Raw genomic sequence first — 56,615 nt, 5'->3', positions numbered from 1 at the left:
CCACCGGCCCCGGCCGGCCCGCCGCAGGCGTCACCACGGAAGTCCCCCGCAGGAACCTCTGCGGGGGACTTCCCCGTTATCGAGAACGTCGCCGTGGGCGTTGTCGTCGCGAGCGTCGTCGTCGAGAACGTCATCGTCGTCGCGAGCGTCGTCATGAGATCGCGAGTACGAGACCACAGCGCCGTCAGCGCTCATCAGCGTCATCAGCGTCATCAGCGTCACCAAAGGAGAACGTGATGTACTTCACCGACCGGGGCATCGAGGAGCTCGTCGCGCGCCGGGGCGAGGAGGAGGTCACCGTCGTGTGGCTCGCCGAGCGGCTGCGCGAGTTCGTCGACCTCAACCCCGACTTCGAGACGCCGGTGGAACGGCTGGCCACCTGGCTGGCCCGGCTGGACGACGAGGACGACTGAGAAAAACGCGATATATCTTGACCTTTCGACTGACGCGACATATCGTGTTCAGTATAAGGAGGTCATACATATGCGGCAATGGACGATCGAGAAGCCAGAGCGCCTCACCTTCGACTCCGTCAGGAAGCTCAACGTGCGGATCGTGGCGGGGAAGCTGGCGGTGCTCGCCAGCGACGGCCCTCCCACGCTTGAGGTCACCGAGATCGACACCCCTCCGCTGCTCGTCACCCACGACGACGACGGCACGCTCACCGTCACCTACAAGGACCTCACCTGGGACGGCCTGCTGGGCTGGCTGCGCCCCGGCCGCCGCAGCGCCGTGCTCGCGCTGACCGTGCCGAAGGACTGCCCGGTCAACGTGGGGGTCGTCTCCGCGTCCGCGGTCGTCGCCGGGTTCGAGGACCGCACCTCGGTCAGGAGCGTCTCGGGGGAGATCGTGCTCGACGGGGTGAGCGGCGAGATCAACGCCGACACCGTCTCCGGCGCCGTGGAGAGCCGCGGCCTGGTCGGCGATCTGTCGTTCAAGAGCGTCTCCGGCGATCTCACCGTCGCCCAGGGCACGCCCCGGCGGCTGAGCGTCACCACCATCTCCGGCCGGATCACCGCCGATCTGGAACTCCCGCCGACCGGTCACGTCACGATGAACAGCGTCTCCGGCGACATCGTGCTCCGGCTCCCGCACGCGGTCGAGACCGACGTCAAGATCCGCTCCAACTCGGGCAGGCTCGACGCGGCCTTCCCCGAACTCGACCACTCCGTACAACCCGGTGCGAAGACACTGGGTGGCCGGATCGGCGGCGGCATGGCGTCACTGACGGCCAACACCGTCTCCGCCGACGTCACCCTCCTGAAGGGAGCCCACGCATGAGCCCGGTCTTCGGCCACGGAAGGCTCCGGCTCTATCTCCTGAAGCTGCTCGAGGAGAGCCCGCGCCACGGCTACGAGGTGATCCGGCTGCTCCAGGACCGCTTCCTCGGCGTCTACTCCCCGTCCCCCGGCACGATCTACCCGCGCCTGGCCCGCCTGGAGGAGGAGGGCCTGGTCACCCACGAGGTCGTGGACGGCAAGAAGGTCTTCACCATCAGCGACCGGGGCCGCGACGAGCTCAACGAGCGGCTCGACGAGCTCGCCGACCTGGAGCAGGAGATCTCCGACTCGGTCCGTGACATCGCCCGCGAGGTCAAGGAGGACGTGCGCGACACGGTCAAGTCGCTGCGCGAGGAGCTCACCCAGATGGCGCGCGACGTGCGCCAGGGCCCCGAGCAGGACTCGCGCAAGGCCTGGCGCGAGCAGAAGACGGAGTGGCAGCGCCACAAGCGCGAGTGGCAGCGCCAGACCGGCGAGTGGAAGGACGAGTGGAAGCGCATCTGGTCCGACGGCTTCACCGGCGAGGGGTCGCGCGACGGAGACGCCCAGCTCGGGCAGATGCTCGCCGAGTTCGTCGAGGAGGTCCGCAGGGACGCGGCGGCCGCGCGGGTCAGCGAGGAGACCCTGGCGACCGCCCAGGACGCCCTGTACGACGCGGCGCGCCGCATCCGCGACACGCTCCGGTGATCCTGGCGGCCCTCCGTACGACGCCCGCCGGGCTCATCCCGGCAGGGTGAAGACGACCTTTCCGAAGAGCTCGCCCTCGTGCATCGCCGCGAAGCCCTCGCGGGCCTCGGTCAGCGGGAGGGAACGGTCGATCAGCGGGCGAGTGCCGGTCTGCTCCAGGAAGCGGGCCAGCCTGCCCAGCTGGTCGCGGGTGCCCATGGTGGAACCGATCACCGACAGCTGCAGGAAGAAGACGCGGTTCAGGTCGGCCGGTGGGACGGCGCCGCTGGTCGCACCGGAGATCACGACCCGGCCGCCGGGGCGCAGCGCCTTCAGCGAGTGTCCCCAGGTGGCCTGGCCGACGGTCTCCATCACCGCGTCGACCCGCTCGGGCAGCCGGGCACCGCTCTCGAACACCTGGTCGGCGCCCAGCTCCAGGGCCCGCGCCCGCTTCTCCTCCGAACGGCTGGTCGCCCAGACCCGGTATCCCCCGGCCCGGCCCAGCAGGATCAGCGCGGTGGCCACGCCGCCGCCCGCCCCCTGGACCAGCACGGTCGAGCCCGGCTCGAGCCCGGCCTTGTCGAACAACATGCGGTAGGCGGTCAGCCAGGCCGTCGGCAGGCAGGCGGCCTCCTCGAAGCTGAGGGCGGCGGGCTTGGGGACGAGGTTGCGCCGGGGCACGACGACCCGCTCGGCGAGGGTGCCGTCGTGTTTCTCCGAGAGCAGCGAGCGCTTCGGGTCGAGCGTCTCGTCGGCACCGCTGCCGATCACCGAGTGCACGATGACCTCGTTCCCGTCCTCGTCGAGCCCGGCGGCGTCGGTGCCGAGCACCATCGGGAGCTGCTCCTGGCGGAGGCCCATCCCCCGCAGGCTGAACAGGTCGTGGTGGTTGAGCGAGGCGGCCCTCACCGTGACGGTGGTCCACCCGTCGGGAACCTCGGGTTCCGGGCGCTCACCGAGCGTGAGACCGGCGAGGGGGTTGTCGGGATCGATCCGCGTGGCGGTTACAGCGAACATGGCCGCACCCTACGCCGTCCGCACGGCGCCCACCGCCTACGGGGCCGTCCCGCACGTCCCTCGCGTGGCGAACGTGGCTGTCTCTCACGCACTCCGCGTGGTGTACGGGGCCCGTCCCCCGCACACCCCCGCGTCGCGAACGTGGCTGTCTCTCACGCACTCCGCGTGGCGACGGCCGTAACGGGGGCCATCCCTCGCCCCTCCGCATGGCGGGCATGGCCGTCCCTCGCGCGTCCGGACGGTCGCCGTGAAAACAGCCCGCACCCGCCGCCCGCCGTCCGCGTGGCGGCCGCGACGCACGGGCGGCCGTTACGTCGTCCGTCTGACGGTTATGCCCGCCATGGTCCGCTCGACGTGTCCCCGTTCTCCCGAGGCCGCGACGTACACGCCGTCCTGGCACGTCTCCGCGGAGAAGCGGCGCCGCTGTTCGATGACGGAGAGTTCGATCGACGTGACGTCGCAGCCCGGCACCGGAGCCAGCACCAGCAGCGTCTCCCTGGCCCCGCCGAACCACAGCTGCGGACCCAGCGGCTCGCCGTCGAGGATCTCCCCCTGCGTGGCCAGCCGCACCGGGGAGGTGGCGTCGAGCACGAGGTAACCGGCCTTGGTCACCCTGCCGCGCAGGTTGCGCGCCCAGAGCATGCGCTGCTCGAAGGGCATGCCGTCCTTGAGGTCGCGCAGCGCCACGAACCACGGGTCGAACGCGAACAGCAGCACCTCGCCCTCGGCGGGGCTCATCGGATGCCAGAGGGTGACCCGCTTGGCCAGCTGCCTGATCATCGGCTGGCCCCGGGAGACCCCCGCCGGTCCGCCCGACGGCACGGTCAGCTGACGGTACGGGCCGGTGTCGCCGTCGAGCCGGCCCGACATCGCGGGACGGACCCCCAGCTTGGCCAGGCCCACCTCCGCCGGGTAGCTCACCTCCGCCGCCGAGCCGTCGGGGAAGACCACGTCGAGGATCTCCCTGCCGCCCTTCTGGCGGGGCCTCGGGTGGAGCACGTTCGGGGCGTCCTGCGCGACGACCCCCGCCCGCGTGGGCACCGGCGGCGGGAACGACGGCGAGACCGCGTCCGGCTCCTCCCTGCCCAGCAGGTTCCACGCCACGAGCGCGACCAGCGCGGCGACGCCGATCCAGCGCCACGGCCCCTGACGGGACCTCTTCTCGATGATGTCGTGCTGACCACCGGCCACGTCTTCGGCCGCCTCTTGCAGAAGGTACGGTTCTCGGCCCCATCTTCGGGGTCCGGCGGTCTCGGCGCCCGCGTCAGTACCGTCACGAATCAGAATCGATGCCCTGGGGAGGGGACACGTCACACCGCCGCGCCCGTGACGTGAGGCCGGTGCCCGCGTCCCGAGGCCCGACGTTCACACCCTGAGGACAGGTGCCCGGGACGCGGTGCCCGATGCGCGATGCCCAGGGCGCGGGTCCGCGCGCCGGTGCCTCGCGGTGTTCCGGTGCCCGTGTTCCGCGGGTCGCGTCGCGGGATCCGTGGTGCGACATCCGTTTTCCGGGACCGGTGTGCCAACATTCACCTCATTCTTCCAATAACCCGTGACGACCTCACGAAAAATGACCATGGAACACCGCGTCACAGCGCTGGGAGCGTCATCGCACCAGACATTCCAAAGGTGGCCGAGTTGCTCGAGAAACCCTCGGCAATCGCTGTTACCGGTGATGACGGCGATGCTGCTGCGATCGCAGCACAACCACGATGAGCTGCGGAAATGCTTATTCGTTAAGCTATAACAAATTGCTATTTAAATAACAAGACAGCATCGGATGGAACCGTCTCAGACTTTTTCCCGTCAATTCCTGCCCGCCGCTCGATCCAGTCAGTAACGTTCCGATCGTTTTCCCGGCGAGGAGAAGTCCCGTCTCCGCGCTGAGAACGAAAGGAGCTTCATGAATTCCCGAGCACGGCGCCTCACGATCCCCCTCACCGGCGTTCTCATGATCGCCGGAGTGATCGGCGCCACCACCGGTGCCAACGCCGGTACGGCCCCCAAGGACGTGGTCAGTTCCCAGGCCTCGGAGACGGCCAACCAGGCCACCTCCTTCTGGTCGCCCGAGCGGATGCGCAAGGCCACGGACGCCACCGGCGACCTCGACCTGAGCGTCAAGGGCGGCAAGGCCTCCAAGGCGGCGGGCCCCGACGGCCCCGGCGGGTCGGTCCCGCCGATCGGCGCGGAGGGTGCCAAGTCCTCCAAGAGCAAGCAGGTGAACCTGCCCAACACCGTCGGGCGCGTCTTCTTCACCCTGCCCGGCGCCAACCCCGCGGACCCGAAGAGCTGGAAGTACTGCTCCGGCAGTTCGGTCCAGGGCAAGTACCGCAACGTGGTCGCCACCTCCGCGCACTGCGTCTACGACGTGAAGACCAACCAGTTCTACGACAACTGGATCTTCATCCCGTCCTACTGGGACGGGAACCAGGCGTGGGACGGCAAGAACCCCTACGGCATCTACGCGGCCAAGTGGTTCAACGCGCACGACGACTTCGTCGTGAAGGAGGACTACGACTACGACTACGCCTTCGTCAACGTCCACTCCGGGTTCAAGGTGAACTGGGAGAAGGACAAGGACAACAAGTGGAAGCCGGTCATCAAGACTGTCGGCCGTCTCGGCGACAACGTCGGCGGCCAGGGCTTCGCCTGGAACCAGAAGGTCAAGAACGCCGTCTTCTCCTTCGGCTACCCGGCCGGCCTGCACCCCGACGGCGACAAGCCCTACTCCGGCCGCACGATGAAGTGGTGCTACGGCACGACCGGCGCCATGCCGGCCGCGCCGAAGTACAACGTCCAGGAGCACCTCGGCTTCAAGTGCGCCTTCACCGCGGGCGCGAGCGGCGGCCCCTGGATCTACAAGTACAAGAGCTCCAGCCGGACCGGCTACCTGGTCGGCGTCAACAGCATCGCCTGGGACACCGACAAGAACGACAGGTACGACAAGATCTCCTCGCCCTATTTCAACAGCGACACCTACAAGGTCTACAAGGCCGCGGCCAACCGCTGGACCAGCTGACCCGCGCGACCGGCCGACCGTAAGGCCATTCGGCCGGCCGGAGTGAACGAGCAGGGCCCGGTCCCAGGACCGGGCCCTTTCTCGAAGAAGGCAGCGGCCACGACCCCGACCGCCCCCGAAGACGCGACGGCCGCGACCCAGTCGCTCCCGGAAAACGCGACGGTCACGAACCCAGCCGCTCCCGGGAAGCGTGACGGTCACGAACCCGACCGCTCCCGGAAGGCGCGACGGTCACGAACCCGACCACCCCCGGAAAACGTGACGGTCACGAACCCGACCGCTCCCCGGAAGACGCGACAGCTATGCGCTAACTACGAACCCGGCCGCCGGATCGGTCCGGGGAACGTCCCGACAGACGGTCCGGGAAGGGTCTCCACCCCGTCGGGGGTGTTCCACTCGACTCCCGGCCTCCGGAGGTCGCCTCCCAGGGCGAAGACCCCGCCGGTGGCGGCCCGCAGCGCGCAGGGGCTGCCGTAGGTGCGTTCGAACCGGATGAAACGGCTGTTCCAGATCCCGCTGGCGGTCACCGTGACCGGGTCGTACTGCAGCGTGCACGCCACACCCGTCCTCGGCTTGAGCCTGGCGGGGTCGCCCCGTACCTCGGTCAGCGCCTCGCAGGCACGGACCGCGTCGGGGTGGGTGCCGCCGGGCCGGTCGCACAGCAGCAGGGCGTGGTCCGCCACGGGCAGGGGCTTGTCCCCCCGCGCGAGGCTCAGCACGAGCGCCCTGGCGTTGCGCGGGGGCCTGGCGTTGGGGAACGGTTCGACCGGCTGGGGCATGACGTGGGCGAGCCCGCCCGGATGGAGCGGGAGCGGCCTCGTCACCTGCGGTCCCGAGTCGCCGGAACGGGGGTACGGCCTCGTCTCCTGCCACCCGGGGACGGGATCGCGAGGTGGCGTCACGGACGCCACGGCCGTACCTGAAAGACCTGAGAGCTGAAAGAGGCCGACAACGGCCAGGCAGAGAAGACGCCGCATGAGATCCCCCGATGACGTGTGACACGGATGCCGGCTCAGCCTGCCCCCGGTCGCTCGCGCGGGACAACGAGAAGCCTCGGTGTTTCCCCAGTTCATACGGTCACATGACCCGTACGGGACTTCTCGATCAAGTTCAGGTAGATCAGACGGTGCCCGAAGGTTCTCGGTTCCGCCGGTTCGATAACAAAAATATAACGGTCCGACCGCTTGCCCGATTTATAGCTTTTTAACCCATCTTTGCCGAGTACGGTCACCTCTTGTCTCTTTACGCATGCGTGAGTTGCGTCCCGAGTGACTCATGACAAAGAAGGAGCTCCATTGAACTCCCGAGCCAAGCGCCTCGTCCTCCCCCTCGGTGGCGCTCTCGCCGCCGCCACGATGATCGGCGCCTCCCTCCCCGCCACCGCCCAGGCCAGCACGGCCGACCCCGACGTCAAGTCGTCGGCGCTCACCCCGTCCGGTAACGCGAAGGCCATCGCGGGCTACTGGACCGCCTCGAAGCTGAAGTCGGCGACGACCTACCTCGCCGACTCAACCGTCTCCGCCAAGCTGAACAAGACCGGCGCCGCCAGGGCCGCCGCCGACGGCAAGCCCGGCGTCGTCGCCCCGACCGGTGAAGAGGGCAAGACCGCCGGCAAGTCGCGGAACGTGAACCTCCCGATCACCGTCGGCAAGGTGTTCTTCGTCGACGACCAGGGCCGGGAGCGCTGGTGCTCCGGCACCTCCGTGCAGTCGAAGTACCACAACCTGGTCGCCACCGCCGGCCACTGTGTCTACGACACCGACACGAACAAGCCCTTCAGCAACTTCGTGTTCATCCCCGGCTACTACCAGGGCAAGGCTCCCTGGGGTATCTACGTCGGCGCCAAGGTCAACACCCACGACGACTTCACGGTCTACGAGGACTACGACTACGACTACGCCTTCGTCAACGTCTACAACGGCATCAAGCAGACCGGCGTCAAGGAAGTGAACACCTCCACGTACGCGGCGACCAAGGGCCACAAGTACACCGAGGACAAGGAGATCTCCAAGGCCGAGTACGAGCTGGGGATCCAGAAGTACGGCGAGAAGGGGCCCTACTGGAAGAAGACGCTCGACCCCAAGGTCGAGACCGTCGCCAAGCCCGCCGACGCCCAGCAGCACATCGAGGAGTACGTCAAGGACGGCCGCAACGGCGTCAAGCTGACCGCGGTCGAGGTCGACGAGGGCGTCTACAAGGCCGCCCCCGACAACCTGGAGAACAACTCCAAGTTCACCCGCTTCAGCGACGACAAGGGCAAGGTCGCGATCAGCCAGGAGGAGTACAAGCAGCTCCTCGAGGAAAAGGGCGACGGCAAGTTCCTCGGCAAGCTGGAGGCTCCCAAGGACGCCAACGGCAACGAGATCGCCTGGTTCAAGACGCGGTACTTCATCAAGAAGTGGGTGAAGACCAGCGTCAAGGAGGTCTACTACTACACCCGGTTCTACGTGGTGCTCCTCTCCGACGCCGGCCGCCTGGGCGACAACGTCGGCGGCCAGGGCTTCAGCTGGAACCAGAAGCTGGGCAAGAAGGTCTTCACCTTCGGCTACCCGACCTCGGCCCACCTCGACGGCGACAAGCCGTACTCCGGCCACACCCAGAAGTGGTGCTACGGCACGACCGCCGCCGCGCCCGTCGTGTCGGCCTACAAGGCCGAGGAGCACCAGGCGATCAAGTGCGCCTTCACCCCGGGTGCCAGTGGCGGTCCCTTCCTGCTGCAGTACAAGAACAGCAAGCGGACCGGCTACCTCAACGGTGTCGTGAGCCTGACGGTCGACAGCGACGGCAACAAGCGCTACGACCGCGTCACCACCCCGTACTTCAACGGTGACACATACGGCATCTACAAGCACGCCGCCAACCTCTGGACCGGGAAGCTTCCCGCCTAGACACGGGCTTCGTGAACGTGGAAGGGCCCGGTACGCACCGGGCCCTTTCCGGCCTTCACGGGGTGCTTATACACCTCCGGCCACACTGATCAGATAACAGAGTATGAGCGGATCGGTCCAACGAACTGCCCAAAACTAAGTTGATCTGGAAAAATCATCCCTTGCGTCCCAGGTAGCTCCCCGAACGTCACGATCCTCCGAAAGGAACCCCCATGTCCTCCCGCGCTCGGCGGATCACGGCCACACTGGGCGGGCTGGTCGCCGCCTGTGTGACCCTGACGTCCGCGTTCGCCGGGAGCGCCGCGGCCACTCCTATGGACGGGGTGCCCAACGGGATCACCTCGATCACCCTGACCAGGAGCAGCGCCGACATGCGGCGGATCGCGGAGTACTGGAGCCCGGCGAGGCTCAAGCAGGCGATGGACAACGTGCCCGCCTCGCCCGGGATGAAGAACGACGGCTCTCCCGCCTCGGCATCGCCCACCTCGGCGGCCACCCCGGGGAGCGCGACGGCCGGCACCGCCACGGCCGCCGCGGCGTCCGCCACAGGAGAGTCCGCCGCGACAGCCATGGCCGTGGAGACCGATGCGGCCACCGGCAAGAAGAATTCCGCACCGGTCGTCAAGCCGACCCTGCCGAAGAAGCGGGCAGCGATCTCCGGCAACTCACCGGTGACCGTGGGCAAGGTGTTCTTCCGGATCGGCGCCAAGGACTACTGGTGCTCCGCCTCCTCCGTGGCGTCGTCCAACCGCAACCTGGTCGCCACGGCCGGGCACTGCGCCTACGACGCCAAGACGGGCAGCCAGGCCGAATACTGGATCTTCATCCCCGGCTACGACAAGGGCAACACCCCGTACGGCATCTACATCGGCCACTCGCTCAACCTGCACGAGGACTTCGTCGGCAGGGGCGACTACGACTACGACTACGCGTTCGTCACCGTGCACGACGGCTTCAGGTGGAAGCCCGGCAAGACGTCGGGCAGCTACGAGATGGAGAGCGTCGGAAGCCTGGAGGACAACGTCGGCGGGCAGGGCCTCGCGACCAACCGCGGCGCCGGCCTGTCCGCCCTCGCCTTCGGCTACCCCGCCGCCCCGCACCCCGACGGCAGCAGGCCCTACAACGGCCAGCAGCTGAAGTCGTGCCGCGGGCTCACCATCAAGGTGAAGGCCCCCACCCGCCTGGTCGAGCAGGGGGTCGCCCTGGCCTGCCCGTTCACCAACGGCGCGAGCGGCGGCCCCTGGCTAATCTTCTACGACAACAAGAACTCCGTCGGCTATCTCAACGGCGTCAACAGCTTCGCCTGGGACGTCAACACCGACCGCAAGTACGACAGGATCTCCTCCCCGTACTTCATCGCGTCGACCTACGCCGTCTATCACTGGGCCGCGACCCAGCAGGCACCCCGATCATAACGCTGCCTTAAGAGATCCTTAAGGGACCCTTATATGGGGTTTGCTCCCACGATCCCTGCATAGGTTCGTAGCTTGTCGTCCCGCAGTTCCCGGATGCCCGGGAACGTTGCAGCGCAAGGAGCTCCTGTTTTGAAGCACTCTCTTCTCCCCCTCGGTGGCGCCGCAGCCGCCACCGCCCTGCTGGCCACCACCCTGGCCGGCACCGCCCAGGCCGCCCCCGACTGGGCGACCGACCCGATGGCCAGGAACAACGCCTCGGCGGTCTCGGTCGTCGACTTCTGGGCGGCCTCCAACTTCGCCGCCCTCAAGAAGGCGACGGTCTACAACCCCGACCCCGGCGCGCCGAAGATGAAGGTCGGCGGCGGCTTCTCCCCCGACGGCAGGCCCGGCACCGTCGGCCCGACCGGCTCGGAGAAGCCCACCCCGTCACTCGCCAAGAACGTCAACCTGCCCAAGACCATCGGCAAGGTGTTCTTCGTCGTCAACGGCGAGTACCGCTGGTGCTCGGCCACCTCGATCCAGGGCAAGTACCGCAACGTGGTCGCGACGGCCGGTCACTGCGTCTACGACCCGGGCAGCAACAGCGACACCCTCGACAAGTGGGTCTTTGTCCCCGGCTACTACCAGGGCAAGGCCCCGTGGGGCATCTACGTCGGCAAGTCGGCGTGGACGCACTACGACTTCGCCAACTACGAGGACTACGACAAGGACTACGCCTTCGTCACGGTCTACAACGGCGTCGCCTTCAACGGGGTCAAGCAGGTCACCAAGGGCGAGTACAACGGGTTCACCGGGCCCAAGTGGTCACGTGGCTCGCACTACTACATCGTGCTCTCCAAGGACGTCGGCCGTCTCGGCGACAACGTCGGCGGCCAGGGCTTCACCTGGAACCAGAAGACCGGCAAGACCGTCTACGTCTTCGGCTACCCCCAGGCCCCGCACCCCGACGGCGACAAGCCCTACAGCGGCGTGACGCCCAAGTACGTGTATGGCAAGACCTCGGGCAAGGAGTACGTCTCGGCCGCCGAGAAGGTCGAGGAGCACGTCGGCCTCAAGGGCGCCTTCACCCCGGGCGCCGACGGCGGTCCCTGGATCGCGCAGTACAGCAGCGCCAAGCGTCTCGGCTACGTCAACGGCGTCACCAGCCTGTTCGGCGACCAGGACCAGAACGACCGCTACGACCTCATCACCTCGCCGTACTTCGACGGCGAGACCGCCGACATCTACCGCAAGGCCGCCAACGTGTGGTCCGGCAGGATCGTCGGCCCGAACGGCGAGCTCTACAAGTAGTCAGCACCTCGTAGGGCGGGGGACTCCTCGGTTTCCCCCGGCTTCGTAACCATCGGCGGGACCCGGCGCGCGGCGCCGGGTCCCGCACCCGTTTCGCGGGTCGTTCTGCCGCCCGCTTCCGAGGCGGGAAGGCGGGTTCCCGGGGCCGGGAAAGCGAGTCAGGGAGCGATGGAGAAGGCCCTCGCGGTCGCGGACGGGCGCGTTAGACGTGCCCACCGCGGAATCGGTGCCATCAAGTTGATGTGATCTGCATCACACAAGGGTTGTAGCCCACCGTAATTGACCAAACACGCCACATCGGTCACTTCCACCACAAGCTTTCGCCTATCTGCGGAAACAGCCCGAGGCCACCCCAGCCACAACATCAGCATCAAGAGTCTTCAAACATCACGAAACGGTCTCGGCCTACCAAGCCTGCTTCTTCCCCCTTGAACCGGCTTCCGGTGTTCAAGATCGGAGCTGTATGTTTCTGGCATTCCCTTTACTGACGCATGGGACGCAAGAAGCGTTCCACATCAGACCAAGGAGCTCCCCTTGAAGCGCATCCTCCTCCCCGCCGGTGGCGCCGTTCTGGCCACCGGTCTGCTGGCCGCTGGTCTGGCCGGTACCGCTAACGCTGTTCCGGACTGGGACTACGACACCCTGGCCAAGGACGCTCCGGCCGCGGTTGACGTCGCCGAGTTCTGGACCAAGGCCAACGGTCACACCAACAACCTCGCCAAGGCGACCGCGTACACCGACGAGACCATCGCGGCCTCGAAGCTGAACGCGGCCGGCGGCTACACCCCCGACGGCAAGCCGGGCGTTGTGGCCCCGATCGGCGAAGAGAAGAAGACCGCCGCGAAGGTCAAGAACATCAACCTGCCCAAGACCATCGGCAAGGTGTTCTTCGTTGACTCTGAGGGCGACCTGAAGTGGTGCTCGGCCACTTCGATCCAGTCGAAGTACCGCAACCTGGTCGCCACGGCCGGTCACTGCGTCTACGACGACAAGAAGAACGCCAGCGTCATGGACAACTGGGTCTTCGTCCCCGGCTACTACCAGGGCAAGGCTCCGTGGGGCGTGTACGTCGGTAAGACGGCCTACACCCACTACGACTACAGCGTGTACAACGACCGCGACCGCGACTACGCGTTCGTGACCGTGTACAACGGCATCCACGTTGGTGCGGGCAAGACCACCCAGGTGCTCAAGTCCGAGTACACCAAGTTCACGGGCAAGAAGTACATCGTCGAGAAGACGATCACCAAGGACGAGTACGACGCCGGCGTCGTCAAGTACGGCGTCAACGGCCCGTACCAGTCCAAGGCGATCGACCCCGAGGTTGCCACCGTCGCCAAGCCGGCTGACGCCACCACCCTCGAGGTCGTCGAGAAGTACATCAAGGGCGAGGGCCCGACCAAGGGCGTCAAGCTGATCGGCGCCGAGGTCACCAAGGCCGAGTACGACGCTGCGTCGAAGGTTGCCGACCAGTTCGGCAACGGCGCTCAGTTCACCCGTCTCAGCGCGCCGGTCGCCATCAGCCAGGAGGAGTACAAGAAGCTCCTCTCGGACAAGGGCGACGGCAAGTTCGACGGTGTGCTCGCCGAGGTCGTGGACCCCAATGACAAGAAGACCGTCATTGGCTGGACCAAGCAGCAGTTCTTCGTGAAGAAGTGGGTCAGCATCACGATCCCGACCAAGTACTGGGTCGAGACCTACTTCATCGTCGAGGGCTTCGTCAAGGACGCCGGTCGCCTGGGCGACAACGTCGGCGGCCAGGGCTTCACCTGGAACCAGAAGCCCGAGCAGACGGTGTTCGTGTTCGGCTACCCCGCCGCGCCGCACCCCGACGGCAACAAGGCCTACACCGGCGTTACGCCGAAGTGGACCTCCGGCAAGACCTCCGGCAAGGTGTACGTCTCGGCCGCGGAGAAGGTTGAGGAGCACATCGGCCTCAAGAGCTCCTTCACCCCCGGCGCCGACGGTGGCCCCTGGCTCGCCAAGTACAGCAACGCCAAGCGTCTCGGCTACGTCAACGGTGTCACCAGCCTGTTCGGCGACCAGGACAAGAACGGCCGCTTCGACATCATCACCTCGCCGTACTTCGACGGTGAGACCGCGGCCATCTACACCAAGGCCGCCGCGGTGTGGTCCGGCTCGATCGTCAAGTAGTAGTAGCTCCCTGACGATCACCCGAGCCTGAGCGTCCAAACCTCAGACTCACCCAGCTTCACAGCACCACCGCTCCACCAGTTTCACCCGAAGGGGCCCGGCAACAGCCGGGCCCCTTCGGCCATCCACCCACCGGTGATCGCGAAAAGCCCCGATCGGTCCACCGGATACGTCGAAGGGCCCGGCATCCCTGCCGGGCCCTTCGACGTATCGGCGATGTCACCCGCCGGAGCACTCGGTGACACCGCTTGCGGGAACCAGCCCCGAAGATCAGATCAGGAGAACGGGGCCGGAGACCGAATCCGAAGATCGGACGTGGAGATCCCGTACGCGTTCCCCTACGGCGTTCTCTCTCAACCATCGACGTGGCCATCCCGCTTCGACGCCGCCAGGTCGCATTCTCAGATGGGATCAGATCTCTCCCACCGGGTTTCACCGTCCCCACGGCCGACACCCGGCAGCGGAAGGATCAAGCTCCCGCGCGGGACGAAAGAGCGCAACGGGAGGGTCGCTCATACCGATTTCAGGGGTTGTGCCGCACGCCCTCAGGCTCGCCCACGCCTTGGATCCCGAATCGACGGGTCTTTAGACGCGTCCACTACGGAATCGGTGCCATCAAGTTGATGTGATCTGCATCACATATGACCGGTAACCGAGCGTGTTGGCCCACTCACGCCACATCGGTCACTTTCATAACAACCCTACGCCTATCTGCGTAAACATGTGGCTCGCTCATCATCCTTCACAACAGCTTCAGGCGTGCGCAAACATCACAGAATGGCATCGGCGCGATCAAGGCCGTCTTTGATCCCCAAACCGGCTTCCGGTGTTCAAGATCGGAGCTGTATGTTTCTGGCATTCCCTTTACTGACGCATGGGACGCAAGAAGCGTTCCACATCAGACCAAGGAGCTCCCCTTGAAGCGCATCCTCCTCCCCGCCGGTGGCGCCGTTCTGGCCACCGGTCTGCTGGCCGCTGGTCTGGCCGGTACCGCTAACGCTGTTCCGGACTGGGACTACGACACCCTGGCCAAGGACGCTCCGGCCGCGGTTGACGTCGCCGAGTTCTGGACCAAGGCCAACGGTCACACCAACAACCTCGCCAAGGCGACCGCGTACACCGACGAGACCATCGCGGCCTCGAAGCTGAACGCGGCCGGCGGCTACACCCCCGACGGCAAGCCGGGCGTTGTGGCCCCGATCGGCGAAGAGAAGAAGACCGCCGCGAAGGTCAAGAACATCAACCTGCCCAAGACCATCGGCAAGGTGTTCTTCGTTGACTCTGAGGGCGACCTGAAGTGGTGCTCGGCCACTTCGATCCAGTCGAAGTACCGCAACCTGGTCGCCACGGCCGGTCACTGCGTCTCCGACGACAAGAAGAACGCCAGCGTCATGGACAACTGGGTCTTCGTCCCCGGCTACTACCAGGGCAAGGCTCCGTGGGGCGTGTACGTCGGTAAGACGGCCTACACCCACTACGACTACAGCGTGTACAACGACCGCGACCGCGACTACGCGTTCGTGACCGTGTACAACGGCATCCACGTTGGTGCGGGCAAGACCACCCAGGTGCTCAAGTCCGAGTACACCAAGTTCACGGGCAAGAAGTACATCGTCGAGAAGACGATCACCAAGGACGAGTACGACGCCGGCGTCGTCAAGTACGGCGTCAACGGCCCGTACCAGTCCAAGGCGATCGACCCCGAGGTTGCCACCGTCGCCAAGCCGGCTGACGCCACCACCCTCGAGGTCGTCGAGAAGTACATCAAGGGCGAGGGCCCGACCAAGGGCGTCAAGCTGATCGGCGCCGAGGTCACCAAGGCCGAGTACGACGCTGCGTCGAAGGTTGCCGACCAGTTCGGCAACGGCGCTCAGTTCACCCGTCTCAGCGCGCCGGTCGCCATCAGCCAGGAGGAGTACAAGAAGCTCCTCTCGGACAAGGGCGACGGCAAGTTCGACGGTGTGCTCGCCGAGGTCGTGGACCCCAATGACAAGAAGACCGTCATTGGCTGGACCAAGCAGCAGTTCTTCGTGAAGAAGTGGGTCAGCATCACGATCCCGACCAAGTACTGGGTCGAGACCTACTTCATCGTCGAGGGCTTCGTCAAGGACGCCGGTCGCCTGGGCGACAACGTCGGCGGCCAGGGCTTCACCTGGAACCAGAAGCCCGAGCAGACGGTGTTCGTGTTCGGCTACCCCGCCGCGCCGCACCCCGACGGCAACAAGGCCTACACCGGCGTTACGCCGAAGTGGACCTACGGCAAGACCTCCGGCAAGGTGTACGTCTCGGCCGCGGAGAAGGTTGAGGAGCACTTCGGCCTCAAGAGCTCCTTCACCCCCGGCGCCGACGGTGGCCCCTGGCTCGCCAAGTACAGCAACGCCAAGCGTCTCGGCTACGTCAACGGTGTCACCAGCCTGTTCGGCGACCAGGACAAGAACGGCCGCTTCGACATCATCACCTCGCCGTACTTCGACGGTGAGACCGCGGCCATCTACACCAAGGCCGCCGCGGTGTGGTCCGGCTCGATCGTCAAGTAGTAGTAGCTCCCTGACGATCACCCGAGCCTGAGCGTCCAAACCTCAGACTCACCCAGCTTCACAGCACCACCGCTCCACCAGTTTCACCCGAAGGGGCCCGGCAACAGCCGGGCCCCTTCGGCCATTCCATGGAAGGTCACCAAAGAGCTGCTCAGGCCGGGTTGAGCTCCCCCACCCGTTCGTTCAGCTCCATCACCGGGCGCTCGGCCGCGTGGGGATCCAGCCGACGTCGCAGGTCGGCGACGTACGAGCGGGTCCTGGCCGACTCCAGGCCCTTCGCCAGTTCCAGCGCCTCCACCGCGACGGAGCAGGCCTCCTCCAGCTCCCCCGAGGCGAGCAGCCCGGCCGAGAGCAGCGACAGGTTGAACATGCGCCCGCGCACGTAGCGCCCGTCCATCTCCAGCGAGCGCCTGGCGTGCCGTACCGTCCCCGGACCGTCGCCCAGGTCGCGGAAGCAGTGCGCGAACTTCGCCGACAGGTAGGCCTCGTCGAAGTAGGAGATCCAGTCGGGCTCGTGGCCGGCCCGGCGCCGGTCGAAGGAGAGCTCGGCCTCGTGCAGAGAGCTCGCGCACGCCGCGCGGTCGTCCAGTGCCGCGTGCGCGTGGGCTTCCAGCACGTGCGTCTCGGCCAGCAGGGCGAAGACCCCGGCCCGGCGCGCGGAGAGCTGGGCTGCCCTGGCCAGGTCGAGCGCGTGGGCGGGTTGTCCTATATATATGGCCTGGTGGCTCATCCCGGCGAGGATCTCGCCGCCGAGCCCGTGGTCGCCCGCCCCGCGCGCCAGGCGCAGCGCCTGGATCAGATAGCGCTGGGCCAGGCCGTGCTGCTCCAGGTCGTAGGCCATCCACCCGGCCAGCCGGGTCAGCTCGGCGGCGGCCGACGCCAGCGCCTTACCGGTGTTCTCGGCGTACGAGCCGTCGGCGAGCAGCGGCCCGACCGCTGTGTCCAGATATTTCACGACAGCGGGACGGACCCTCCCACCACCGAACCTGTTGTCCAGCTCACCGAAGGACCGGGTGACCTCCCGGATCGCCGCGATGTCGTCCATGCCGACGCGCCGGGGGCCCCGCCCCTCGGGGCGGCCCTCCAGCGGCAGGGTCAGCCAGCGCACCGCTCCGGCGGACCCGGCCCCGATCGCGAAGGTGGAGTCGAGCAAGAATCTTCGTCTCTCCACGTCCCCGCGCCACAGTGCTGTCACGGTCGTGATTCCCTCCTGCCACGTGTGGTTGAACTCCTGCCCGAGGTCGAGAGGCGTCAGGACGGCCGGCAGGCCGAGATCCTCGGGACTCACGGCCCTGCCGAGCCGGAGCGCGAAGATCTCGGCGAGCAGCCCGGTGACCGGGTCTCTCGGCCGCTGCCCCGCGATCCAGCGCAGCACGGAACTGTGGTCGTATCTCAGACCGGACAGGCCGCGAGCCGCGCCGAGATCGTTGAGCCGGCGGGCCAGCCCCTTGTGGGTGAAGCCCGCCTCGGCGATGAGTCTCTGGAGTAGTCGGTTGGGCTCGCGTTCCATAGCTCCCCTCACCGCGAGAACCATCGGCGTGCCGGCAGCGCGCCCGATCCGGTCGTGCGCGCACCGCTGCCTGATGCACACCTTACGCACATAGGTAACTGAGAGCTCTTTTTATAGCACGATCCGTGACGAATATCGGGGTTTCCGGAAAGCGCGGACGCCCCTCGCCGGTCGGCGAGAGGCGTCCGTGGTCACATGCCTGGTGGGCGGAGCGAGCGCGGGGGAACACGACCACCAGCCGTACAGAGACGGCCGTACGGCGGAGGTACCGGCGTACGGCCGGAGGGGGCGGGCTAGAGGCGGGCGACCCCGTCGGCGCGGGCCTGCGCGGAGACGGCGGCGACGACCGCGGGGGCGACGCGCTCGTCGAACGGGCTGGGGATCACGCAGTCGGCCGAGAGGTCCTCGTCCCCGACCACCGCGGCCAGCGCCTCGGCCGCGGCGACCTTCATGTTCTCGGTGATCGTGGTGGCGCGGACGTCGAGCGCGCCGCGGAAGACGCCGGGGAAGGCGAGCACGTTGTTGATCTGGTTGGGGAAGTCGGAACGGCCGGTCGCGACCACGTGCGCGTACTTGCGCGCGATGTCCGGCCGCACCTCGGGCGTCGGGTTGGACAGCGCGAAGACGATCGAGCCTGCGGCCATCGACGCGATGGCCTGCTCGGAGACCGTCGAGCCCGAGAGCCCGACGAACACGTCGGCCCCCGCCAGCGCCTGCTCGGTGGAACCGCGCAGGCCCGCCCTGTTGCTGTCGCGCGCCAGGGCCTCCTTCACCGGGTTGAGCCCGTCGCGGCCCTCGTAGATGAGGCCCTTGGAGTCGGCCACCGCGATGTCGCCGATGCCCGCGTTGAGCAGGATCCGGCTGACCGCGATCCCGGAGGCACCGGCGCCGGCGACCACGACGCGCAGGTCTCCCAGCGAGCGGCCGGTCAGCCGCGCGGCGTTCTTCAGCGCGGCCAGCGTGACGATCGCGGTGCCGTGCTGGTCGTCGTGGAAGACGGGGATGTCGAGGAGCTCGCGGAGGCGCGCCTCGATCTCGAAGCAGCGGGGCGCGCTGATGTCCTCGAGGTTGATCCCCCCGAAGGAGGGGGCGAGCCGGACGACCGTCTCGACCAGCGCGTCCACGTCGGTGCAGTCGAGACAGACGGGCACCGCGTCGACGTTGGCGAACTGCTTGAACAGCAGGGCCTTGCCCTCCATGACCGGCATGGCGGCGGCGGGCCCGATGTCTCCGAGACCGAGCACGGCGGTGCCGTCGGAGACGACGGCGACCACGTTGGAGATCCAGGTGTAGTCCTTGGCCAGCTCGGGCTCCTCGGCGATCGCGCTGCAGACCCTGGCCACTCCCGGCGTGTAGGCGAGCGCCAGGTCGTCGGCGTCGCGGACCGGGACGGTGGAGCGGACCTCCAGCTTGCCCCCGCGGTGCAGGGCGAAGGCCGGGTCAAGATCGAGGGCTTCGAGAGCTTCGAGGGAAATGGAGGATGGCGTGACAGCCACAGCGACCCCTGTAGTTCAGTCAGACAGACGGATTGTTTCCTTCGGAAGCGACCGGAGGAAGCGTGTCCCGGGCTTCGGTAGCCGCTCGGGACCTGCCTGCTGAACACGGTCGCCTGGAGGGGTACGGGGGTCACCCGTTGCTCGATTGTGCCACATGTTGAGACCGCTCCCATGGAGGGAAGTCGTTCACTTTCGCCGTCCCGGTGTTAACCTCACCGCATCGTGTAATACTCAAAATCCATGCCGCCTCTTACATCGACGGATCCCCAGATGGACCTGACCTCCTACGCGGAGCTGGCCGTACTACTGATCAACAGCCCTGACCGGCTCACCGGTCTCGAAGGGCTGCGTCTGCTCCTGGAAGAGGGCGGCCGCTACCGGCCCGGCTGCCGCATCACCAGGAGCGACCTGGAGGCCCTGCGCGACCTGCGCGAGGAGCTGATGATCGTGTTCGAGACCGCCGAGGCGGGCGACGAGGAGGCGGTGGTCGACCGGCTCAACTCGCTGCTGATCCACCACCCGGTCCAGCCCCAGATCTCCGGTCACGACGGCGAGCGCTGGCACCTGCACCTCACCGAGGGCGGCCGGATGGCCGACCAGTACGCGGTGGGCGCGGTGATGGGACTCGCCACCATGATCACCGACCTCGGCGTCGACCGGCTCGGCCTCTGCCAGGCGCCGCCCTGCCGCAGGGCCTACCTCGACACCTCCTCCAACCGGTCGCGCCGCTACTGCTCGGAGCGGTGCGCCAGCCGGGCCAACGTCGCCGCCTACCGGGCCCGCCAGAAGGTCGTCCAGTAGGTCCCCGGCCAGGGGGCCCACGGATCCCGCCGGAGACCCGGCAGGTAGATCCTCGGCCGGGGCCCATCGGCCCCCACCGGAAACCCTGCCGGCAGGCAATCGGCCAGGGCCTATCGGACCCCGCCGAAGCTCCGGCCGACAGGCTCTCGGCCAAAACGCCTACCGGACCCACCGGAGATCCGGCCAGAGTCCTGCCAGGGCCCCGGAAACCCTGCCGGAAACCCGGCAGGGGCCCTGCCGAGGCCCTCGGTCAGGGCCTACCGGCCCCACCGGAAATCCGGCCAGGGTCCTGCCGGGGCCCCGGAAACCCAGCCGGGGCCTTGCCGAGGCCCTCGGTCAAGGCCTACCGGCCCACTGGAAACCCGGCCGAGGTCCTGCCGAGGCCCTCGGCCATGGCGTGGTCTACCGGACCCGCCGGAAATCCGGCCAGTAGCGCAGCACCACCCGCCCGACGATCGACGACGGCGGCAGCGCGCCGAAGTCCCAGCTGTCGCGCCGGCCGGAGGCGCGCTGGTTGTCGCTCTCCAGCCACCAGCCGCCGTCCGCCTCCCACGCGGCGCGCTTGACGATGAGCACGGCGGGATCGGACGGCAGCCGGGCGACGACCAGGTCCCCGGGCCGCACGGCCGCGCCGCGCCGCACCCAGAGCCAGTCGCCCGGCCGCAGCGCGGGCAGCATCGACTCACCCGCGACACGGACTCTCATCGAGCGTAACCCCCTCCCGCACGGGCATTCGGGGACGAGTAAGGTCGTTAACCGGACCATTCTGAACCCGGCATCAAGGAAGGATTTCCGATGCTCGCACGACTTATGCGCCCCAAGCACATCGCCTCGGCGCACTGCGACCTGCCCTGCGGTGTGTACGACCCGGCCCAGGCCCGCATCGAGGCCGAATCCGTCAAGGCCATCATGGAGAAGTACGCCGGAAACGAGGACCCGGTGTTCCGCGCCCGCGCGCTCTCCATCAAGGAGGAGCGGGCCGAGCTGGTCAAGCACCACCTGTGGGTGCTGTGGACCGACTACTTCAAGCCCCCGCACCTGGAGACCTACCCGCAGCTGCACCAGCTGTTCTGGGAGGCCACCAAGCTCGCGGGCGCGGCCGGCGGCAAGGGCACGGTCGACGTCGGCAAGGCCGACGAGCTCCTCGGCAAGATCGACGACATCTCCAAGATCTTCTGGGAGACCAAGGCCGCCTAAAACCCTCACAACGATCTCGTGAGGAGGGCACCGGTAGTCCGGATCAAGGAAACGTCCAAGGGACACTCCCTTGATCCGGATCGGGGCCCGCGGGGGCGCGCCGCCGCCGGCCCGCCGTCCGGGTCGCGAGGCCTCGATCTCGCCTGAACAGGCCGGATCTCCGCGCGTCGGCGCGGCCCGGCACGGGCCGGATCGCGACGCGCCGGAGAGGCCACAGGTACAGTGCCCCTTTTGCGTATCTTCAGGGGTTCTTGACGGTGGCAAATCGCCTCGATCGCGAGTCCAAGCGGGCCAACTACCGTCTCAGGGCTGTAGGTTGCAGTCAGCGACTCTGCGAGGAGGAACGTGACCGAACACACCGAGGCGCCCGCGGTCGGCATGGGCGGGATCCGTGACGTGGTGAGCGTCCGGCTGCCGGCGACGAGTGCCTATCTGTCCGTGCTGCGTACGGCGACAGCCGCGCTTGCCGTACGGCTGGACTTCACGCTGGACGAGATCGAGGATCTTCGGATCGCGGTCGACGAGGCGTGTGCGATGTTACTGACCCAGGCCGTTCCCGGCACCGATCTGACTGCCGAGTTCGAGCTCACCGGGCAGCTGATGAAAGTGCGGGTCGAGGTCAGCACGGTGGGAAGCACCCCTCCGAAACGCGACGACTTCGCGTGGATGGTGCTCACCGCCCTGGCTGACGATGTGGATGCCGTAACCGACTCCCCCGACCGTATGGCGATCGTCCTCCGCAAGCGCCGAGGCGCGGCGAGGCCGGCGTGACGGAAAGGACTCGTGCCATGGCCGCCAGCGACCACGCGGTGCCCGACCGGGTGCGTGCGCGCCTGCTCTTCGCGGAACTGGTGGAGTTGACCTCCGACGACCCGCGACGCCAGCGCATCCGCGACGAGCTCGTCGAGCTCCACCTCCCCCTCGTCGAATACCTCGCCCGCCGGTTCCGCAACCGGGGTGAGTGGCTGGACGACCTCACCCAGGTCGCGACCATCGGGCTGATCAAGTCGATCGACCGCTTCGATCTCGGCCGCGGGGTGGAGTTCTCCACCTACGCGACCCCGACGATCGTGGGCGAGATCAAACGTCACTTCCGCGACAAGGGCTGGGCGGTCCGCGTGCCGCGCCGGCTGCAGGAGCTCAAGCTCTCGCTCACCAAGGCGATCAGCGAGCTCTCCCAGCGGGAGGGGCGCGCGCCGACCGTGGCCGAGCTGGCCGCGTTCCTGAAGATGAGCGAGGAGGAGGTGCTCGAGGGGCTGGAGTCGGCCAACGCCTACTCCACGGTCTCCCTCGACGCGCCCGACTCCGGCGACGACGACGCGCCGGCGGTGGCCGACTCCCTCGGGATCGTGGACGACTCCCTGGAGGGCGTCGAATACCGCGAGTCGCTCAAGCCCCTGCTGGAGCGGCTGCCCCCGCGTGAGAAGCGGATCCTGCTGCTGCGTTTCTTCGGCAACATGACGCAGTCCCAGATCGCCACCGAGCTCGGCATCTCGCAGATGCACGTGTCCCGGTTGCTCGCCAGGACCCTCGCCCAGCTTCGCGAGGGTCTCACCGTCGACGACTAGCCGGACGGCTGGTCCTCCTGGTCCCCGTAGAGGACGCGCGTCGTCGGCGGGGACAGCAGCGTGACCAGTCCGACCACCGCGAGGGCGATCAGCGAGAAGCCGATCGCCCGCTGGTCGGACTGGATCAACGTGACCGAGACCGGGATGGCGAAGATCTGGGTCAGCACGGCCGGACTCCGGGCCCATCGCTCCGACCGGATCAGTCCCCAGCCGACCCAGAGCAGGCCGGCGCCGACGATGATCCCGAACGCGGCGACGGCGATCGAGCTCATCAGGTCCGACGGCCGGCCGATCACCGTCTCCACACCGGCGTAGCCGCCGAGGAGCAGGGCGGTCGCGCCTTCCAGCGCCATGACGGCGGCGGCGACGGTGAGGGTCATCGGGCGGTTCGACACGCGGCCAACCCTATCGCCGGGTACGGTCGCCCGCCTCTTCGCCGCCTCCGTCCGGTTTCCGGCGGATACGCTGAGGTCATGCGCGCGATGCTCCTGGTGAATCCGAAGGCGACGACGACCAATCAGCGAACCAGGGACGTTCTCATCAGGGCGCTGAGCGCGACGATGAACCTGACCGTCGAGGAGACGGAGTACCGGGGGCACGCGACACAGCTCTCCCGCAAGGCGCACGCCTCCGGCTACGACGCGGTGGCCGTGCTGGGCGGCGACGGCACCATCAACGAGGCGGTGAACGGGCTGCTCGACCCGGTCGACGGCAAGGCGGGCGACGAGGGCACCTCGGCCGACCGGCCCGCCCTGCTCGCGATCCCCGGCGGCAGCGCCAACGTCTTCGCGAGGGCCCTGGGCCTGCCGAACGACCCGGTCGAGGCGATGGGGGCGATCCTGGAGGCGATCCGCGACGGCCGCAGGCGGACCGTCGGGCTCGGCCAGGCGATCTGGGAGGACCACAGTAGATATTTCACGTTCTGTAGCGGTCTGGGGTACGACGCCGAGGTGATCAGGGCCGTCGAGGGGATGCGCGGCACCGGCCGCAAGGCGACACCCACCCGCTATGTGAACACCGCGTTACACCACTACCTGTCGACCGACAAGCGCCACCCGCCGATGACCGTCGAGGGTCCGGACGTGCCGCGGACGGGCGGCATCTTCATGGCCGTCGTCTCCAACACCTCCCCCTGGTCGTTCATCGGCCCGAGGCCGGTCTCCCCGACCCCGTGGGCGAGCTTCGAGACCGGGCTCGACCTGCTGGGCCTGCAGCGTCTCGGCCTGCCCTCCATGCTCCAGCTGATGCCCCAGATCATCGGGGTCCGCGACACCCTGCCGACGGGCCGCCACCTGGTGCAGCTGCACGACGAGAAGGAGTTCACCCTGAGCTCCCGGCGCCCGGTGGCCTTCCAGCTGGACGGCGACTACCTGGGGGAGGTCGAGCGGATAACGTTCCGCTCTATCCCCGACGCGTTACAGGTCTTGGTCTAATCGGTTACGTGCGGCCTGTGTGACGCATCCGACATCCATTTCGGGTAAAACGTTCTCCCAAACCTCTTGCGTGTACTAAGCGTGGCTGACAATCTCAAGATTGACGTCGGAACGTAGGACCTTTGAGCGGCCACCTCGCTCCCAGGCCACCGACGATCAAGCGGACAGACCCCCGACCCGAACCACGGACCGGGGAACCGTTCGCGCTGGTTAGTGAAACTCTTCACAAAGTGAGCCGCTGGAGCCGACGCAAGGGCTCCTCATACGAAGGAGTGGACGCATGGACTGGCGCCACAGAGCTGCCTGCCGTGACGTGGACCCCGAGCTGTTCTTCCCGATCGGCAACACCGGCCCCGCCCTGATGCAGATCGAGGAAGCCAAGCAGGTCTGCAACACGTGCAGCATCAGTGAAGCGTGCCTGAAGTGGGCGCTGGAGTCCGGGCAGGACGCCGGCGTCTGGGGCGGCCTGAGCGAGGACGAGCGACGCGCGCTCAAGCGCCGCACGGCCCGTGCCCGCACCCGCACGAGCGTCTGACCCGGCCGCCACACCCGGACGTCGCGGTGAGAACGCCCCGGCCGTATGCCTGCCGGCCGCGCTTCTCGCCGAGCTGACCACCACGCCCGGACATCGCGGCGAGAACGCCCTGGCTACGTGCTTGCCGACCGCGCTTCTCGCCGAGCTGACCCGGCCGCCACACCCGGACGTCGCGGTGAGAACGCTCCTTCCCGGCTCCCTCTCCTCACGGGCCGGGCGACGGGCACGCCCCGAGGGCGTGACCTGACGCCGTTCCCCCTCCCCCGCTCAGATCGCGGGGAGGGGAATGCTCAGGCTCACCTCGGTCCCGCCGCCCTGGCGCGGCTCGATGGCGAGCCGCCCGGACAGTTCGCCCACCACCAGGGTCCTGACGATCTGCAGGCCGAGACTGGTGGTCTGGTCGAGATCGAAGTCCTCGGGCAGCCCGCTGCCGTCGTCGGACACGATCACGTCCAGCCGCTCGGCCCCCCGTGACACGATCACCTGCAGCCTGCCCTGACGCTGCGCGAGCCCGTGCTGGACCGCGTTCTGCAGCAGCTCGGTGAGGACCATCGCCAGCGGCGTCGCGACCTCCGAGCGCAGCACCCCGAACGTCCCGACGCGCAGCGGCACCACCTGCGTCTCCGGGGCAGCGACCTCTCCCGTCATCGCGATCACCCGGTCGGCGATGTCGTCGAAGTCGACCTGCTCCTCGGGCGTGTGGGAGAGCGTCTCGTGCACGATCGCGATCGACCCGACCCTGCGCACCGCCTCCTCCAGCGCCTCCCTGCCCTCCGGCAGCTGCATCCGCCTGGCCTGGAGCCGCAGCAGCGCGGCCACCGTCTGCAGGTTGTTCTTCACCCGGTGGTGGATCTCCTTGATGGTGGCGTCCTTGGTCATCAGCTCCCGCTCGCGGCGCCGCAGCTCGGTCACGTCCCTGATGAGCACCAGCGCACCGATCCTCCCGCCGCCGACGACGAGCGGGATCGCCCGCAGCTGCACGACCGTGCCGCCCGACTCCACCTCCGTCTCCCTGGGCTCCCGCCCGCTCGCGACGAGCATCAGGTTCTCGTTGATCGGCTCGTCGGAGTAGCAGAGCGTCGCGGTCGTACGGCCCAGCTCCGCGCCGACCAGGTCGGCGTTGAGGCCCAGCCGCCGGTAGGCCGACAGCGCGTTCGGCGAGGCGTACGTGACGCGGCCCGCCCGGTCGAGCCGGAGCAGGCCGTCGCCCACCCTCGGCGAGCGGACCAGGATCGGCTCGGCGCCGGAGAACGGGAATCGGCCCTCGGCCACCATCTGGGCCAGGTCGGAGGCGCTCTGCAGGTAGGTCAGCTCCAGCCTGGAGGGGGTGCGCGCGGAGGACAGGTTCGTCGAGCGCTGGATGACGCCGAGGAAGTGGTCGGCCCGCCGTACCGGGATGGTCTCCTCGCGGACCGGCACCCCGCTCGACCAGTCGGGGTCGCCCTCGCGGCAGATGCGCCGCTCGTTCCAGGCGGTCTCCAGGAGCGGGCGCTCCCCCTTGGCCGCCGTCATCCCCACGATGTCGTCGTGATAGACCGTCGGCCCCGTGGTGGGTCTCATCTGCGCGATCGCGATCCAGCCCGAGCCCTCCTTCAGCGGGATCCACAGGATCAGGTCCGCGAAGGAGAGGTCGGCGAGGAGCTGCCAGTCGGAGACCAGCGAGTGCATCCACTCCAGGTCGGCATCGTCGAGCGCGGTGTGACGAACCGCCAGGTCGCTTAGAGTCGGCACCCGTGCATCATGCGTTCTTTGCAGGCCCGAACGCGAATCGGGTGAGTCCGGCTGGAAAGATGCCGCCTATGGAGGAGACCCCCGATCCGCTGGCCCGGTTCCGCGCGGCGGCGGCCACGAGGGAGGCGGCAGGGCTGCGGCGGGTCCTGCGCGCCCGCACGCCCGACGACGACGGCCTGATCGACCTGGCCTCCAACGACTACCTCGGCCTGGCCAGGGACGAGCGGCTGGTCGAGGCGGCCGTGGCGGCCACGCGCGAGTGGGGCACCGGCTCCACGGGTTCCCGCCTGGTCACGGGTTCCACGGCCCTCCACACGCGCCTGGAGACGCGCCTGCGCGCCTTCTCCGGAGCCGAGGGCGCCCTGGTGTTCTCCTCCGGCTACCTGGCCAACCTGGCCGCCGTCGCCGCCCTGGGCAGGGGCGCCCTGGTGGTCTCGGACGCGGGCAACCACGCGTCGATCGTGGACGCCTGCCGGCTGTCGCGCTCGCGGGTCGTGGTCACCCCGCACCGGGACGTGGCGGCCGTGGAGAGGGCGCTGGCCGTCCGGGAGGAGGAGCACGCGATCGTGGTCACCGACGCGGTCTTCTCCGTGGACGGCGACCTGGCCCCGCTCGCGGAGCTGCACGCGGTGACCGCGCGGCGAGGCGCGCTGCTGGTCGTCGACGAGGCCCACTCGATCGGGGTGATCGGCGCCCGCGGGCAGGGCGCCGTACACGCCGCCGGGCTCGCCGCCGAACCGGGCGTTGTGAGAACGATCACACTGTCCAAATCCCTGGGATCGCAGGGCGGCGCGGTGCTGGGCGCGCCCGAGGTGATCCAGGCCCTCGTCGACACCGGACGCTCGTTCATCTTCGACACCGGACTGGCGCCGGGCAGCGTGGCGGCGGCACTCGCGGCCGTCGATATCCTTCACCAACTGCCCGAACTGCCCGGACGCGCGCGGGCCAGGGCGAGGGAGCTGGCCGCGATGGCCCGCGACCTCGGCCTGGAGACCGGCGATCCGGCGGGTGCGGTCGTCCCGATCGTGCTCGGCCCGCCCGAGGCCGCGCTCCGGGCCGCCCTCGTCTGCGCGGAACACGGGGTGCGCGCCGGATGCTTCCGGCCGCCCTCGGTGCCGGCCGGCCGCTCTTGCCTGCGGTTGACGGCACGGGCCAATCTGAGTTCCGATGATCTAGCGGTGATCCGGGGTGCGCTCACCGCCGTGGCCGAGATGAAGGTGACCATGTGAGCGACGACTCCCCGAGGATCCCGAAGTACTACGACGTAAAACGCAGCCTGCTCACCCTCACCAAGAGCCTGCCCGCGGGCAGCGCGCTGCCCCCCGAACGGGCCCTCGCGGTCCGCTTCGAGACGTCGCGCACGACCGTGCGCCAGGCCCTGTCCGAGCTCGTGGTCGAGGGCCGCCTGGTACGAATCCAGGGCAAGGGGACGTTCGTCGCGCAGCCCAAGGTCGCCCAGGTCCTCCAGCTGACCTCCTACACCGGGAACCTGAGGACCGCCGGCCTCGAACCCGACACCAAGATCCTCGACACCAGTTACGTCACCGCCGACGAGCCGCTCGCCCGCCGCCTGGCCATCAACGCCGGTGGCCGCGTGCTGCGCATCCACCGGCTGCGCCTGGCCAACGGCGAGCCGATGTCGATCGACACCACCCACCTGTCGGCCCGGCGCTTCCCCCGCCTCAGGCGGGAGCTGGAGGTGCACTCCTCGCTGTACGAGACGCTGTACAACGCGTACAACGTGCGGCTGACCGACGCCGAGGAGATCATCGAGACCGTGCTGGCCACCCCGTACGACGCGCAGGTGCTCGGGGTCGACGTCGGCCTGCCGATGCTGCTGCTCACCCGGCACGCCTTCGACGCGGACGGCAACCCGGTCGAGTGGGCCCAGTCCCTGTACCGGGGAGACCGCTACAAGTTCGTCACCCGCCTGCGCCGCCCCTGACCCCGCACCCGGGCCGTCCCGAGGCAGCGTCCGCCTAAGGTGAGACGGGTGAGCATTCTCGTGGTCACCGGGACCGACACCGGGGTGGGAAAGACGGTCGTCACCGCGGCGGTGGCCGCGCTCGCCGGGGAGCGGGGTTCCTCGGTGGCGGTGGTGAAACCCGCGCAGACCGGGGTGTCCGGCGCCGATCCGGGCGACGTCGACGACGTCATCCGGCTGTCCGGGGTACGGACGACCTTCGAGCTGGCCAGATACCCCGCCGCGCTCTCCCCGGCCGCGGCGGCGCGCCTGTCCGGCCTGCCGCCGGTCTCCGTCGCGCGGGCGGCGGCCCGGATCGAGGAACTGGCCGGCTCGCACCGGCTGGTGATCGTCGAGGGGGCGGGCGGGCTGCTCGTCCGCTTCGACGAGGAGGGGGCGACGCTGGCCGACCTCGCCCGCGCGCTCTCTGCCCAGGTTCTCCTGGTGACCAGGGCCGGGCTGGGCACGCTCAACCACACCGCGCTGACCCTGGAGGCGATGGCCCACCGGGGGCTGGAGCCCGCCGGGGTGGTGATCGGCTCCTGGCCGGCCGCACCCGGCCTCGCCGAGCGGAGCAACGTGGCGGACCTGGAGATGCTGGCCGCCCGGCCGCTGGCGGGAGCCCTCCCGGAGGGCGCCGGGTCGCTGGAGCGCGACGCCTTCGCCCGCGCGGCCCGCGCGGGGCTGGGCCCGGCACTGGGCGGCGGCTTCGACCCCGCCGCCTTCCGCGCCACCCTTAGGCTTTCCCCGTAGCCGAAGCCGCGGATCCTCTCCACCCCGGAGGTACCAGATGAGCGACATCCTCGAAACAGCCCGGACGCAGGTGCTGGAGGAGGGCCGCGGTCTCGACGCGGCGCAGGCGCTGCGCTGCCTGGAGCTGCCCGACGACCGCCTCGCCGAGCTGCTCGCCCTCGCCCACGAGGTGCGCATGAAGTGGTGCGGCCCCGAGGTGGAGGTCGAGGGGATCGTCTCCCTCAAGACCGGCGGCTGCCCGGAGGACTGCCACTTCTGCTCGCAGTCGGGACAGTTCTCCTCCCCGGTACGCGCCGTCTGGCTGGACATCCCCTCACTGGTCGAGGCCGCCAGGGAGACCGCGGCGACGGGGGCCACCGAGTTCTGCATCGTGGCCGCCGTACGGGGCCCCGACCGGCGGCTGATGGACCAGGTCCGCCAGGGCGTGAAGGCGATCCGCGAGGCGATCGACATCAACGTCGCGTGCTCGCTGGGCATGCTCACCCGGGAGCAGGTGGAGGAGCTCGCCGAGATGGGCGTGCACCGCTACAACCACAACCTGGAGACCGCGAGGTCGCACTTCGGGCAGGTCGTCACCACCCACACCTGGGAGGAGCGCTGGGACACCTGCCTGATGGTGCGCGAGGCCGGGATGGAGCTGTGCTGCGGCGGCATCGTGGGCATGGGCGAGACGCGCGAGCAGCGCGCCGAGTTCGCCGGGCAGCTCGGCGAGCTGGCGCCCGACGAGGTCCCGCTGAACTTCCTCAACCCGCGTCCCGGCACCCCCTTCGCGTCCTTCCCGCTGCTGGAGGGGCCGGAGGCGCTGCGGACGATCGCCACCTTCAGGCTCGCGCTGCCCCGCACGATCCTGCGCTACGCGGGCGGCCGCGAGCTCACCCTGGGCGACCTGGGCACCCGTGACGGCATGCTCGGCGGCATCAACGCGATCATCGTGGGCAACTATCTGACCACCCTGGGCCGTACGGCCGAGGCCGACCTCGGCCTGCTGGTGGACCTCAAGATGCCCATCAAGGCGCTCTCCGACACCCTCTGAGCCCCGCGCGACACTCCTCGCGGGGACGCGAGGAGCCCCGCGGACCGGCGGTCACCCCGGCGGGTTCCCGCTCCCGCCCGCACCCGATCCCGTACGGCCCGCGGGGGCTCGCGGGGGGCTCGCGGGGGCTCGCCACCAGGGGTTGGACGGCCTATTTCCGGATAGACGCGATATGTGTCAGCCGCATTAGCCGAAGGGATCTGGGCAGGGTGAACAATCCCTGTCCGGCTAAGTGACTGACTGGTAGGTTGCGCGATATGGAGTCTCCCAAGCACGCAGGTGACATAGCGGTCGCCGTCTCCAAGGCATACGGCATCGAGACGATGTTCACCCTGTCCGGCGGGCACGTCTTCCCGCTCTACGACGGTGCGGTCCACGAGGGCATGCCCATTCTGGACGTCCGCCACGAGCAGAGTGCCGTCTTCGCCGCCGAGGCGACCGCGCGGCTGACGCGCAAACCCGGGCTGGCCGTGCTCACCGCGGGCCCGGGCATCACCAACGGCGTGAGCGGGGTGGCCACCGCGCACTTCAACGGGTCCCCCGTGGTGGTCATGGGAGGCCGCGCCCCGCAGTCGCGCTGGGGCTCGGGCGCGCTGCAGGAGATCGACCACCCGCCGCTGTTCGCGCCCATCACCAAGCTGGCCTTCACCGGCTCCGGCGCCGACTCCGTCGCGCAGGACGTGGAGATGGCCTTCCGCACCGCCCTCGCCCCGCACCGCGGCCCCGTCTTCCTCGACTTCCACATGGACCACCTCTTCTCGGCCGCGCCCGCGCTGGAGGAGGCGCCCGAGACGCTGACCCCCTCGCCGCTGGAGCCCGACCCCGACGCGCTGGCCGCGATCGCCCAGCTGATCGCCGAGGCCCAGCACCCGGTGCTGGTGCTCGGCTCGGACGTGTGGATGGACCGCGCCGAGGAGGTCGCCAGGAGCTTCGTCGAGGAGTACCGCCTGCCCGTCATCCCCAACGGCCAGGGCCGCGGCATCCTGCCCGCCGGTCACGAGCTGCTGGTCACCCGGGCCAGGGGGATGGCGTTCTCGCAGGCCGACCTGGTGATCGTGGCGGGCGCCCCGATCGACTTCCGCCTCGGCTACGGCTGGTTCGGCGGCAAGGACGGCGCCCCGCTCGCCAAGGTCGTGCACCTGGCCGACGCGCCGTCGCAGCTGACCACGCACATGGATCCCGCGGCCGTCGCCGCCGGAGACCTCTCGCTGCTCTTCTGGAGCCTCGGCGCGGCCTGCGCCAACGCGGGCGTCTCCCCCAAGACCTACGCGCCCTGGGTGGCGCGGCTGTCCGAGGCCGCCTCGGCCGCGATCGCCGCCGACACCGCCCTGCTGGAGTCCGCGTCCGACCCGATCCACCCGATGCGGATCTACGGGGAGCTGGGCAGGATCCTCGCCGACGACGCCGTGGTGATCGGCGACGGCGGCGACTTCGTCTCGTACGCGGGCAAGTACGTCGAGCCCCGGCAGCCCGGCAACTGGCTCGACCCGGGCCCGTACGGCTGCCTGGGCACCGGCCTGGGTTACGCCATCGCCGCCAGGATCGCCCGTCCCTCCTCGCAGGTGGTGCTGCTGCTCGGCGACGGCGCGGCCGGCTTCTCGCTGATGGACGTCGACACGCTCGTGCGGCACCGCCTGCCCGTCGTGATGATCTGCGGCAACAACGGCATGTGGGGCCTGGAGAAGCATCCCATGCAGATGCTCTACGGCTACGACGTGGCCGCCGAGCTGCAGCCGCAGTGCCGCTACGACCAGGTGGTGACCGCCCTCGGCGGTGGCGGCGAGCTCGTCACCGACCCGTCGGAGATCGGCCCGGCGCTGCGCCGCGCGTTCGACTCCGGCATCCCCTACATGGTCAACATCGCCACCGACCCCTCGGTGGCCTACCCCCGGCACACCACGGGCGTCTAGGGGAGTGCCGCCGGGCTCGCGCACGAGGACCGGGAGGTCCCCGGCGCGAGCCGGTTGTCACACCCGGTGGAGCTAGGGCTTGCCGGTCGCCGTCGGCGTCGTGGAGGGCGACGGCGGGCAGTCGGTGATGGCGGCGATGATCTCCACCGGCTTGGACGGGTCCCACATCGTGCCGCCGCCCGGACGGGACTCGACCACCTCGGTGCAGTTCTCCGGCTTGACGTCGGCGCTGTAGGAGAGCGTCACCTTGAAACCCGCCTGCTTGAGCACCGCCTCCGCCGCGCCGGGCTTCATGCCGACGGTGTCCGGGACGCTCCTCTTCGGCTTGGGCGTCGGGGTCGGCGTGGGGGTCGGAGTCGGGGTCGGGGTCTTCGTCGCCGCCGTCGGGGTGGGGGTCGGTGTCTTCCTGCCCGGGGTCCTCGTCGGGGTGGGCCGGTCGTCCGGCCGCGCACGGGTCACCTGCGGAGTGGCCGTCGGTGTCTTACGGGGCCTCACCGGCTTTCCCTCCGGCTTCGTCTCCTCGGCGCTGGCCGTGGGCGCCGGATGCAGGAGGGGGTCGATAGCGGCGGTGTTCTCGGAGGCCGCCATCACGTTGATCGCCACCGCGACGAGGCCCGCGCACATCACGGCCGCGATCGCCGACACCGCGACCAGCCCGCTCTTGCGCCGCGGCTTCTGCGCGGCACGGCGGCCACGGCCCTGCGCGCCCGCCTCGAAGCCCGCCCCGGCTCCCGCCGTCGGCCCGGTGGAGTGCTGCGAGCCCCCCTGCCAGCCGCTGGTCGGCGCCTGCGATCCCTGCCAGTTTCCCGTGGGCGCGTTGGGATGCTGCGTGCCGTCCTGCCAGTTGCCGGTCGGCGCCTGGGCGTCCTGCCAGCTGCCGGTAGGGCCCTGGGCACCCTGCCAGCCCGTCTGCGGCGTGGCCGATCCCTGGCCCTGCCACCCGGTCTGTCCCTGCGGGCCCGACTGGGGAGCCTGCGCCTGCCAGCCGGTCTCCGGCGACGCGGCCCGCTGCGCGGACGAGAGCGTGTCGTCGCCCCCCTCCCCGAAGGCGGCCTGCCGCGCGGCGGAGCTCATGGCCGCTGCACTGGGGAAGCGCCGGGCCGGATCCTTGGCGAGGGAGCGCTCCACAAGCGCGCGAACCGCGGGCGGGATGTCCGGCGGCAGCGGCGGCGGCGCCTCGCGGATGTGCTTGAGCGCGATGGTGACGGGCGTGTCGCCGTCGAACGGGCGCTGCCCGGCCAGGCACTCGTACGCCACCACGCCCAGCGCGTAGATGTCCACCGCGGGCGTGACGGGCGCGCCCTCGGCCTGCTCGGGCGCGCAGTAGGCGGCGGTGCCGAGCACCATGCCCGCGTCCGTGAGCCGGCTCGCGGTGTCGGACCTGGCGATGCCGAAGTCGGTGAGCACGAGCGTGCCGTCCGAGCGCACCAGCAGGTTGCCCGGCTTGATGTCACGGTGGACGATGCCCTGGTCGTGGACCGCCTGCAGTGCCGAGGCCGCCTGGGCGATGAGGTCCATCGCGGCCCCTGGAGCGATCCTTCGCAGCCGCCCGAGGAGGCGGTCGAGCGGCTCGCCGTCGACGAACTTCATCACCAGGTATGCCGTCGCCCCCGCGCCGGGCACCTCGTGAACCCCGTAGTCGTACACGTCGACGACCCCGGGGTGGTTGATCGTCGCCATCGCCCGGGCCTCGCCCTGGAAGCGAACCAGGAAGCCCGGGTCGTCCGTACGGCCCGGGAGCAGCACCTTTACGGCGACGGTGCGGGCCAGGACGATGTCCTCGCCCTTCCACACCTCGCCCATACCGCCGGCGCCGATGCGGGTGCTTAGGCGATACCGCCCCGCCAGCGTCGTGCCTTGGGCCACCATGACTCCCCCGTAACCCTCTCCACTCCTACCTCAGAGCTCTCCAACAAAGCGGATCAGCGTCGCGGCACCGTCACGGCGCTGTAACGAAACCCTGCATGCCGTATGGCTCACAAACGAGACGCGTGCCGTAGCATCGCACAAAACCTGGCACTTTTGGGCGTACTTGTGCACCTTGCAGGCCCTTGCGCCCGAGGCCACTCGGGAGTCACGCAGGAAACAGCCAACCCGGGTGCCACGGCGTCACCCCACGATATCCGCGGCGAACTCCGTAAAACCCTACAAGGCTACGCAAAGAACACCTAAGCCGGGGTGAAACCGGCCGGTGTCAGCCGCTCGTCGTGCCGTGCTCGGCGCAGCGCGCGGACCAGCCGCCGGGGGTCACCTGCACCACCATCCGGCGGCGGCAGCGGGAACAGTATCGGGGCGGCTCCATCACACGGGCCGCCACGCACCCGGCGTGGTCGGCCTCGCCCTCCGGGCGCCCGCAGTGGTCGCAGTACGGGGTCACGGGACCAGACCCTATGCTGACGCGCATGACGATCGCTCCCGGTCTGCAGGCACGACTTCTCATCATGGTGGAAAGGGAGGACACCGCGACGAAGATCGGCAGCGGTGACGTCCCGGTGCTGGCCACCCCCCGCGTGCTCGCCCTCGCCGAGCGGGCCACCGTCCAGGCGATCGCGGGCGCCCTGGAGCCGGGCCAGACCTCCGTGGGCACCCGGGTCTTCCTGGAGCACCTGGAGGCGAGCCCGGTCGGCACGCACGTCGAGATCGCCGTCGAGCTCACCGAGGTCGACGGGCGCCGCCTGGTCTTCGGCTTCACCGCCCGCGACCGGAAGGCCGTCGTCGCCTCCGGGACGATCGAGCGCGTCGTCGTCGACCGCGAGCGCTTCCTCGCCCGGCTCGTCCGCGGCGGCGGCACTACTCGATGACGGCGATCAGGTCGCCCTCCTGGATGACGTCGCCCTCGGCGACCTTCAGCTCGGCGATCACGCCGTCGTCCTCGGCGAGGACCGGGATCTCCATCTTCATCGACTCGAGGATGACCAGGGTGTCGCCGTCCGCGACGGGGTCCCCTTCGGCCACGAGGATCTTCCAGACGTTCGCCACCATCTCGGCGCGGATCTCGGCCACCGGAAACTCCCATCGTTCGACGTTCCTCAACTGTGCCAGACAGAGCTGATCATGTCCGCATACGGACCGTCTGCTCCGTGTCGCAGGCGCCGCCGACGAACTCCGGTAGCTCCGGCCGCTCCGGAACCTCGGCGTGGAACGGCGGGTCGCTCTTCGGTCCACCGCGAGGAGACCCGCTGAGAGCACGGAGAGAGGTGCGCGAGGCCTAGAGCCGGTGAATCGGGGCCAGCCTGTCGATCACCCGGGCCATCGCCTCGACGACCGTCGGGTCGTACTCCCGCCCCACGCCGAGCCGGAGCCGCTCCAGCGCGGCACCCGCGCGGTCGCGGTCGCTGGAACCACCCACGAGGTCGTCGTAGGCGTTGGCCGCCTTGATGATGCGGCTGGCCATCGGGGGTAGCTCCGCGCAGGTGTCGCACTGGCGCCGGACGATCTCGGCCACCCGGTCGAGCACCCCGGTCTGCTTGATCACCTCCGCGCCCAGCTCGGCGATGCGCCGCGCCTGCTCGGGGTCGGTGAGGACCGTGGCGCCGCCGGGAATGGGATCGCGCAACGACAATTGGCCGATGTCGTGCATGAGCGCGGCGTACTCCAGCTCCAGCAGCTCGGGCTCCGCCGTGCCGAGCTCCCGGCCGACCGCCACCGACAGGCGGCTCACCCTGCGGGAGTGGCCGGGCTCGACGTATCCGCCGACCTCGGTGACCCGCGCGAGCGCCCGTACGGTCTGCAGGTAGGTGGCCCTGATCCCGGCGTACTTGCGGAAGGCGACCTGGGTGACCAGCAGCGGGGCGGCGAAGACCAGCAGCGCGGTCATGCCCATGCTGTGCGAGGCGAGCGCGAGCAGGATGCCCGAGGCGGCGACGGCGGCTCCCAGCGGCGCGGCCATCCACAGCTCGTCGTGGATGGCCACCCTGAGGGCGGCACGCACCTGCTCGGCCCGGAGCACGGCGGCCAGCAGCACGTCGACCATCACCGTGAGCAGGATGAACAGGGCCATCACCCCGAGCGCGGGCCACCAGCCGCTCTCCCCCTCCCTGGCCATGTCGAACAACGGCCCGGCCAGCGGCCGGTAGGCCAGCGCGAGCAGGGCACCGGTGAAGAGCCTGCGGGCCATCCCGTCCAGCTGGGGCGGGCGGCCCACCGCGAGGTGCGGCAGCGCCCCCGCGACCATGCCGACCGCCAGCACCGCGACGACCTGCAGCGCCGAATGCCCCGCGGGCTCGTCGCCCACGTCCAGCAGGAGCGTGTAACCGAGCGCGGCCGCCGCGCCGATCGGCGCCACCTCCCTGTTGCCGGGCATGGTGAGCCTGGCCAGCTCCCCGATCGCGATCAGCGCGCCGAAGGCGACGGCGACCTGGGGGTCGAGCAGGCCGGTCGCGGCCGTGTGGGCCACCCCGGCCACCGCGAGGAGCCCCGCCGCGCAGATCAGCAGGAGCTGGCCCGAGTCGAGCGTCTGGAAAACCCGGTTGGCACCGGAGCCGTTCATCGCTCGGACACCACCTGGATGGGCACGGTCGGGTCGTCGTGGTCCTTGGCGGTGGTCTCCGACACGTCGACCGGGGGCGCGACGACCGTGCGCGGCGGCTCCCAGCCGTCACGCTCGACGGCCTTGACGAACGCGACCACCATCACCGGGTCGAACTGGGTGCCGGCGCCCTTGCGCAGCTCGGTCATCGCCACCTCGCGCGAGCGGGCGTTGCGGTAGGAGCGGTCGGAGGTCATCGAGTCGAAGGCGTCGGCCACCGCGATGATCCTGGCGAACTCCGGGATCTCGTCGCCTGCCAGCCCCATGGGGTAACCCTTGCCGTCCTGCCGCTCGTGGTGGTGCATGATCCCGGCGAACGCCTCGTCGAGGAAGTCGATGCCGCGCACGATCTCCAGCCCGCGCATCGGGTGGAGCTGGATCGCCGCGTACTCCTCCTCGCTGAGCGGGCCGTCCTTCTGCAGCACCTTGGTCGGCACGCCCAGCTTGCCGACGTCGTGGAGCATCCCGGCGTAGCGGATCGCGCGCAGCCGCTCGGACCCCATGCCGATCTCCTCGGCGATCATGCCCGCGGCCAGGGAGACGCGGGTGCAGTGGCCGCGCGTGTAGTAGTCCTTGGTCTCCACGGCCTGGCAGAGCGCGGCGATCGTCGCGTCGTAGGAGCGCTGCTGCGCGAGGTACTGGCCGAAGGCCCAGCGGGCCACGAAGAGCGGGAGCAGCACGAGCACCGCGGAGATCGAGCTGACCGTGGCCCACAGCCCGGCGATCAGCAGCCCGAAGGTGGCGTAGCCGAAGTAGGAGACCATGAACTGCGCGACGCCCCGCAGCGGCACCTGGTCGGCCTGGCCGGTGAGCTTCAACACGATCGCGATCAGGACGAAGTTGAGGGGCACGAAGACGGCCGCCGCCCCCGCGAACGGCACGATGATGCCGTCGAACCCGTCGATGGTCGGCACCCCGGACCTGCCGCCGAGCACCACGTAGACCCGGCCCGCGACGTAGCCGCAGATGGCGAACTGGGCGCTGTTGAACAGCCGCTTCACCAGCGGCAGGCCCGGCCGCACGCTGAACATCGCCGTCATGCCGACCAGCGCCGCCCCCTCGGGGCCGAGCAGCACCACCGCGGCGAGCACGGCGGAGAAGCTGACCGACACCGCCGCCTGCCGGACGTGCAGCAGGGTGGGCACCGACTCGCACACCAGGAACAGCAGGGCCAGCACCATGAGGTTGGACCAGTCGAGCGGATCCAGCCGGCCGTCCTCGGCCACGTTGTATCCGAGCAGCGCGAACGCGGCTCCGATGACCAGGATCAGATAGACCTTGGCAAACCACGGCAGTCCACGCAAAGCGGCCACCCTAGTGTTACTCAAAAGGGCGCGTGCTCAGGTCCAGGAGATCCCAGGAAAGACCGGGGTGACCGTTTCCTTTAACATGCGCTGCCTCCACGTCGATTTCGCACCCAGGCTATCGAAGCGAACCTGCCCGGGAGGGCGAGACGACCAATCGCAAGCAAAGCGTAACCAAGCAATCACCGGCCGCCATCGGCGCCCGACGCCTCGGAGTCACCGGACCCCCCGGAGCCACTCGGCCTCCCGGAGCCGCCTGACGCCCCGGGGACACTCGACCTCCCGGGACCACTCGACATCCCGAAGTCACCCGACGCCCCGGAGCCACCGGACACTCCGGAGCCGCCCGGCGTCACAGGCTCGCTAGCCTGGTCCTCGCCCAGTCGACGGTGCTCTTCAGCCCGACGGCCAGCTCCGTCTGGGGCCGCCAGCCGATCCCCTCCAGCGCGGGGACCGGGTCGACGGCCATCGCGGGGAGGTCGCCCAGCCGGGTCGGGGCCTGGCCCGGCTCGTCGGGCACGCCCGCCGCCTCCGCGACCAGGGAGTGCAGCCTCCGGTCGGTGGTCTGGACGCCGGTGCCCAGGTTGAACCGGCCGCCGCCGCCCTCGGTGCCGCAGGCACGGGCGAAACCGTCGACCACGTCGTCGACGAAGATGTAGTCGCGGGTCTGGTCGCCGGCGCCGTACACCACCGTGGGGGTGCCGTTGAGCAGCGCGTCGGTGAAGATGGCGACCACCCCCGCCTCGCCGTCGGGCGACTGGCGCGGGCCGTAGACGTTGGAGAGCACCAGCGTGGTGTAGTCGATGCCGTGCAGCGCCTTGAACGTGGCCAGGTAGGTCTCCGCGCTCAGCTTGGAGGCGGCGTACGGGGAACGCGGGTCGGTCGCCGCGCCGCCGGGGACCGGGATCACCGCCGGCCTGCCGTACACCGCGACCGAGGAGGCGAAGACGACCTTGCGGGTGCCTCCGTGGTGGGCGGCCTGCAGGACCGACGCGGTGCCCTCGACGTTGAGCCGGGCGTCGTGGACCGGGTCGGCCACGCTCTTGCGCACGCTGATCTGCGCGGCGAGGTGGCAGACGACCTCGGGTCTCCACTCGGCGGCGAGGCCGATCAGGGCCGGGTCGCGGACGTCCATCACGTGCAGGGCGAACAGCGGGCTCTCCGCGGCGCGGACCAGGTTGTCCCGGTCGCCGCCCGACAGGTCGTCCACGACCGCGACCTCGTGCCCGTCGGCCAGCAGCCGGTCGACGAGGGTGGATCCGATGAATCCCGCCCCGCCGGTCACGAGTATGCGCATGGTGAACCCCCATCGTCGTATGGCCAAGGCCGTACGAGAGATCCTAGGAGGTCAGCGGGCCAGTTCGGAGCGCACCTGGTCGATACGGCCGAGGACCTTGGCCCGCAGGTCGGCCGAGACCTGGTCACAGCCGCAGTGCTTGGCGACGAGCTGCTTGACGACCTGCTCCAGGCCGTACTCCTCCAGGCAGGGGTGACACTCGTCCAGGTGCTCGCGGATGTCGGCGCAGTTGCTCTCGTCGAGCTCGCCGTCCAGGTAGGTGTAGACCTTGTCCAGGACCTCGCGGCAGTCGGTGTCGTGGTGGTTGCCGCAGCTCATGCGATCACCCAGCCCCAGGAGCCCGTGCCGGCGGGCTCGTCGTTCCTGTCTCGCTCGCTCACTTCGCACCTTCCGCGGGAACCAGGCCACGCTCGCGGGCGTAGTCCTCGAGTTGGGTCCGCAGCTGGCGACGGCCACGGTGCAGCCGCGACATCACGGTCCCGATGGGGGTCCCCATGATGTCGGCGATCTCCTTGTACGGGAAGCCCTCGACGTCGGCGAGGTAGACCGCGATGCGGAACTCCTCGGGAAGCGCGGCCAGCGCCCGCTTCACGTCGGTGTCGGGGAGGTGCTCGAGCGCCTCGATCTCCGCCGACTTCAGCCCGGCCGAGGTGTGCGACTCGGCCCTGGCCAGCTGCCAGTCCTCGATCTCCTCGGCGCCCGACTGCTTGGGCTCCCGCTGCTTCTTGCGGTAACTGTTGATGAAAGTGTTCGTCAGGATCCGGTAAAGCCAGGCCTTGAGGTTCGTGCCTTGCTGGAACTGGTGGAAGGACGCGAAGGCCTTCGCGAAGGTCTCCTGAAGAAGGTCCTCGGCGTCCGCGGGGTTCCGGGTCATCCGAAGCGCGGCGGAGTAGAGCTGGTCGAGATAGGGCATGACATCCCGCTCGAACCGTGTGCTCCGCTGCTCCAGAGTCTCCTCGTCTGTCGCAGGGACCGGACCCACCCCCTTAAGATCGCCGGAGTCCTGCTGACGCGGGACACCGTACTGAGCGGAGAATACCCGCTCATCAGGGAAGGACCGATCACCGGGGCGGGTGACGGGTTCGATCAAGGCGAGCATCTGCTTGCCAACCTCCGAAAGGATCGTGCGTTGTCCGCTTGCAACACGCCCGCACCGCCATCTGTTCCCGCAAGATAGAAGGTGACGAACGACCCGGTACGGGGAAAAAGAAGGTACGTACCGGTAGGTAGTTGAAAGACCACCGGATCCTCCCGACGCCAGGAGCTGCTTGTGCTGCCCATCCCGGCCGAAGAGCTGAACGGCTCAGGTGCGCTCGGGCCGTACTGGACCTTTTACCACGCGGTCGTGGCCGAGCAACTGGGCCGATGGCTGCCGGAAACGCCGTCCACCGTCCTCGACATGTCCTGCGGCGACGGCCGCTGGGCCGTCCAGGCGGCGAAGGCGGGACACCGGGTGATCGAGGTGGTCGACTTCCGCAGGCCCACGAACGGCCTGCCGCTGCACGACATCTCCAGGGTGAGCCAGGTACGCGCCGACGACCTGCGTTTCCTGCCCGACCGCAGCGTGGACGCCGTGCTCGCCGAGGAGCGCGCGATGTCGGTGGAGCTCATGGCCGAATCCGCGATCGGCGACGTCGCCCGGGTCCTGCGTCCCGGCGGCCGGGCACTGGTCTGCGTCGACTCCCTGGTGCTGGGGATGGCGATCCTCGCGGAGCAGAACTACTGGGCCCACCTGCGCCAGACCGGCGAGGTCATGCTCGTGCCCTGGCCCGACGGCAGCATCACCCGGTGCTTCAGCAGCGCCCAGCTCCGCGAGCTGCTCACCGACGCCGGGCTGGAGGTCGAGTGGATACGGCCCCGCACGGTGCTGTCCCCCTCGACGGTCGACCACGTGCTCGCCTCCGACTCCCGGGCGCTCGCCTGGCTGGTCAACACGGAGCTGGACACCCACCCGGACGACGACGACACGGTGGGCATCCACCTGGTGGCCAGCGCCCGTCGCCCCTGAGACGCGGGCCTTCTTGGCCGGGTTGGGCACTCGCGGCGCGGGCCCCGGCCGGGCGACACTCGCGGCTCGGGCTCCGGCTCGGCTCGGGCTCCGGCCGGGCCGGGCACTCATGGCTCGGGCTCCGGCCAGGACGGCGCTCGCGGCGCGGCCCGGGGTCAGCGCCTGCGCTCGCGCCTGGACTGGCAGGGCACGCAGCGGGCCGCCTCGGGCCGCGCCTCCAGCCTGCTCTCGGGGACCGGCGCGCCACAGTCGGCGCAGAGGCCGTAGCCTCCCTCGTCCATCCGCCTGAGCGCCTCCAGCACCGAGCGGCGGTGCCGGACGGCGACCTCCAGCAGGGCCCGGTTGCGGTCGGAGTCGGTCAGGTCGGAGCCCCCGTCGGCCGGGGACCGATCCCTTTCCCGTACGGCGGGGGAGTCCCCGCGAAGCACTCCGATGGACCGGTCGAGTTCGGCGAGCATGCTCTTCAGGCGCTCGCGCGCGGTCGCGACATCCACGAATCCGCACCTCCGGGAAGCCGGGGCGGCCTGTGAGGGGATCCCCGACGCTCCCGTCAGGCGCAAAAAAAGGGGGGCTCTGTGACGGCGACCTCGCGACCTCGTCACCGCGCCGACACGCCACTCCGCCACGAGGCACCGCTTTCCTCACCGGATGCCCACTCGGTGGAAGTTTTACACCGGATCAACCGTCGCTTTGGGACCGGATCCCCGCTCCTTCAAAAGCCGGTGCCTCGAAAACCGGTCTCTCAGAAGCCGGTCCCCCGAAAAGCCGGTGCCTCGAAAGCCGGTGCTCCGAGAAGCCGGTGCTTCACAAGAGCGTCCGGCCGTCACCCTCGCCCTACTCCTACTTCTCTTCTTTCTTGATCGGCTCGACGAGCTCCGGGCTGTTGTTGCGCACCGAGTTGACGGCGGTGGAGACCGGGTGGATCTCCAGCCCGGTGGAGCCCGCCGGGATCAGGAACCCCTTCGCGTCGGGCGTCCCGGGGTCGAGCCACTCGCCCCAGCGGTCGCGCTCGATCAGCATCGGCATCCGGTCGTGGACCTTGCCCGCCTCGTCCACCGCGTCGGTCGTGATGATCGTGCAGGTCACCAGCCAGGAGAGCGGGTCGTCGTCGTCCCGGCCCCGGTCCCGCCAGAACTCGTACAGCCCCGCCATCGCCATCACGCCGCCGTCGGCGGGGCGGACGAAGTAGGGCTGCTTCTTCGGCTTGCCCTTGGCGTCCTTCTCGTCCAGCACGGCCCACTCGTAGTAGCCGTCGGCCGGGATCAGGCACCTGCGCTCGGCGAACGCCTTGCGGTAGGCGGGCTTCTCCGCCACCGTCTCCACCCGCGCGTTGATCATCTTCGAGCCGATGGACGGGTCCTTCGCCCAGGCCGGGACCAGCCCCCAGCGAACCACGCGGAGCTGCCTGACCGGCCCGCCGTCCGGCTCGGACTTCGGCACCCGGCTCATCACCGCGTACACCGGTTTCGTGGGCGCGACGTTGTAGTCGGGCTTGAGTTCGTCGTCGGCCGCTCCGTCGAGCTCGACCTGGAACTCCTCCAGTAACTCCTGCTTGCCTCGCGCAGACGCATATCTTCCGCACATATCTCCACTTTCCCACGCCACGACCCGTCAGGGAGTCTCCGCCCCCCGTTTCCCGATCTCGCCGCGCACCACCGGCGGTGCCGCCGGGCGTCGCGGTGACGACGCTTTTACCCGGCTCACCCGGATCCTCACCTCATGGATCACGCGAACCCGTCCGTGCCCGTCCGTACCGGGGCACTGATGGGCACGGACAGCACGGACAGGCGGCGCGGCGCGGGCACCGGTAGGCTTTTGACCATGTCCGCTCCGCTGTGGCCCGCGCCGACCGCGACCGAACCCGTCCGCGCGACCGTCCCCCTCCCCGGGTCGAAGTCCGTGACCAACCGCGCGCTGCTGCTCGCCGCACTGGCCGACGGACCCGGCACGGTACGCCTGGCGCTGCGCAGCCGCGACGCCGACCTGATGGCGGACGCCCTGCGGGCGCTGGGCGCGACGATGGTCCCCTCCAACGAGAGCGCCTCCGGCGTCGACTGGGCGATCACGCCCGGCCCCGTCACCGGCGGGGCCCGCATCGACGTGGGGCTCGCGGGCACGGTCATGCGCTTCGTGCCGCCGATGGCGGCGCTGGCCAGGGGCGAGGTCTTCTTCGACGGCGACCCGCACGCCCGCAAGCGCCCGATGGGCCCGATCCTGCGCGCGCTGCGCGCCCTCGGCGCCGAGGTGACGGGCGACGCGCTGCCGTTCACCGTGCGGGGACCGCTGACCGGCGGCGAGGTCAGGCTCGACGCGTCCGGCTCGTCGCAGTTCCTCTCCGGCCTGCTGCTGGCCGCGGCGCGCTTCGAGAAGGGCGTGACGGTGCGTCACGAGGGCCCGCCGATCCCCTCGCAGCCGCACATCCGGATGACGGTCCAGATGCTCCGCGAGTTCGGCGTCGTGGTGGACGACTCCGAACCCGACGTCTGGCGGGTCGAGCCCGGCCCCATCGGGGCGAGGGACTTCACGGTGGAGCCCGACCTGTCCAACGCGGCGCCCTTCCTGTGCGCCGCCATGGTGACCGGCGGCACGGTCACCATCCCCGACTGGCCCGCGCGGACGACCCAGCCGGGCGACCAGCTCCGTACGCTGCTCGCCGGAATGGGCGCCTCGGTGGAGCACACCCCCGAGGGGCTGGCGGTCACCGGCACCGGGCGGATCACCGGCATCGAGGCGGACCTGCGCGACGTCGCCGAGCTGACCCCGACGATCGCCGCGCTGGCCGCCCTCGCGAGCTCCCCCAGCAGGATCGGCGGCGTCGCCCACATCCGCGGGCACGAGACCGACCGGCTCGCCGCCCTGGTCGCCGAGATCAACGGCCTCGGCGGCGACGCGAACGAGACCGAGGACGGCCTGGAGATCAGGCCCCGCCCGCTCACCGGCGGGGTGTTCCACTCCTACGCCGACCACCGGATGGCCACCGCCGGAGCGGTGATCGGGCTGGCCGTGCCCGGCGTCGAGGTGGAGGACATCGCCACCACGGGTAAGACCCTTCCCGAGTTCGCCTCCATGTGGGCGGACATGCTGCGCGGCGCGCGGTGAGGGACGACCGGCGGATCCCGCGCCCCTTCCCGGGGACACCGGGCCGGACAAGGCGGAGAAACTGAGAAAGCGCGAGTACGACGAGGACGACGTCAGGGTCAGGCCGGGGAAGGGATCCCGGCCCCGGACCCGGATCCGTCCTGCCCACGAGGACGCGATCCCGGGGTTCGTGGTCGCCGTCGACCGCGGGCGCTACACCTGCCTGGTCGAGTCGGCGGGCGAGAAGGGCCGCCGCCGCAAGAAGGACCACGCGGAGGGCGCCGCGATGAGCGGCAGGGTCGTGGTCGCCATGAAGGCGCGCGAGCTGGGCCGCAAGGGCATCGTGGTCGGCGACCGGGTCGCACTGGTGGGCGACGTCTCCGGCATGGCCGACACGCTGGCCCGCGTCGTGCGGGTGGAGCCCCGCACCTCCATGCTCCGCCGTTCCGCGGACGACACCGACAACACCGACGGCATCGAGCGTCCCGTGGTCGCCAACGCCGACCAGCTCGTCATCGTGACGGCCCTCGCCGACCCGCCGCCCCGGCCCCGCATGATCGACCGGATGCTCGTCGCGGCCTTCGACGCCGACATCGACCCGCTGCTCTGCCTCACCAAGTCCGACCTCGCCTCGCCCGACGAGCTGGTCTCGCTGTACGACCCCCTCGGGGTGCCGTACGTGGTGGTCCAGAAGGGGGGTGGCCTGGAGGAGGTGCGCGAGCGGCTGAAGGGCCGGATCAGCGTGCTCGTCGGCCATTCCGGAGTGGGCAAGTCGACGCTGGTCAACGCCCTGGTGCCGGACGCCAACCGGGCCGTCTCGCACGTGAACGCGGTGACCGGCCGGGGTCGTCACACCTCCACGTCGGCCGTCGCCTTGGAGCTGCCGGAGGGCGGCTGGATCATCGACACCCCCGGGGTGCGCAGCTTCGGGCTGGCCCACGTGGAGGTGGAGACGGTCCTGGCGGGCTTCCCCGACCTGATCGAGGGCACCGTCCAGTGCCCGAAGGGCTGCAACCACCTCTCCGAGGAGTGCGCCCTGGACGCCTGGGTGGCGGCCGGACACGCCGACCCGGCCCGGCTGGCCTCCCTGCGCCGGCTGCTCGCCAGCCGCGAGGGCGCCTCCGACGACGACCAGTCCTGAGGACGTGCCGGGTCGGCACGACGTCGACGGTTCGGCACGACTTCAGAGGCCCGGCATGACGTCAGAGGCTCGACACGACGTCAGAAGCTCGACACAACGTCGACGGGTCGACACGAAGTCACAGGCTCGGCATAACGTCGACGGTTCGGCATGACGTCAGAAGCTCGGCATGACGTCAGAGGCTCGGCATGACGTCAGCCGATCAACCGGAAGGCCCAGGCGACGGTCATCTCGGACACGAGGGTGCCGTCGGCGGTCCTGATCTCGACGGTGACGTCGAACTCGGGGCGCTCTCCCGCGTCCAGCGTGGCCACGACCTCCTCGCGGGACGCCCGGAGACGGGCCTCCGCGACGACCTCCCCCCTCGCGAGCTTGAGGTAGCGGATCGCCGCGCTCTTGGCCAGCGGGGTGGCCCGTGACAGCTGGTCGCCGAAGGTGGAGAGCATCGCCGCACCGGAGGCCGTCTCCGCGACGCTGAACAGGACTCCGGCGTGCGGGCCTCCCACGTGGTTGTGCAGCTCGGCCCGGTCGGCCATCCGGGCGACGGCGAAGCCCGGCTCCACCTTGTCGAACGAGATGCCCAGCGTCCTCGCGAACGGGACGCTCTGCAGCATGAAGTCACCCACGTCAAAGGTCATACCGGAATGCTACTCGCGAGTAACACCGCTGCCAACGGATGTTTCACGCGGTATCCGAGCCTGGTGGGACGCGACACGATTGCTCCGCTTACTCCCCGATCTCCGCCGTTCGGCCGCCGACGCGATACCGTTGGCCCCCGTGACGGGTTACAACGACGATCTTCGCCTCGCGCACGTCATGGCCGACGCCGCCGACGATCTGACCATGCGCAGGTTCAAGTCCATGGACCTGCGGGTGGAGACCAAGCCCGACCTCACACCGGTGAGCGACGCCGACCAGGCCGCCGAGAAGGCGATCCGCGGCGCGCTCGGCCGGGCCAGGCCACGTGACGCCGTCATCGGCGAGGAGTTCGGCGCGAGCGGCCACGGCGACCGCTCGTGGATCATCGACCCGATCGACGGCACCAAGAACTACGTGCGCGGAGTGCCCGTCTGGGCCACGCTCATCGCCCTGATGGACCAGGGCCGCGTCGTCGTGGGCCTGGTCTCCGCGCCCGCCCTCGGCCGCCGCTGGTGGGCCGCCCGCGACAGCGGCGCCTGGACCGGCAAGAGCCTCACCAAGGCCACGCGGTGCCAGGTCTCCTCCGTCACCAACCTCGACGACGCCTCGTTCTCCTACTCCAGCATCGGCGGCTGGGAGGAGGCCGGGAAGCTCGACGCGTTCCTCGACCTGAACCGCTCCGTCTGGCGCAGCCGCGCCTACGGCGACTTCTGGTCGCACATGCTGGTCGCCGAGGGCGCGGTCGACGTGTCGGCGGAGCCCGAGCTCTCCCCCTGGGACATCGCGGCGCTGACCGTGATCGTCGAGGAGGCGGGCGGCATCTGGACCGACCTGTCGGGTGTCCCCGACGTCGACGGCGGCAGCCTGCTGTGCAGCAACGGCCCCCTGCACGGCAAGGTCCTCGAACGCCTCGGCAGCGGCCCGCTCACCCTCCCCGCCTGACACCCCAGCGGCCCGCTCACTCTCCCCACCTGCCCCCGCGGACCGCTCCCCTTCCTCGCCTGCCTCCGCGCGGATTTGCGCACCCCCAACGGCGGCTCACCCCGCACGGACCGCCACACCCCACACGGCGGTCACCCACACGGCGGTCACCCACACAGCGCCCTCACTCCACGCCCTCACTCCACGCGAAAGCCCGTCACCCGCCCCACCCCGCCAAGCGGTCACCCACCTTGCCCGGCGGCCTTCGAAGGGCCCGCCCCCTCCCCCGTCCGGGCGACCTCCACGTGCCGTCCCGTCCGGGGCCGCGCCGGAGATCCGACGCGGCCCCCTCCTCGTTACACTCCGCCAGATGTCGGGAAGATGAACACATCGGCACGCCAACGCGGACGGCGGCCGGACACGGGAACGTTCCGGCGTGAGGCTCCCGCACCGGGCCACGCCCGGACCAGCGGATCTCCAAGGCCCTGCCCAGCGGGCCTGCCGGACCGGAAACCGGGCGTGAAATCCCGTCGACGTCCAGGTATTCACATCCGTGGGCCTACCTCTTCCGGCCCCGGTCATGGCTCGTTTCATTTCCGTTCACTTTGCCCCACTTTTATCGAGGCATCGAGAACAGATCTCACTACGGAGAAGGAACATACCGTGACCAGTGGACAGCGCCGCCTCAGCGCGGTGGCGACGGCCGCGCTCGTCGTATCGCTCGCGGCCGCTTGTGGCGGCGACGCCAAGCCCAACGCTGACGGCAGCACCACCGCCGCCAGCCCGTCCTCCGCCGAGGCGGGCGCCGGCGCGGCCCTGAGCGGCGAGATCAAGATCGACGGTTCCAGCACCGTGGCCCCCCTCACCCAGGCCGCCTCCGAGCTCTTCGGCGAGGAGCAGCCGCAGGTGAAGGTGCCGGTCGGCACCTCGGGCACCGGTGGCGGCTTCGAGAAGTTCTGCGCCGGCGAGACCGACATCTCGAACGCCTCCCGCGCCATCAAGGACGAGGAGAAGGCGGCCTGCGACGCCAAGGGCATCAAGTTCACCGAGCTCACGGTGGCCGTCGACGCGCTGACCGTCGTGGTTCCCAAGGAGAACGACTGGGCCACCTGCCTCACCACCGACCAGCTCAAGAAGATGTGGGAGCCGGCGGCCGAGGGCAAGGTCAAGACCTGGAAGGACGTCGACGCCAAGTTCCCGGCCGAGGAGCTCAAGCTCTACGGCCCCGGCACCGACTCCGGCACCTTCGACTACTTCACCGACGAGATCAACGGTGAGGAGGGCGCCAGCCGCAAGGACTACAGCCCGAGCGAGAACGACAACGACATCGTCACCGGCGTCGAGGGCGCCAAGGGCGGCCTGGGCTACTTCGGCTTCACCTACTTCGAGGAGAACGCCGACAAGCTGAAGGCCCTGGAGATCGACTCCGGCAGCGGCTGCGTGGCCCCGAGCGTCGAGGCCGCCCAGGCCGGCAAGTACACCCCGCTCGCCCGCCCGCTGTTCGTCTACCCCTCCACCTCCGCGGTGAAGCGGCCCGAGGTCGCGGCCTTCCTCGACTACTACGCGGCCAACATCAACGCGATCGCCAAGGACGCGAAGTTCATCCCGCTCAACCCCGAGCAGGAGGCCAAGCTCAAGGCTGACATCACCACGCTGAAGAGCGCCGGCTGATGTCGGCTCAGCACCGCACGACCGTTCCAGGGGCCCCGGGGTCCCTGGCGCGGTCGCGCCCGCGTTACGGCGAGTTCATCGTCAAGGCCGTTCTCCTGACCGCGGCGATGGTTTCGGTGGTGACCACGGTCGGCATCGTCATCGCGCTCCTGGAACCGACCGTCGAGTTCTTCGGCACGGTGAGCCTCGGGGAGTTCTTCGGCTCCACCAACTGGGGCCCGCTGTTCAACCCGCCGTCGTTCGGCGTGTGGCCGCTCCTCGTCGCGACGCTGGAGATCACGCTCATCGCCGTCGTGGTCGCCGTACCGCTCGGCCTGGCCGCCGCGATCTACCTGTCGGAGTACGCCTCCCGCAGGACCCGCAAGATCTTCAAGCCGGTCCTGGAGGTCCTCGCGGGCGTCCCCACGGTGGTCTTCGGCTTCTTCGCCCTCACCTTCGTCACCCCGCTGCTGAGGGACGTCTTCCCCTTCCTCGACCTGGACGGCAAGAACGCGCTCGCCGCGGGCCTCCTGGTCGGCGTGATGATCATCCCGATCGTCGCGTCGCTGTCGGAGGACTCGATGGCCGCGGTGCCCAACGGCCTGCGCGAGGGCTCGTACGCCCTCGGCGCCTCCAAGATGCTCACCTCGGTGCGCGTCGTCGTCCCCGCCGCGTTCTCCGGCATCGTCGCCGCCATCATCCTGGCGATCTCCCGGGCCGCGGGCGAGACGATGATCGTCGCGATCGCCGGCGGGTTCAAGTCCGTCTTCACGCTCTACCCGGGCAACGAGATGGCCACGATGGCGGCCTTCATCGCCCAGGCCGGCTCCGGTGACGCCTCGGTCGGTTCGATCGCCTACAAGACCATCTTCGCGGTGGGGTCCCTGCTCTTCGTGATCACCTTCGCGATGAACTACCTCAGCGCCCGCATGGTCCAGAAGTATCGCGAGGTCTACGACTGATGGCCATCCTCTCCACCCCCCGCTCGGCCGTGCAGCTGGCGAGCAAGGGACGCCCCCTCAAGGAACACCTCTTCCGCATCGCGCTGCTGGCCAGCCTCGCGATCGCCCTTCTGTTCCTGGCCATGCTGCTGGTCTACGTCGTCGAGGAGGGGTGGCCCCGGCTCAACTCGATGCTGTGGGAGAACCAGCCCTCGATCCGCCGCCCGGAGACCTCCGGCATCCAGTCGGGCATCTTCGGCACCCTGTGGATCATCGCGCTGACCGCGATCATGGCCCTGCCCACCGGCATCCTCGCGGCGATCTACCTTGAGGAGTACGCCGACAGGACCAAGTGGTACAACAAGCTGCTTGAGCTGAACATCTCCAACCTGGCGGCCGTTCCCTCGATCGTCTACGGCATCCTCGGCCTGGGCATCATCGCCCGCTGGATGCAGTTCGGCTTCACCGTGATGACCGGCGCGGTCACCATCTCGCTGCTCGTCCTCCCCATCGTGATCATCTCCGCCCGCGAGGCCATCCGCGCGGTGCCGCCGTCGATCCGCGAGGGCTCGCTGGCGCTGGGCGCGACCCAGTGGCAGACCATCTACCGCCAGGTACTCCCGGCGTCGATCCCGGGCATCGCGACGGGCTCGATCCTGGCCCTCTCGCGGGCGATCGGCGAGGCCGCCCCGTTCCTGATGCTCGGCGCCGCGACGCTGGTCCGGTTCAACCCCGAGGGTGTCTGGAGCAGCTTCACCGTCCTGCCGCTGCAGATCTACAGCTTCATCAGCCGCCCCCAGGAAGAGTTCGCCATCCTCGCCGCCGCGGCGATCGTGATCCTGCTGGCGATCCTGCTCCTGATGAACTCCGTCGCCATCTGGCTCCGTAACCGCTATCAGAAGCGCTGGTGAGGTAAGAAATGTCCGAGATTGGAATTTCCGTGCCGAACGTGAACGTGCGCGGCCCCGAGGTCCCCCGCACCATCGAAGCCCTCGACCCGGTCTTCACCGTCTCCAACCTCAGCGTCTTCTACGGCGACTACGAGGCGGTGCGCGGGGTCAACCTGACCATCGGCAACCGCGAGATCACGGCCATGATCGGCCCGTCCGGCTGCGGCAAGAGCACCGTGCTCCGCTGCTTCAACCGGATGAACGACCTCATCCCCGGCGCCCGCGCGGCCGGCGAGATCCTGTACCACGACGAGAACCTCTACGGCGACCACGTGGACCCGATCGAGGTCCGCCGCCGCATCGGCATGGTCTTCCAGAAGCCGAACCCCTTCCCCAAGTCGATCTACGACAACATCGCCTACGGTCCCCGGGTCAACGGGATCAAGGGCAACATGGACGGGATCGTCGAGGAGGCGCTGACCAAGGCGGCGCTCTGGGACGAGGTCAAGGACAAGCTCAAGCAGAACGCGCTCTCCCTGTCCGGCGGGCAGCAGCAGCGCCTGTGCATCGCGCGGGCGATCGCGGTGAAGCCCGACGTCATCCTGATGGACGAGCCCTGCTCGGCCCTGGACCCGATCGCGACCACCAAGATCGAAGACCTGATGCAGGAGCTGACGCGCGACTACACGATCGTCATCGTCACCCACAACATGCAGCAGGCCGCCCGCGTCTCGGACCGCACCGCCTTCTTCACCGCCGAAGTGGACGAGGCCGGCGTGCGGCACGGCCGCCTGGTGGAGTTCGACGAGACCAGCCGTATCTTCACCAACCCCACCGACAAGCGGACCGAGGATTACATCACCGGCCGCTTCGGCTAACCCATATTGGAGGATCCGGGTGATCCAGCCGCAGACGGCACCAGAGGTGGACGGGGACACACGAACGGCGCCCATGCTGCTGGTGGCCGATCCGGAGGTGGCCATGGTCCATGACCTGGCCGCGGTCCTGGAAGCCGAAGGGGTGCAGGTCATGGGCGTCACCGACGGCGCCCAGGCCCTGCTGCAGGCGGGCGCGCTCCGCCCCGACGTCGTTCTCGTCAGCGCCTCGCTGCCGGTCATAGGGGCGGTGGAGTTCGTCCGCGCGGTACGGCTGACGCGGGCGATCCCCGTCCTGCTGGGCGTGGGCGAGGGTCATGCCCAGCAGGCCGTGGAGGCGCTGACGGCCGGAGCCACCGCGTGCGTGGCCCGGCCGTACCGGGTTCCCGAGCTGCTGCCGCTGATCCACGCGGCGTTCACCGGCGAGGCCGGGACCCGCAGGGCACTCGTGGTCGGCCCGGTGGAGCTCGACGTCAACGCCTACCAGGTCAGGGTCGGCGGCAGGGTCGTCCACCTGCCGCTGCGCGAGTTCGAGCTGCTGCACTACCTGATGCGCAACGCGCACCGCACGGTGACGCGGGAGCAGATCATGCGGCATGTCTGGAACTCCACCGACACGACCTCGACCAACACCATCGCGGTGCACGTCAAACGTCTCCGGGCCCGCCTGGGCGACACCGACGACCAGCTGATCCAGACCGTACGAGGGGTGGGCTACCGGCTGGTCGACAGGACGGCGTGACCCGTACGCGCTCCCGCGTTCAGCGCTCCCCGCGGGACGCGCGTTTTCGCGATTCCACGACCGTGCAGGCGGTCCAGCCCGCTCACCCCCCAGCCTGCCCGGCCCGCTCAGCCCGCGGTCGCCTCGCAGCCGCGTTCGCCCCTGAAGGCGTTCATGAGGCGCTCGGTCACGCCCTCGATCCTGGCGATGCCGGTCTCCATGCTCGGGCTGTCCTCGGTGAGGACGGCCACCGCGTAGTCGTGCCCGTGCCCGCGGATCAGCCCGGCGCTGGCGACCGCCCAGCGCCCGTTCGCCACGTGCCGCAGCCAGCCGTTCTTCAGCGACACCTGGTCGTTCCCGCACGCCCCGGCGCTGATCCCCCACTTCTGCTCGGGGGCCACCCTCTCCATCAGCCCGAGTATCCTGCGGCGTTCCGGGGGCGCCAGCGGGCTCTCACCGGTGGCCAGCGCCTTGACCAGCCGGATCTGGTCCTCGGCGGTGGTCTGCGCGATGCTCCAGCAGTACAGGTCCACGCACCGCCTGCCGGGAGTGTAGGTGCGCTTGAGGCCGAACCTGCGGTTGGCACTGGCCAGGCCGGGCTCCAGCCCGATCCGCTCGTACAGCCGGTCGGCCGCGTCGTTGTCGCTGAAGCGGATCATGTTCTTCGCGTCGGACCTGGCCCGCTCGCCGAGCTCGCTCCACCGCGTGCCGAGCAGCAGCGCCGTCAGGATGCTCACCTTGGAGGTGTTGGCCGACGGCAGCTGCAGGGTGTGGTGGTAGTTGTAGCGCCGGCCGGTGCCCAGGTCGTACACCGAGGCGGCGGTCCGCCCGCCGTATTTCGCGAGAAACACGTCCAGGGTGCGCCCGAGCTCCTTGGGGAGGATCTTCGGGGAGTCGGCGGCCCGCGCCCGTCCGGGTGCCCGGGGTGCCCCGGCGCCGGGGAAGACAGGCGCCGGGACCTCCGGGACCACGGCCAGGAACGGCGCGGGAGGCGGAGTGCCGGACGTCGGGCCGATCGGTGCCGCCTGCCGCTCGGGGGACGAGGTCGGCATGCTCACCGGTGTCAGGCCCTGACACGTACTGCAGGCGGTGGCCTGCGCGGTGACCAGCAGGACGGCGGCCGCGGCCACCCGTTTCCTTGCCCTCATCGTCCACCCCAACCGTCTCCCCCATTACGTGACGATCGGGATATATCCCGCAACACATAACAATAAGACGATGAAGCGAAATCTAGTCTGAAACAGGGCGTGCGCTATAGAACATCCCGCCGAACCGATGCCCGGTCTTAGCGAACGTCCGCGATTAGCCGGGTGATGCTCTCGTCGTCGCAGGTCGCCCAGAAGTCCCCGACGACGTCCTCGAGGTGCTCCAGCGACTCCGCACGGAAGAGTACGTCCTGATATTTCGTGATGTCGTAGTGCGTGGTACCCATGGCGGCGATCTCCAGCGGACGGATGTCCATCCCCCGGAACTCCTCGATCTCCCCGTACGAGGACAGGATTCCCGCGCCGTACGCCCGCAACTCGCCCTGGTCCGTCATCACCCCGAACTCCATGGTGAACCAGAAGATCTTCGAGATGAACTCCAGCGCCTCCTTGCCCTCGACCCGCCGGGCCGCCTGCCCCGCCAGGCGGTAGAGGCGCGAGTAGCGGTCGGAGGCCAGCGCGTTGGCGTGGCCGATCACCTCGTGGATCACGTCGGGCTCCGGCGTGTACAGCGGCGTGGAGTGGTGCCGGATGTACTGCGTGGAGTGGAAGAGCCCGTCCGCCAGAACACCGTAGAAATCCCTGAGCGGCACCAGCCCGGCGGCCGGGACGTAACGGAACCCGGTCAGCGGCTCCAGCAGCTCACTGACCTCCTGCAGCTGCGGGATGCGCTCGGCGGGCAGCCCGAGCCGCTCGGTCGCGTGCAGGTACTCGGCGGTCGCGTACTTGTGGTGCTTCAGGCCGAGCTCCCGGCTGACCAGGGCCCACACCTCGTGCTCCTGGCCGGTGTACTCGGCCGTCGGGATCGGCGTACCGGGCACGTACCCCACCGCGAGCGCGGCGATCGCGTTGCGGCGCGCACGGTAGACCGGGTCGGCGAAACCGGGGTGACCGGCGCCGAGCTCGACCTCGATCGAGCCGTCGTCACGCGTCGCCACCGGTGCGAAGTACTGTGCTTCCTCGAACATAGATGAAATGACAGCAATATCCGGAAACGTTGGCAAGAGCAGCCAGTTCCACTGAGCGATCCGCACAGAAACGTACGGTGACACCTCGTCTATGCTGGTCGAATCGCCCAATCTGACGGGATCGTGGGGAGATGTCGATCGACGAGCTGGACGGCCGCCTCCTGGTCACCATGCGCGCCAACCCGCGCATCGGCCTGACCGAGCTGGCCCGCCTGCTCGGCGTGGCCCGCGGCACCGTACAGGCCCGCGTCGAGAAGCTCATCGCCCGCGGCGTCATCGCCGACTTCGGTCCCACCGTGACCCCCGAGGGCGCCGGATACCCGATCCTCGCCTTCGTCTCCCTGCAGATCGCCCAGGGCCGCCTGGACGAGGCTGTACGGGCCCTGGAGTCCCTCCCCGAGATCCTGGAGGTGTACGGCACCAGCGGCCAGGCCGACCTGCTCTGCCGCGTTGTGGCCCGCAGCACCCCCGACCTCCAGGAGATCATCGCCCGCATCCTCGCCTCCCCCGCGGTCCAGCGGACGGACACCACGATCGCCCTCTCGATCCAGATCCCCTACCGGATAGAGCCCCTCCTCCGCGCCGCCTCCAACGCCTGACCCCGGGGATCGCACGCGTAGCCGGTGGAGCAGACGGTTCTCGTAGCGGGTGGGGCGAATCCCACGAGCGGGTCACCTAACCCTCTTCAAGCAGATCCCCCACACAGCTGCTCACGGATGAGTCATCAGTGCCTCTCAGGCGCCCGGAGACCGGCGAAGACGATCGCCAGCGTGCGACGCCGCAGGTCGTCGTCCCAGCCCGCTTGGAGCGCCCCCTGGCAGATGCCGGTGAGCAGAGCGATCACCTCGTCGAGCCGGACGTCCTCGCGGACCGCACCGGCCTCCTGGGAGCGAACGAGGAGCGCCTCGATCCCCTCGCGCAGCATCCGCACCGAACTCGCGACCTGAAGGTCGACCCCCGTCTCGGCCAGGAGACCGACGACGGTCCTCTTCCGCGCCGCCTGCTCGACCATGCGGTCGATGAAGGTGAACAGCGCCTCCCCGGGAGCGTCGTCGGCCGCGAGCTCGGCCATCTCCCCATCCAGCCTGCCCAGGAGGCCCTTCATGATGGCCTGCAACAAGGCTTGCTTGGTCGGAAAGTGCTTGAAGACCGTGCCGATGGCCACCCCCGCACGGGCGGCGACCTCCTCGGTCGACGCCGAGGGGCCTTTTTCGGCGAAGACGGCCTCCGCGGCGGCGAGGATGCGCTCCCGGTTGCGCTGGGCGTCCGCCCGCAACGGCTTGGCGCTCCCAGGACCGCCCGTCCCGCCCGATGAAGAGTTCACGGAGGTCATTCCCATCGTGTTCCGTACCCCTGAAACGGCCGCGCGGTGTATCCGCACGCGAGAGACGACGGTGCGCGAGCCATGGCGTTGACAAAGTGAGTCTCCACTCACGATTATAAAGTTGAGTTTCCACTCATCTTAGTGCTCGTCACGAAGGGGATCCACCATGCCCGAATCCACCGTCACCCCCGGCCCTCGCGAGATCTTCGAACGCGTGCGGCGGCACTGGCTCGAGAACCTCGGCGGCTTCGGCGGCGAACTGGCCGAGGACGCCGTCATCGAGGTCCCCTTCGCCCCACCGGGCCGGGCCAGGAGACACGAGGGAAAGGACGCCTTCCTGCTCTTCGCCGGCCCCGAACAGGCCGCCTTCGCCCAGCGGTTCGCCCTGGACGAGGTCCGCGACTTGGTCATCCACGAGACCGCCGACCCCGAGGTCATCGTCGTCGAGTACGAACTCGCCGGAAGGGTCCTCGCCACCGGCCAACGGGCTTCCTCCCCCTTCATCGGGGTCCTCCGGGTCCGAGACGGAAAGATCGTCAACTGGCGGGAATACCAGAACACCCTGGCCATGATCGAGATCATGGGACAGCCGGAACAAACCTGACGAACGCTTCCGAAAGACCGTTGAAAGACCACTGAAAGGCCACCGGAAAGGCCCGGCAAGCCCTGAAGAGCACGGCGACCATGGCGCCAAAGGTTCCCGGAAGCCGTTCTCCGGAACAGGCAGGAAAGCCCGGCAAAAGGCGCCCGAAGGACCGGAACAGGGGCCGGGAGAACAGCACGGGAAAAGACCCCCGGAAAGCACGAAGGCCCCCACCGAAACGGTGGGGGCCCTCATGAACGATTGTCCGGCGGTGACCTACTCTCCCACACCGTCCCCGGTGCAGTACCATCGGCGCTGAAGAGCTTAACTTCCGGGTTCGGAATGT

Annotated in this window: 56 protein-coding genes and 1 rRNA gene; 32 read left to right on the top strand and 25 right to left on the bottom strand. The window is 69.3% G+C overall.

Annotated features, from left to right (window positions below; genetic code table 11):
• Window positions 1-30: 30 nt before the first annotated feature.
• The gene (locus ABT053_RS40635) at window positions 31-222 is read right to left on the bottom strand and encodes a hypothetical protein (RefSeq protein WP_350976926.1); all 192 of its coding nucleotides are present in this window, start codon (window positions 220-222) and stop codon (window positions 31-33) included.
• Between the two features lie 14 nt (window positions 223-236).
• Here ABT053_RS40635 and ABT053_RS40630 point away from each other — a divergent pair, with 14 nt between their 5' ends.
• The 3 genes from ABT053_RS40630 to ABT053_RS40620 all read left to right on the top strand — a co-directional run bounded on the left by ABT053_RS40630 (window position 237) and on the right by ABT053_RS40620 (window position 1,967).
• Window positions 237-413: a DUF6104 family protein gene (locus ABT053_RS40630; protein WP_329094229.1), complete on the top strand. Its 177-nt coding sequence runs from the start codon at window positions 237-239 to the stop codon at window positions 411-413.
• A gap of 70 nt (window positions 414-483) precedes the next feature.
• Window positions 484-1,281, top strand: coding sequence for a DUF4097 family beta strand repeat-containing protein (locus ABT053_RS40625; RefSeq protein WP_350976924.1), 798 nt, complete (start codon window positions 484-486; stop codon window positions 1,279-1,281).
• Window positions 1,278-1,967, top strand: coding sequence for a PadR family transcriptional regulator (locus ABT053_RS40620; protein WP_350976923.1), 690 nt, complete (start codon window positions 1,278-1,280; stop codon window positions 1,965-1,967). Before ABT053_RS40625 ends, ABT053_RS40620 begins: the two co-directional genes overlap by 4 nt.
• Window positions 1,968-2,000: 33 nt before the next feature.
• Here ABT053_RS40620 and ABT053_RS40615 read toward each other — a convergent pair whose 3' ends face one another.
• Complete coding sequence (locus tag ABT053_RS40615; protein WP_350976920.1) at window positions 2,001-2,963, bottom strand: zinc-binding dehydrogenase; 963 nt, start codon at window positions 2,961-2,963, stop codon at window positions 2,001-2,003.
• Between the two features lie 309 nt (window positions 2,964-3,272).
• Window positions 3,273-4,154 (bottom strand): hypothetical protein, encoded by an 882-nt coding sequence (locus ABT053_RS40610; RefSeq protein ID WP_350976918.1) that lies wholly within the window; start codon window positions 4,152-4,154, stop codon window positions 3,273-3,275.
• Window positions 4,155-4,866: 712 nt separating this feature from the next.
• On the opposite strand from ABT053_RS40610, the gene ABT053_RS40605 reads away from it, so the two are divergent.
• Window positions 4,867-5,982 carry a trypsin-like serine peptidase gene (locus ABT053_RS40605; protein ID WP_350976917.1) on the top strand — a complete coding sequence of 372 codons (1,116 nt, stop codon included), beginning with the start codon at window positions 4,867-4,869 and terminating at the stop codon, window positions 5,980-5,982.
• Between the two features lie 311 nt (window positions 5,983-6,293).
• Here ABT053_RS40605 and ABT053_RS40600 read toward each other — a convergent pair whose 3' ends face one another.
• Together ABT053_RS40600 and ABT053_RS40595 are read right to left on the bottom strand one after the other, a co-directional pair.
• On the bottom strand, window positions 6,294-6,806 hold the full coding sequence (locus ABT053_RS40600) for an SSI family serine proteinase inhibitor (RefSeq protein ID WP_350976914.1): 513 nt from the start codon (window positions 6,804-6,806) through the stop codon (window positions 6,294-6,296).
• Window positions 6,807-7,051: 245 nt separating this feature from the next.
• A complete protein-coding gene (locus ABT053_RS40595) occupies window positions 7,052-7,213 on the bottom strand; it encodes a hypothetical protein (RefSeq protein ID WP_350976912.1) in 162 nt (53 codons plus the stop codon).
• Between the two features lie 64 nt (window positions 7,214-7,277).
• Between ABT053_RS40595 and ABT053_RS40590 the strand changes: the two genes are divergently transcribed.
• The 5 genes from ABT053_RS40590 (at window position 7,278) to ABT053_RS40570 (ending at window position 16,266) form a co-directional block, all read left to right on the top strand.
• Window positions 7,278-8,870 carry a trypsin-like serine peptidase gene (locus ABT053_RS40590; RefSeq protein WP_350976910.1) on the top strand — a complete coding sequence of 531 codons (1,593 nt, stop codon included), beginning with the start codon at window positions 7,278-7,280 and terminating at the stop codon, window positions 8,868-8,870.
• A gap of 212 nt (window positions 8,871-9,082) precedes the next feature.
• A complete protein-coding gene (locus tag ABT053_RS40585; protein WP_350976907.1) occupies window positions 9,083-10,285 on the top strand; it encodes a trypsin-like serine peptidase in 1,203 nt (400 codons plus the stop codon).
• 129 nt (window positions 10,286-10,414) lie between these two features.
• On the top strand, window positions 10,415-11,575 hold the full coding sequence (locus tag ABT053_RS40580) for a trypsin-like serine peptidase (RefSeq protein WP_350976905.1): 1,161 nt from the start codon (window positions 10,415-10,417) through the stop codon (window positions 11,573-11,575).
• 534 nt (window positions 11,576-12,109) lie between these two features.
• Window positions 12,110-13,729, top strand: a complete 1,620-nt coding sequence (locus ABT053_RS40575) for a trypsin-like serine peptidase (RefSeq protein ID WP_350976904.1) — start codon at window positions 12,110-12,112, stop codon at window positions 13,727-13,729.
• Window positions 13,730-14,646: 917 nt separating this feature from the next.
• Window positions 14,647-16,266, top strand: a complete 1,620-nt coding sequence (locus ABT053_RS40570; RefSeq protein ID WP_350976902.1) for a trypsin-like serine peptidase — start codon at window positions 14,647-14,649, stop codon at window positions 16,264-16,266.
• A 151-nt stretch (window positions 16,267-16,417) separates the two neighbouring features.
• On the opposite strand, the gene ABT053_RS40565 is transcribed toward ABT053_RS40570, so the two are convergent.
• Window positions 16,418-17,776 (bottom strand): NsdA family TPR-like regulatory protein, encoded by a 1,359-nt coding sequence (locus ABT053_RS40565; protein WP_350976900.1) that lies wholly within the window; start codon window positions 17,774-17,776, stop codon window positions 16,418-16,420.
• 293 nt (window positions 17,777-18,069) lie between these two features.
• A complete protein-coding gene (locus ABT053_RS40560; protein ID WP_350976899.1) occupies window positions 18,070-19,272 on the bottom strand; it encodes an NAD(P)-dependent malic enzyme in 1,203 nt (400 codons plus the stop codon).
• Between the two features lie 270 nt (window positions 19,273-19,542).
• Between ABT053_RS40560 and ABT053_RS40555 the strand changes: the two genes are divergently transcribed.
• The gene (locus ABT053_RS40555) at window positions 19,543-20,073 is read left to right on the top strand and encodes a CGNR zinc finger domain-containing protein (RefSeq protein ID WP_344923357.1); all 531 of its coding nucleotides are present in this window, start codon (window positions 19,543-19,545) and stop codon (window positions 20,071-20,073) included.
• A gap of 402 nt (window positions 20,074-20,475) precedes the next feature.
• Here ABT053_RS40555 and sodX read toward each other — a convergent pair whose 3' ends face one another.
• On the bottom strand, window positions 20,476-20,778 hold the full coding sequence (sodX, locus tag ABT053_RS40550) for a nickel-type superoxide dismutase maturation protease (protein WP_350976896.1): 303 nt from the start codon (window positions 20,776-20,778) through the stop codon (window positions 20,476-20,478).
• A gap of 90 nt (window positions 20,779-20,868) precedes the next feature.
• Between sodX and sodN the strand changes: the two genes are divergently transcribed.
• From sodN to ABT053_RS40535, 3 genes are all read left to right on the top strand, one after another.
• Window positions 20,869-21,270 carry a superoxide dismutase, Ni gene (gene sodN / locus ABT053_RS40545; RefSeq protein WP_350976893.1) on the top strand — a complete coding sequence of 134 codons (402 nt, stop codon included), beginning with the start codon at window positions 20,869-20,871 and terminating at the stop codon, window positions 21,268-21,270.
• 345 nt (window positions 21,271-21,615) lie between these two features.
• A complete protein-coding gene (locus ABT053_RS40540; protein ID WP_030924831.1) occupies window positions 21,616-22,041 on the top strand; it encodes an ATP-binding protein in 426 nt (141 codons plus the stop codon).
• Window positions 22,042-22,058: 17 nt separating this feature from the next.
• Entirely contained in the window at window positions 22,059-22,838 is a 780-nt protein-coding gene (locus tag ABT053_RS40535) for an RNA polymerase sigma factor SigF (protein ID WP_344893659.1), read from the top strand.
• Here ABT053_RS40535 and ABT053_RS40530 read toward each other — a convergent pair.
• On the bottom strand, window positions 22,835-23,233 hold the full coding sequence (locus ABT053_RS40530) for a hypothetical protein (protein ID WP_350976891.1): 399 nt from the start codon (window positions 23,231-23,233) through the stop codon (window positions 22,835-22,837). The two genes, ABT053_RS40535 and ABT053_RS40530, sit on opposite strands and share 4 nt — an antisense overlap.
• A gap of 78 nt (window positions 23,234-23,311) precedes the next feature.
• Here ABT053_RS40530 and ABT053_RS40525 point away from each other — a divergent pair, with 78 nt between their 5' ends.
• Window positions 23,312-24,271, top strand: coding sequence for a diacylglycerol/lipid kinase family protein (locus tag ABT053_RS40525; RefSeq protein ID WP_350976889.1), 960 nt, complete (start codon window positions 23,312-23,314; stop codon window positions 24,269-24,271).
• A gap of 280 nt (window positions 24,272-24,551) precedes the next feature.
• Window positions 24,552-24,806 (top strand): WhiB family transcriptional regulator, encoded by a 255-nt coding sequence (locus tag ABT053_RS40520; RefSeq protein WP_350976887.1) that lies wholly within the window; start codon window positions 24,552-24,554, stop codon window positions 24,804-24,806.
• 267 nt (window positions 24,807-25,073) lie between these two features.
• Here ABT053_RS40520 and ABT053_RS40515 read toward each other — a convergent pair whose 3' ends face one another.
• Window positions 25,074-26,537, bottom strand: coding sequence for a sensor histidine kinase (locus ABT053_RS40515; protein ID WP_344749379.1), 1,464 nt, complete (start codon window positions 26,535-26,537; stop codon window positions 25,074-25,076).
• 68 nt (window positions 26,538-26,605) lie between these two features.
• Between ABT053_RS40515 and ABT053_RS40510 the strand changes: the two genes are divergently transcribed.
• The 5 genes from ABT053_RS40510 (at window position 26,606) to ABT053_RS40490 (ending at window position 32,196) form a co-directional block, all read left to right on the top strand.
• On the top strand, window positions 26,606-27,766 hold the full coding sequence (locus tag ABT053_RS40510; RefSeq protein ID WP_350976886.1) for an 8-amino-7-oxononanoate synthase: 1,161 nt from the start codon (window positions 26,606-26,608) through the stop codon (window positions 27,764-27,766).
• Window positions 27,763-28,482: a GntR family transcriptional regulator gene (locus ABT053_RS40505; protein WP_350976883.1), complete on the top strand. Its 720-nt coding sequence runs from the start codon at window positions 27,763-27,765 to the stop codon at window positions 28,480-28,482. The genes ABT053_RS40510 and ABT053_RS40505 overlap by 4 nt, the downstream gene beginning before the upstream one ends.
• A gap of 48 nt (window positions 28,483-28,530) precedes the next feature.
• Window positions 28,531-29,253, top strand: a complete 723-nt coding sequence (gene bioD, locus ABT053_RS40500) for a dethiobiotin synthase (RefSeq protein ID WP_350976881.1) — start codon at window positions 28,531-28,533, stop codon at window positions 29,251-29,253.
• A gap of 37 nt (window positions 29,254-29,290) precedes the next feature.
• A complete protein-coding gene (gene bioB, locus ABT053_RS40495; RefSeq protein WP_350976880.1) occupies window positions 29,291-30,286 on the top strand; it encodes a biotin synthase BioB in 996 nt (331 codons plus the stop codon).
• A 257-nt stretch (window positions 30,287-30,543) separates the two neighbouring features.
• On the top strand, window positions 30,544-32,196 hold the full coding sequence (locus ABT053_RS40490) for an acetolactate synthase (protein WP_350976877.1): 1,653 nt from the start codon (window positions 30,544-30,546) through the stop codon (window positions 32,194-32,196).
• A gap of 72 nt (window positions 32,197-32,268) precedes the next feature.
• Here the strand turns inward: ABT053_RS40490 and ABT053_RS40485 are convergent, their stop codons facing one another.
• Both ABT053_RS40485 and bsaP read right to left on the bottom strand, forming a co-directional pair.
• The gene (locus tag ABT053_RS40485) at window positions 32,269-34,065 is read right to left on the bottom strand and encodes a serine/threonine protein kinase (protein WP_350976876.1); all 1,797 of its coding nucleotides are present in this window, start codon (window positions 34,063-34,065) and stop codon (window positions 32,269-32,271) included.
• Between the two features lie 325 nt (window positions 34,066-34,390).
• Window positions 34,391-34,600 (bottom strand): biotin synthase auxiliary protein BsaP, encoded by a 210-nt coding sequence (gene bsaP / locus ABT053_RS40480; RefSeq protein ID WP_350976873.1) that lies wholly within the window; start codon window positions 34,598-34,600, stop codon window positions 34,391-34,393.
• Here bsaP and ABT053_RS40475 point away from each other — a divergent pair.
• A complete protein-coding gene (locus tag ABT053_RS40475; protein ID WP_350976872.1) occupies window positions 34,599-34,997 on the top strand; it encodes a thioesterase family protein in 399 nt (132 codons plus the stop codon). The two genes, bsaP and ABT053_RS40475, sit on opposite strands and share 2 nt — an antisense overlap.
• Here the strand turns inward: ABT053_RS40475 and ABT053_RS40470 are convergent.
• From ABT053_RS40470 to ABT053_RS40445, 6 genes are all read right to left on the bottom strand, one after another.
• Window positions 34,987-35,199 (bottom strand): biotin/lipoyl-binding carrier protein, encoded by a 213-nt coding sequence (locus ABT053_RS40470; protein ID WP_350976870.1) that lies wholly within the window; start codon window positions 35,197-35,199, stop codon window positions 34,987-34,989. The two genes, ABT053_RS40475 and ABT053_RS40470, sit on opposite strands and share 11 nt — an antisense overlap.
• Window positions 35,200-35,404: 205 nt before the next feature.
• A complete protein-coding gene (locus tag ABT053_RS40465) occupies window positions 35,405-36,685 on the bottom strand; it encodes an HD-GYP domain-containing protein (protein ID WP_350976868.1) in 1,281 nt (426 codons plus the stop codon).
• The gene (locus ABT053_RS40460) at window positions 36,682-38,037 is read right to left on the bottom strand and encodes an HD-GYP domain-containing protein (protein ID WP_350976866.1); all 1,356 of its coding nucleotides are present in this window, start codon (window positions 38,035-38,037) and stop codon (window positions 36,682-36,684) included. Before ABT053_RS40460 ends, ABT053_RS40465 begins: the two co-directional genes overlap by 4 nt.
• A gap of 343 nt (window positions 38,038-38,380) precedes the next feature.
• Window positions 38,381-39,325: an NAD-dependent epimerase/dehydratase family protein gene (locus ABT053_RS40455; RefSeq protein ID WP_350976863.1), complete on the bottom strand. Its 945-nt coding sequence runs from the start codon at window positions 39,323-39,325 to the stop codon at window positions 38,381-38,383.
• 51 nt (window positions 39,326-39,376) lie between these two features.
• On the bottom strand, window positions 39,377-39,643 hold the full coding sequence (gene rsrA, locus ABT053_RS40450; protein WP_350976861.1) for a mycothiol system anti-sigma-R factor: 267 nt from the start codon (window positions 39,641-39,643) through the stop codon (window positions 39,377-39,379).
• A 58-nt stretch (window positions 39,644-39,701) separates the two neighbouring features.
• Window positions 39,702-40,307 (bottom strand): sigma-70 family RNA polymerase sigma factor, encoded by a 606-nt coding sequence (locus ABT053_RS40445; RefSeq protein WP_350976859.1) that lies wholly within the window; start codon window positions 40,305-40,307, stop codon window positions 39,702-39,704.
• Between the two features lie 288 nt (window positions 40,308-40,595).
• On the opposite strand from ABT053_RS40445, the gene ABT053_RS40440 reads away from it, so the two are divergent.
• Complete coding sequence (locus ABT053_RS40440; protein ID WP_350976856.1) at window positions 40,596-41,333, top strand: class I SAM-dependent methyltransferase; 738 nt, start codon at window positions 40,596-40,598, stop codon at window positions 41,331-41,333.
• A gap of 155 nt (window positions 41,334-41,488) precedes the next feature.
• On the opposite strand, the gene ABT053_RS40435 is transcribed toward ABT053_RS40440, so the two are convergent.
• Window positions 41,489-41,827: a TraR/DksA family transcriptional regulator gene (locus ABT053_RS40435; protein WP_350976854.1), complete on the bottom strand. Its 339-nt coding sequence runs from the start codon at window positions 41,825-41,827 to the stop codon at window positions 41,489-41,491.
• 346 nt (window positions 41,828-42,173) lie between these two features.
• Entirely contained in the window at window positions 42,174-42,917 is a 744-nt protein-coding gene (locus ABT053_RS40430) for an SOS response-associated peptidase (RefSeq protein ID WP_350976853.1), read from the bottom strand.
• A gap of 237 nt (window positions 42,918-43,154) precedes the next feature.
• On the opposite strand from ABT053_RS40430, the gene aroA reads away from it, so the two are divergent.
• On the top strand, window positions 43,155-44,432 hold the full coding sequence (gene aroA / locus ABT053_RS40425) for a 3-phosphoshikimate 1-carboxyvinyltransferase (RefSeq protein WP_350976851.1): 1,278 nt from the start codon (window positions 43,155-43,157) through the stop codon (window positions 44,430-44,432).
• A gap of 61 nt (window positions 44,433-44,493) precedes the next feature.
• Entirely contained in the window at window positions 44,494-45,552 is a 1,059-nt protein-coding gene (gene rsgA, locus ABT053_RS40420) for a ribosome small subunit-dependent GTPase A (protein WP_350976936.1), read from the top strand.
• A gap of 194 nt (window positions 45,553-45,746) precedes the next feature.
• Here rsgA and ABT053_RS40415 read toward each other — a convergent pair whose 3' ends face one another.
• Entirely contained in the window at window positions 45,747-46,190 is a 444-nt protein-coding gene (locus ABT053_RS40415) for a DUF4442 domain-containing protein (protein WP_350976849.1), read from the bottom strand.
• A gap of 139 nt (window positions 46,191-46,329) precedes the next feature.
• Here ABT053_RS40415 and hisN point away from each other — a divergent pair, with 139 nt between their 5' ends.
• From hisN to ABT053_RS40385, 6 genes are all read left to right on the top strand, one after another.
• Entirely contained in the window at window positions 46,330-47,133 is an 804-nt protein-coding gene (gene hisN / locus ABT053_RS40410; protein ID WP_350976846.1) for a histidinol-phosphatase, read from the top strand.
• Window positions 47,134-47,775: 642 nt separating this feature from the next.
• The gene (locus ABT053_RS40405) at window positions 47,776-48,783 is read left to right on the top strand and encodes a PstS family phosphate ABC transporter substrate-binding protein (RefSeq protein ID WP_350976844.1); all 1,008 of its coding nucleotides are present in this window, start codon (window positions 47,776-47,778) and stop codon (window positions 48,781-48,783) included.
• Window positions 48,783-49,724, top strand: a complete 942-nt coding sequence (gene pstC / locus ABT053_RS40400) for a phosphate ABC transporter permease subunit PstC (RefSeq protein WP_350976842.1) — start codon at window positions 48,783-48,785, stop codon at window positions 49,722-49,724. Before ABT053_RS40405 ends, pstC begins: the two co-directional genes overlap by 1 nt.
• Window positions 49,724-50,614: a phosphate ABC transporter permease PstA gene (pstA, locus tag ABT053_RS40395; protein ID WP_350976839.1), complete on the top strand. Its 891-nt coding sequence runs from the start codon at window positions 49,724-49,726 to the stop codon at window positions 50,612-50,614. Before pstC ends, pstA begins: the two co-directional genes overlap by 1 nt.
• A gap of 29 nt (window positions 50,615-50,643) precedes the next feature.
• Window positions 50,644-51,471: a phosphate ABC transporter ATP-binding protein PstB gene (gene pstB, locus ABT053_RS40390; RefSeq protein ID WP_502991968.1), complete on the top strand. Its 828-nt coding sequence runs from the start codon at window positions 50,644-50,646 to the stop codon at window positions 51,469-51,471.
• A 19-nt stretch (window positions 51,472-51,490) separates the two neighbouring features.
• The gene (locus tag ABT053_RS40385; protein ID WP_350976837.1) at window positions 51,491-52,210 is read left to right on the top strand and encodes a response regulator transcription factor; all 720 of its coding nucleotides are present in this window, start codon (window positions 51,491-51,493) and stop codon (window positions 52,208-52,210) included.
• A gap of 107 nt (window positions 52,211-52,317) precedes the next feature.
• Here ABT053_RS40385 and ABT053_RS40380 read toward each other — a convergent pair whose 3' ends face one another.
• Both ABT053_RS40380 and ABT053_RS40375 read right to left on the bottom strand, forming a co-directional pair.
• Window positions 52,318-53,337, bottom strand: coding sequence for a serine hydrolase (locus ABT053_RS40380; RefSeq protein WP_350976834.1), 1,020 nt, complete (start codon window positions 53,335-53,337; stop codon window positions 52,318-52,320).
• Between the two features lie 137 nt (window positions 53,338-53,474).
• Window positions 53,475-54,362: a phenylalanine 4-monooxygenase gene (locus tag ABT053_RS40375; protein ID WP_350976831.1), complete on the bottom strand. Its 888-nt coding sequence runs from the start codon at window positions 54,360-54,362 to the stop codon at window positions 53,475-53,477.
• A 131-nt stretch (window positions 54,363-54,493) separates the two neighbouring features.
• Here ABT053_RS40375 and ABT053_RS40370 point away from each other — a divergent pair, with 131 nt between their 5' ends.
• A complete protein-coding gene (locus ABT053_RS40370; RefSeq protein WP_350976829.1) occupies window positions 54,494-54,961 on the top strand; it encodes an Lrp/AsnC family transcriptional regulator in 468 nt (155 codons plus the stop codon).
• A 125-nt stretch (window positions 54,962-55,086) separates the two neighbouring features.
• On the opposite strand, the gene ABT053_RS40365 is transcribed toward ABT053_RS40370, so the two are convergent.
• Window positions 55,087-55,695 carry a TetR/AcrR family transcriptional regulator gene (locus tag ABT053_RS40365; protein ID WP_350976826.1) on the bottom strand — a complete coding sequence of 203 codons (609 nt, stop codon included), beginning with the start codon at window positions 55,693-55,695 and terminating at the stop codon, window positions 55,087-55,089.
• 157 nt (window positions 55,696-55,852) lie between these two features.
• Between ABT053_RS40365 and ABT053_RS40360 the strand changes: the two genes are divergently transcribed.
• The gene (locus ABT053_RS40360) at window positions 55,853-56,290 is read left to right on the top strand and encodes a nuclear transport factor 2 family protein (RefSeq protein ID WP_350976825.1); all 438 of its coding nucleotides are present in this window, start codon (window positions 55,853-55,855) and stop codon (window positions 56,288-56,290) included.
• Window positions 56,291-56,532: 242 nt separating this feature from the next.
• On the opposite strand, the gene rrf is transcribed toward ABT053_RS40360, so the two are convergent.
• A 5S ribosomal RNA gene (gene rrf / locus ABT053_RS40355) occupies window positions 56,533-56,615 on the bottom strand; the annotation flags it as partial.

It is taken from the genome of Streptosporangium sp. NPDC002524 (assembly GCF_040295985.1).
Classification (GTDB): Bacteria; Actinomycetota; Actinomycetes; order Streptosporangiales; family Streptosporangiaceae; genus Streptosporangium.
Note: the sequence above shows the minus strand (reverse complement) of the source record. Positions and strands in the feature narration are given on the sequence as shown.

Bases quoted from the DNA above. Each gene is read 5' to 3' on its own strand.
- ABT053_RS40630 (WP_329094229.1), top strand. From the start codon at position 237: ATGTACTTCACCGACCGGGGCATCGAGGAGCTCGTCGCGCGCCGGGGC.
- ABT053_RS40625 (WP_350976924.1), top strand. From the start codon at position 484: ATGCGGCAATGGACGATCGAGAAGCCAGAGCGCCTCACCTTCGACTCC.
- ABT053_RS40620 (WP_350976923.1), top strand. From the start codon at position 1,278: ATGAGCCCGGTCTTCGGCCACGGAAGGCTCCGGCTCTATCTCCTGAAG.
- ABT053_RS40615 (WP_350976920.1), bottom strand. From the start codon at position 2,963: ATGTTCGCTGTAACCGCCACGCGGATCGATCCCGACAACCCCCTCGCC.
- ABT053_RS40605 (WP_350976917.1), top strand. From the start codon at position 4,867: ATGAATTCCCGAGCACGGCGCCTCACGATCCCCCTCACCGGCGTTCTC.
- ABT053_RS40585 (WP_350976907.1), top strand. From the start codon at position 9,083: ATGTCCTCCCGCGCTCGGCGGATCACGGCCACACTGGGCGGGCTGGTC.
- ABT053_RS40565 (WP_350976900.1), bottom strand. From the start codon at position 17,776: ATGGAACGCGAGCCCAACCGACTACTCCAGAGACTCATCGCCGAGGCG.
- ABT053_RS40555 (WP_344923357.1), top strand. From the start codon at position 19,543: ATGGACCTGACCTCCTACGCGGAGCTGGCCGTACTACTGATCAACAGC.
- sodX (WP_350976896.1), bottom strand. From the start codon at position 20,778: ATGAGAGTCCGTGTCGCGGGTGAGTCGATGCTGCCCGCGCTGCGGCCG.
- sodN (WP_350976893.1), top strand. From the start codon at position 20,869: ATGCTCGCACGACTTATGCGCCCCAAGCACATCGCCTCGGCGCACTGC.
- ABT053_RS40535 (WP_344893659.1), top strand. From the start codon at position 22,059: ATGGCCGCCAGCGACCACGCGGTGCCCGACCGGGTGCGTGCGCGCCTG.
- ABT053_RS40525 (WP_350976889.1), top strand. From the start codon at position 23,312: ATGCGCGCGATGCTCCTGGTGAATCCGAAGGCGACGACGACCAATCAG.
- ABT053_RS40520 (WP_350976887.1), top strand. From the start codon at position 24,552: ATGGACTGGCGCCACAGAGCTGCCTGCCGTGACGTGGACCCCGAGCTG.
- ABT053_RS40510 (WP_350976886.1), top strand. From the start codon at position 26,606: ATGGAGGAGACCCCCGATCCGCTGGCCCGGTTCCGCGCGGCGGCGGCC.
- bioB (WP_350976880.1), top strand. From the start codon at position 29,291: ATGAGCGACATCCTCGAAACAGCCCGGACGCAGGTGCTGGAGGAGGGC.
- ABT053_RS40490 (WP_350976877.1), top strand. From the start codon at position 30,544: ATGGAGTCTCCCAAGCACGCAGGTGACATAGCGGTCGCCGTCTCCAAG.
- ABT053_RS40485 (WP_350976876.1), bottom strand. From the start codon at position 34,065: ATGGTGGCCCAAGGCACGACGCTGGCGGGGCGGTATCGCCTAAGCACC.
- ABT053_RS40475 (WP_350976872.1), top strand. From the start codon at position 34,599: ATGACGATCGCTCCCGGTCTGCAGGCACGACTTCTCATCATGGTGGAA.
- bsaP (WP_350976873.1), bottom strand. From the start codon at position 34,600: ATGCGCGTCAGCATAGGGTCTGGTCCCGTGACCCCGTACTGCGACCAC.
- ABT053_RS40465 (WP_350976868.1), bottom strand. From the start codon at position 36,685: ATGAACGGCTCCGGTGCCAACCGGGTTTTCCAGACGCTCGACTCGGGC.
- ABT053_RS40455 (WP_350976863.1), bottom strand. From the start codon at position 39,325: ATGCGCATACTCGTGACCGGCGGGGCGGGATTCATCGGATCCACCCTC.
- rsrA (WP_350976861.1), bottom strand. From the start codon at position 39,643: ATGAGCTGCGGCAACCACCACGACACCGACTGCCGCGAGGTCCTGGAC.
- ABT053_RS40430 (WP_350976853.1), bottom strand. From the start codon at position 42,917: ATGTGCGGAAGATATGCGTCTGCGCGAGGCAAGCAGGAGTTACTGGAG.
- aroA (WP_350976851.1), top strand. From the start codon at position 43,155: ATGTCCGCTCCGCTGTGGCCCGCGCCGACCGCGACCGAACCCGTCCGC.
- ABT053_RS40415 (WP_350976849.1), bottom strand. From the start codon at position 46,190: ATGACCTTTGACGTGGGTGACTTCATGCTGCAGAGCGTCCCGTTCGCG.
- pstC (WP_350976842.1), top strand. From the start codon at position 48,783: ATGTCGGCTCAGCACCGCACGACCGTTCCAGGGGCCCCGGGGTCCCTG.
- pstA (WP_350976839.1), top strand. From the start codon at position 49,724: ATGGCCATCCTCTCCACCCCCCGCTCGGCCGTGCAGCTGGCGAGCAAG.
- ABT053_RS40380 (WP_350976834.1), bottom strand. From the start codon at position 53,337: ATGAGGGCAAGGAAACGGGTGGCCGCGGCCGCCGTCCTGCTGGTCACC.
- ABT053_RS40375 (WP_350976831.1), bottom strand. From the start codon at position 54,362: ATGTTCGAGGAAGCACAGTACTTCGCACCGGTGGCGACGCGTGACGAC.
- ABT053_RS40370 (WP_350976829.1), top strand. From the start codon at position 54,494: ATGTCGATCGACGAGCTGGACGGCCGCCTCCTGGTCACCATGCGCGCC.
- ABT053_RS40365 (WP_350976826.1), bottom strand. From the start codon at position 55,695: ATGACCTCCGTGAACTCTTCATCGGGCGGGACGGGCGGTCCTGGGAGC.
- ABT053_RS40360 (WP_350976825.1), top strand. From the start codon at position 55,853: ATGCCCGAATCCACCGTCACCCCCGGCCCTCGCGAGATCTTCGAACGC.